The organism is Mesorhizobium sp. CA10, assembly GCF_020165285.1.
Taxonomy (GTDB): Bacteria; Pseudomonadota; Alphaproteobacteria; order Rhizobiales; family Rhizobiaceae; genus Mesorhizobium.
In genome coordinates this window covers 1-57,671 of record NZ_JAIUHV010000019.1, presented here as the reverse complement: position 1 = coordinate 57,671, position 57,671 = coordinate 1, and the positions used below count along the sequence as shown (strand labels likewise).

Sequence of the window (57,671 nt, the reverse complement as noted above, 5' to 3'; positions counted from 1 at the left end):
CCCGCGGCCAGTTGGACGTCGGAGGCGCTGCCCTGACCCGTGCGCAGGCCCCGCGGAAGCGCGACAAGGTTGACGACCCCAGGGTTGATCTGAGGCGCCCAATAGACGGGTTGCTCTACCGCGGACTGATCAGGCCGGGCGGCGAAACTGCAAACCCCAGCGCTTGCGTAATGCGCGCATCGCCTTAGCCGAGCGTGAGGTCGCGAAGTCCTGCTGATATTGCGGATTGCGTCGCAGGAATTCCCAGGCAATCTCATCGGCGGTTGCGCCTTTGACGAATGCATATGCCTGTGGGTCACGCCACTGCGATGTATCCGGCTTCATCCGCATCCTTCCCTTCTCAGGGATTTGATAGGGGGACGCGGCGTTAAGCGAAATCCTTGGATTCCGTCATTGACGAATGGACGAGGAGGGACCTCGGCGACGAGCGATCAGGCAGGGGCCTTACGAGGCTTATTGGCTTGCGCCCTGCAGTATTTTGAATGTGTTCGTCCAGCTGCGATAGGCCTCGTCATCACCTTGGCTCCACGCACCGAAGGCGCGCCAGGCCGCGAAGGATGATGCGGACTGCTCGAACAGCGAGCCGATCGATTGGTCGCCGGCGGGCCAGCCGGCAGGCTGGTCGCTGACCGCCTCGTGCGTTAGACGCCGCAAATCGGCCAAGGCAGAGCGGATCTGCGGAAGCGGAAATTCGAAAAGATCGGTGTTGTCAGTCGCCTCCCGAAGGGTGACCGCGAGTTTGGCGATCACGCCTTTCAATGATTGAGCAGGCGTCGACGCAAGCTCAGCCAGCAAGGCGTCGGCCTTCTCGGCATCATCCTGTTCCCGGGGATCGAGATCGTCGCAGTCGGCGCTAGCCCCCTCCCCGCGCCCAATAACTGCGCCGGTGGGCAAGAGCGCGCCGCGCTCCAGAACTCTCTCCTCCTCCTGCTGCTGCCGGACGCAGGAAGCCAGCATCCCAACATGGGCGTCGATCCAGGCAAGGGACAGGAGAAGTGCGGGATCGGGTGACAACGGGGCGTCGGCTGAAGGGCCGGCACGCTCTTTGGTCAACGGAGATTGCATCTCCCGTCCAAGCGTGACGGAAGGCAAAGTCGTGGTATTGTCGGAATCAGCCATGATCCGAGCTCCCACACAGCTTGGCTTTGGTCAGGTCGGGCAAGGTGTTCATGCACCCTGCTCGACCATTTCACCGCCGCCCAAGCGACCTGGAGATTATCTCTCTTGGGTCGCAGGCGGTGGCAACTAGCGGTGATTTAAGTGAGCGCAGGCAAAAAAATCAAGCCCTATGGCATCAAATGATACTTTTGGTTCAGTTGAAATTACAAGTGGGCAAATGCGAGCCGCACGTGCTTTGCTTCAATGGGATCAGAAAACGCTTGCGGAACGGTCCAGGGTCTCGCTCGCTACAATCAAACGACTAGAGCCTCTAACCGGTCCAATAAGTGCCAACAGAGTGACCATTGACGCGTTGCGACGCGCATTCGAATCCGCAGGAATTCAGTTTATCCCTGAGAATGGTGGTGGCGCGGGCGTCCGGCTCGCCAGCCGTTCTGATCAATCATAGCTAGGTTCCGCAGTCAGCATGAAAGGACGCCTCGCCCGATGCCGGGCGAGGCGTCTGCCGATTCACTCGCCGTTGCGGCGGTTGGGGCGGGACGAGATGAGGCTATGGCCCTCGCCTTCCTCGTCGGCGAAGAGGTTGGCGTAGATCGGAGCGGTGAAGCTCGGGTCGTCAAGCTTGAGCCCGAGATAGTCGCGGCCCTCGTTGGAGCGCTTGGACCAGGCGGCGCCGATCTCGGCCTTGCCGACCACGACGCGGTGGCTTGGAGCGTTCTCGCCGCTGGCCCGGGTGTCGGGGACGATGCGCACGCCCTTGGCCTGGACGCTGAGGGTGACGATCTCGCCGGTGAACTCGTTCGCATTGGTCTTCTTGAAAGTGCCGATGGTAGCCATTTTCAGTCTCCGTTCTCGTTTCCGAGCCCGCACCATGCGGCCTCGATGGCAATCGTGAGGCCGGAGGCGACCGCTGCCGCATCGCTTGCGACCGCAGCAAAGCGCAGGACGGCGCAGGGCGCGCGTTTCTTGGTTGCGCGAGGAATGGGCTTCGCCCAGGGGAAGAAACGCGCGACGCACCATTGCGGCATAGGCGGTCGAGGCTTCAGCGTCCTTCGGCCAGATCAGCCCGTTCGAGAGGTCGTTTGGTGCGCTCTGCGAATGAAGCCGCCGCTGCGATTCCCCAATTGTCGCGTGATCGCACCTTTTGTTGGATTGCCAGCGGTTTCGACTGGACGCTCGTGCTTCTTGATGTCGGAGTTATGCGCGTGGCGTCGGCCGATAATGGCTCTCGCGGGGACTACCCCGAGTGAGTCAGGGGAGTTGGGCGTCGAATTCAACGACGAATCCCGCATCGATCGCCCTTCTCGCTATTTGATCGCCAAGTTCCCAATCTGTGAGTTCGCAAAGCGGAAACATCTTTCTCACGGCGAAGATGACCTCTGATACCGATACGCTCGGATTTTCGACATTGTCGATCAGGTAGAGGACAATCGCTCGACGAATGTCCGATGAAGCAGTCGTCTGCGTGAGCGCCGGCATCTTCGGCTCTATGAATGGAGCCGCGATGTTGCGCTATCGGCTGTTGCTGCGTCGAAGGCTACGGGCACGCTGTGAACGATGCATGCCGTCGCCAGCATTTCCTCCAACTCGCGGTCGGAAGCCCTGCAGTCTGGCATCAGTGTTCGGATTGCGCGGATTGCCTGCGCGATGGACAGGAACCCGGCCTTGCCCCTGGAAAGAACATAGGCCTCGGCGGCTTTTTCAACTGTGACGGTCCGGTATGTGTTGGTCATCAAGAGTTCCTCCCTGAACCCAAACCAACGTGATTAACGGCCTATTTCCGGCGGCCTTCAAGCGTATGTCCGATAGCGGACAGTTCGGAGCCCATGCCGAAGTGCCGTTGCTCCTCCTCGCCATATGCGCCGCGTGTGAGCTTTATCATCCCGATGCGGTCGACAATCGCGATCTCACCGCGCTTGGCGTGGATTAGCCCCCGATATTCAAGCATTTGGAGGGCAGTGGTAACGCCGGGACGCCGGGCGCCAAGCATGGTCGCCAGAAATTCATGCGTCAGGTAGATTTTTCCCTCAGTCCGGTCGTGGACCATCAGCAGCCACCGGGCCAGCCTTTCCTCGATTTTCGAGTGGCCGTTAACCAGCGCCGTTCGGGATGATTGCACCAAGAATGCGTGGGCGTAGCGAAGCAGCGCCTCATGAAGGCTCTCGCTTTCTGCAATAGCAGCGCGAAGGTTTTCAACCGGCAGGCGCCAGCCATTGCCCGCTATCTGCATATAGGTTTCGTTGGGAGATCTGTCTTGCCCGAGAACGACCGCGACTCCCGTCATGCCGTCATGGCCGATGATGCCAACTTCGCTCTGCCGCGCTCCGGTCAAGGTGGCGACCACCGACGCAATGCCCATCTCTGGAAAATATACGTGCTCTATCGGTTGATTGGGGTCCTCCAGTCGGGCTTTGATAGCAAGGCCCATGCGATGCATGGACGGCTGTAAAAGCGCGAAATCCTTCGGAGCAAGAGTTTTCAAAATGTGGTTGCGAAGAACGGACTGAGGCATGGCTCTTCTCCCTGACGGGCAAGAGCACGTACCTCTTACTGTCGACTGCATCCGAAATATCTGGCGGCCGATATCGAAGCATAGGCTTCGACTGATCGATTGGCAAATCGCTGAACAGGGGTTGTGTGCGTCAAGTTCTGCAAAAATGGGGCTGCCATGAGGCTGGTCATGCGGCTTGGCGCAGAGCGAGCTTCTTGTGCTCGCGCAGGTCGTCGATGTTGATGTAGCGGTTGGTCCCATACAGTTTTCCTTGCTTTCGACGGCCAGCGCCCTGACCAAGTGCAGGCGGCTCTGTGAGTTTGGAAATGCGCACGACATAGGTGCGGCGCCTGATCTCTTCGTTGAGGCGTTCCAGCATGTTGGCCGACTTCAGGTGCTTATGGTGCTGACGCGGCAGGCGTGGTGGCTGCCGCAAGCTACGAGGCTCGTGCCTTCGGCGGTCGCTCCGCGATGCCTTTCATCACGGCAATGGCCGGGGCCGGACGATCGCGCTTTGGGTCAAATTTGCCGATTGCCACCAGACCACGCACAGTCGCATCGTTTCGGTGCCAATCGAGTTCTCTGATTCAAATGTTTCGCAGCCGATCTCCTGGGGTCTGTGTTTTCCGGTACAGAAGGCAATCCGGCTCTTGGGTGTCAGGCTTTCGTCGCTAGTCAATGTGTTGCCGCCGGAACAACGGCAACTTCGGTTCGAACTTTAGGACGGCCGCGAGAAGGAATCGGCCGCGCGGATCTGTCGATCAGCCAGAGCGGGAATCGATTTCGCGATTGTCTGGGAAGCATCTCCGGCTTAGCCATCGGCCGGCACGGCCGAGCGAAACAGAGGGGAGGCACATGACCTCCCCTTCCAAAGTTGATGCGTGAAACATTAGGCAGCATCGCGTTCTTCTGCGGTCTCCGGCTGAAGGCCATGCAGGAAAGCGACGGCGCGCTGCGCATGGGCTGCGGCCGAGAAGATCGCGCGCTTGTCGTCGGCGAGGACTTTCAACCACGAACCGAGGTAGCTCGCATGGTCCGGCCGGGGCTCGAGTTCGGGCGCGATACCAAGATCGGCGCAGAGGAAGCAGCTTCCGAGCTCGGCAATCAGTTCCTCGCGCGCTCGCTCGCTGCGATCCTTGGCGTAGCGGCTAAGGTCGCGATTCACGCGATGCGGCGCCGAAGTCCAATGGGTGACCTCGTGACTGAGCGTGGCAACGTATGACGCGGCGTCCCGGAACGTCTGGAAAGGCGGCATCTGGATGTGGTCCGTCACCGGGGCGAAGTAGGCGCGATTCCCACCGTGCTGGATTAGCGCCCCAGTATTGGCGAAGAACTGGTCGGCATGCCCGATTCGGGCGATCGGATCGCGCACCGGCTCCGCCTGCCGTCGATAAAACTGGTCCGGCAGGCCATCGATTTGCGCAATGTTGAAAACGGAATACGCCTTGAGGAACGGGATCTCGCGGTCGATTTCCTCGCCCCTGGTGTCCGTCTCCGTCCTGGTGAAGCGGCTGGCGAAGACCACCATAGAGCCGGTCTCGCCCTTGCGAACCCCGCCGCCAAGGTCGAGCGCCTGCTTGAATGTCATCCACATCGGGCTGGAAAAGCCGCGTGCGACAGCCTCCGACCAAAGCAGCAGCACATTAATGCCGTTATAGGGCAGACCATTGTGTCTGAGCGGCCGGGTGACGCGGCCGGAGGCATTGCTCGGTTGCCACGGCTGCATCCAAGGACGGATACCCTTCTCCAGCTCGGCTACGATGCGGTCGGTGATCCGCGCATAGACGTCCATGCGCTCTGCATTTTCTTTCCTGGTCATTTTCATGAACCTCCAGTTGCAGGCCGCGCCGATCGCGGCCCCGTCACGGGGGTCCGCTTGGGCGGAGCAGGAAGGCGGGCGGCGCACCCTATCGGGTCCCATGGTGCTTGCACGATGGGGTGGGCCGCAGCTAAGCGGAGGACGGCGAAGCCGTTGCGCTGACTGCCCGGCTCCGCCAGGACCTCGGGAAGGACGGGGGCGCGAGCGGTCGTCAGAAAATAGGAAGGCGGCGCTGGGCGCCGCCTGAATATAGTCGAGAGAAGGTCGGTTCAATGAACCGACCGGCCACCGCTATAGGGATCGTACTCGAAAAGGATTTCGACATCGGCGTCGTCGAGCTCTGCGGCGGGCACGACGCCAAATTCGTCGTCGACCTGGAAGAGGATAACCGGGACCATGAGGGTGCGGGCGAGAGACCATGCGGCTTTTTGGGCGAGTATGAGATCGTGGGACATCTGAGGGCTCCATTTTGGAGCGGGCCAATTCCCGCTCGATGGCTCCGTCAGTGTGCGGGGGCGGGCGCGATCACCCGAAGGCGCCAGCCGAGCGGCCGCAGCATGCTAGCGGACCCCTTGCGGGTTGATCGGGCAAGATCCGCAGCCGCACCAGGAAAGCCATCACCAGAGAGCGGGATTGGGCCGTGAAGGGAGCCCAATGTGCCGATCGGGCCGAGGCTGACGAAAGGAACTGGCATCGGCGGCCGCCCCCGGAGCGTCGTGCGCCGGAAGCAACGCTAGAACCCCCGATGCAAAGTCGCGCACATGAAAATCGCTGGAACAAGAACATGCCGTGTCGAGGTGGTCGCCACGGGCGGGAATTGGGAGACGATGCGGCCATATTTGCTCGGGCGCACCGCACGGCAGCAGGTTGTCTCTCTTCGTTCCCAGGAGACGGCGCTCGCAACGAAAGGTTAACTTGGCCACGATCGAAAGCGGCATGTTCGGCCAATGAAAATCGGCTGGGCCCCGTGCAGTCGATGCGAGGGACGGATGAGCCGGACGTGCTCGACATGGAAGGAGGGCGGGACCGGAGCCCCGCCCTCGACGTTCATCCGAGGGCCGCCATCTGCAATTCGGCCGCCTTGCGGTCGACGGATTGGCCGGGGTTTTCGACTGGACGCTCGAAGGGCTTCCAGACCTCGCCTACGACCTGCTCGTAGGCCGCGATAGCCCCCTCGGCGGCCATGCGCAGCGCATGGGCTTGTAGTGCCATATCGGCGGCGAACTCACGCTTGCGCTGGGCAGCGCTGTCGAAGCCGACCGGACCTGCGACGTCTTCGTTCCGATCGTCGCAGGCCGACTTGGCCGTCGCGTCCCGAGCTTCGGATACCGACTGGCTGTAGAACTGGCCGGCCCCGTAGGCGGACCCGACAAAGGCACCGACGACGCGTTGCAGGTGTATCTGCATGGCGCGTTCCCCAAGCCCCTCGTCGAGCGCTGCGGCCGTGTCCACGACGAGCTTTTCGTGCAAGTCGCGAATGCCGTCGCTGTCGAGCACCGGGAGGCCAAAGCTCTCCGAGACGAGCGCGCACTGTGCGGCGTCGGGACACACGAGTCGGACCATTTGGAAGGTAGTGCCCTTGCGCAGCGGAGCGACGCGGGCGGTTGCGCGGGGATTGGCGGCTTTCCTGGTCATTGGCATATCCTTTCTTCTGGTTCTCGAGGCCAGGACCGGCTCCGTGCCGGCCCTCCCTCGGGCGCGGACCAAAAAGAACCGGCGGAATGACGGGCGCTTCAGGGCCCGGGCGGACCGAGACGAGCATGGAAGGTTTGCGGCCAAGCAGGGCTTTCTTCAGCCCTCGCGCGGGACGCGGGCCTGCCATGCCGAGACCGGACCGATCCGGCCGCCCCGCGGCGCGGAACGCGGCCTTGAAGCGGACGGCCGCAGGTTCAGGACCGCATGAAGCCCGAGTGAGGACCGGCACGGGCCTCGACTTCGACATTGGAACCGAAGGACAGGTGATCATGGCCACCTGCCTATTCATCGACCGAAGGTGTCTCGGCACGCACAACAGGATCACCCCATCGTGGCCGTGGGCCTACGCCGGAGTTCCATTGTATCGGCAGCGCTCGCTGCCGCGACCGTGCACCTGCAGCCGCCAAGCGAACCTGGCGGCGGCAGAGCGATCAAAAGGACGCGAGGTCTATTCGGCGGCCTCGCGATAGCCTTCCCCGAGCTCGCCCTTCTCGGAACGTTGGTCCTCTCCACTCAGACCGTCGACCTCAGGCCCAACGTCGTCCTCGGCCTCGGGGACGGTGCTCTTGGACAGCCACTCGGTCAGGCTTGCCGCATCGGCAGCGAACAGCGCAGCCGGGTGGACGAAGTGCCCCTCCTTGAAGTGCTCGACGAGCGCGGCCCGCGTGTTCTTTACGCGCGCCCGCGGCAGAACCGGCGTGTCGTCGCACAAGCCCTCGAGCGCCGGACGCGACAGACAGGACAGGAAGTCCTCGGTGCCCATATTGGCGAGGAAGCTGTCTGCCCCGATCGCGCCCCCTGCGACGAGCGCCACCACGCCCGACTTGCTCATGCCCTCGCGGCAGGAGAGCGCATCGATGAGGACGCCCCGGGCCGCGACACGCAACGTCTCGGCGTCGAAGGCGAACTTGCCCTCGGCATCGAAGAGGGTGGCGGCGTGCCGAGGCATGCGGCGACCGAACCCATGATCGCCGCCAGCACCGGAATCAACGCGCACGTTCTGGCCAGCGAAGGCGAGAACGAGCAACGCCAACAGCGTGTCGTCCTCGATCGGCGCCCGTGACAGCGCCTCATGGAGAGCATCGGTGCGCAGGTCGCCGATCATCTCGATGCCCTTACGGGTCACATCGGGACGCGATTTCGGCATGACGACCGCCTCGGCGGCTTCCATCGCGTTGGCCTTCTTCTTGGCCTCGGGCAGACGGAAGTGAACGGTCTTCACCTTTCCCTCGCGGTCGAGATACATCGCGGCGTGATCCGACTTCTTCGGCGTGCCATAAACGCGTTCCGCCTTTGGCGGCAGCTTCACCTCTCCATACGTGTTCGGTTCGGTGATGATGCCTTTCTTGGGCAGGTTCTGAGTCATCCATTCCTGCTGGGCGCCGAGGAAGGCGTCGATGTCGGTGGTGTACCGGCTGTCCTGGTCGGCCGGTGCGAACAGATCCTCCACCCAGGCTATGCCGTAGGCCTCGCGCAGCTCGTCGCCAAAGCTTGCGTCGCGCGCGTACATGCGGCGCTTGGTGAGACCGTTGGCGATGCTCCACCACGACACCTGCGGATCGCCCTTGTTAGGCTTTTTGGCCTTCCAGACCTCCTTCTGCTCCTCAAGCGAAGCGGCCGCGATAGTGCGGAGCTGCTGCTCGTTCGGCATATCGCCCTTGGCCATGGCGTCGAGCATCGCCGGCAGCACATTGGCGAGCAGGCGCAGCTTCTTGATCTGGCGCACCGACTGCGCGAGGGCGATCGCAATGGCCTCTTCGGTCCAGTTCAGCGCAACGAGACGCTCGATCGCACGCCACAGATCGACCGGGTTAAGCTGCTCGTGCGTGATCGAGGTGGCCAGCGAGCGCATCGCGCCGCCGTCCTCGGCTCGAGGCACGACCAGAACGGCGATCTCTTCGAGACCTGCAGCGATCGCCTGCTTCGCCCGGCGATGACCCTGATCGATGACGAAGCCATTTCCGCCATCGGCCTCAGCGAAGACGATCAGCGGCTCGACAACGCCGATGGCCTTGATCGTTGCCAGCAGCAAGGCGTCGGCCTGAGGGCTGGACTTGGAGCGCCGCGCCTTGTCGGGATTGTCCTTGAGCGAGCGCGGATCGACAAATTTCAGTTCCATTGGAATGCTCCTTGGTGGGTTATGGACAGGCCCCGTCGCCGGTCCTTTTTTCGTCTTCTTTCCGAAGACATCCCCCGGCCCGCGGAGCGGGCGGGACGGGGCAATTGCGTTGGAGCATCCCTGCCCGGCTGGCCAAGCGGGGCTTCTTCAGCCCTGCGCAGGATGACGGGCCGGGATGGCGACGGCGCGATTGAGCGTCAGCGTCGGCGGGCCGCCCGATCTGCGAGCAGTCCTCCTTGCCTTTCGCTTCCCTACTTCGTTCGGGAAGGCCCCTCCACCGGGCCGGCGACGGCTGCTCAGAACGTGGGGGCGGGTTACGCCGCCTGCACCTCAGCGGGGCGTACACCATCGATCTCCTGCGACAGCGATCTTTCGATTTCGGAGAGCTGGCGGCGCTTGTCGGCCAGTTCGTCCGAGAAGGCGAAGGTACTGCCCGCGCGTGAGCGATAGGACGCGAGCCGCCGCTCGGCCTCCGCGAGCCTGTGGCGTGCGCGCTCCTGCTCCTCCTCAAGATTGCCAAGCATATGTTCGAGCTTTGCAATCGCGCGAAGCGGCGTGGTGGTCACAGGTAACTCGACTTCCGTCGCCGCGCCGGCGCGCAGCAACGTGGTGATGTAGCCATAGCTGTCCTGGCCAAAGCGCTCGCCGCAATATTGGAGTTCGAACCCACCGATCGCGGCGATGGTGCGGGTACCGGCATGCTGGAGCTGGATCAAAGTCAGGATCTCGGTCATCAGGGCGCGGCCGGCGAGCTTGCGCTCCACATATGTCCTGTTGCCCACGCTCATGCGGAACGCCTCGCCCGTCGTCGGAACCAGCCGCGCAAGGTCCTGGCCGATCTCGCCAATGCGACGTGTCGAGTGTTCGATGTCGCGCTCGGCATCGCGGATCTGTCGGCGGATGGCGAACTGATCGTCCTGATGCGCCGCCCTCAGGCGTTCGAGCCGGGCGATGTCTGCCTCGAGCCCGGCCTTCTGCATCAGGCGCGGGTCGCCCGAGGCAATCGCCTTGGCCATGGCGAACTGGTTGGCCTGCCCTTCGCCGAGGTCGTCGAGGCGGCGCACCGAGGTGTCGCCCGAGAGTGCAGCGGCGATGAAGCGAGCCTTGCGCTCGTTGTTCTGCCACATCTGGGCGTCCATCGAGCCTTCGGTGGCATAGGCGAAGATGTCGACGATGTGGTGCTGGTTGCCCTGCCGCAAGATGCGTCCCTCGCGCTGCTCGATCTGCGAGGGGAGCCATGGCACGTCGAGATGATGCAGCGCCTTGAGCCGGAGCTGGGCATTGACGCCGGTGCCCATGGTGTCGGACGAGCCGATGAGAAACCGGACTTTGCCCGCGCGGACGTCGCAGAACAGCCGCTGCTTGGCCTCCGACTTCTTGAAGTCCTGCATGAAGGCGATTTCGGCCGCCGGCACGCCCATGCGCACCAGCTCGTCGCGGATCCAACGATAGGCCGAGAAGCCCCGCGTCCGCTCAACATTGAGCGTGCCGAGATCGGAAAAGATCATCTGCGCGGCGCCAGTCAGTTCGAAAGGCGTGCCGTCCGGCCGGACGTAGGCTGCGTCTGCGGTGTCGCGCCAGATGCGGTAAGCATTGGCGATGAGGTCGTTGAGCTTATTGCCCGGCTCATTGTCATTGTCCGGATCGACGAGGCGGAGGTCGATCGCGGCATGGCGGCCATCGGTGATGACCGAGAGCAGGATATCGTCGCCGGGCTCGGGTGGCGCTTCGCGCCCTTCGATCGCCTTGATCCGGGCGTCAAGGAGAGCCTGGTAGCGCTTGAACGCGACAGATATTTTGCAGGTCCTGATCTGCCGCGTGCCGGTCGAGAGCGCCGGCACCTTGACGTAGTCGCGCAGATCCTCGGGCGTGATCACATCCGCAAAGGTGCGGAACATGGCGATCAGCTCAGGGACATTGACGAAGGTGGCGAAGCGGGTGACCGGTTTGTATTTGCCGTTGGGCTGCAGCTCGAGTTCGGTAGTGACGTCGCCGAAGGCCGAAGCCCAGGCATCGAACTGGTGGAGGCCACGCTCGGACAAAGCCGCGTAGCCGAGGTAGCGCTGCACCGAGAACATCTCGCCCAACGTATTGGTGATCGGTGTACCGGAGGCGAGGACGAGCGCCCTGCCCGGGTTCCTGGTCTCGACGAAGCGGGATTTCACATAGAGGTCCCAGGCGCGCTGCGAGCCGTTCGGATCGATCCCCTTCAAGCTCGACATGTTGGTCGCGAAGCTGAGCTTCCTGAACTCCTGCGCCTCGTCCACGATGATCTGGTCGACGCCGATCTCGGAGATGGTGAGCAGGTCGTCCTTGCGGGTTGCGAGGGCCTCCAGACGTTCCTTGAGGCCTTCCTTCAGCCGCTCGAGGCGCTTGCGCGACACGCGATCGCCGCTTTCGACCTTGGTGAGCAGGAACTCATAGAGCGCGAGCTCGTCCTGAATCATCTGCTGTTCGAACGAGGACGCAACGCCGATGAAGCGGAAGGCCGAATGAGTGATGATGATGGCGTCCCAATTCGCCATGGCCGCGCGGCTGAGGAAGCGGCGCCGCTTGTCCTTGCTGAAATTGGTCTCGTCGGCGACGAGGATGCGGGCCATAGGATAGAGCGCCAGGAACTCGCGCGCGGCCTGCGCCAAGCAATGTCCTGGGACGATCATCATGGCCTTGGCGATGAGACCGAGCCGTTTCTGCTCCATGACGGCGGCCGCCATGGTCATGGTCTTGCCGGCGCCTACGGCGTGCGCGAGATATGTCGAACCGGCCGAGATGATGCGCCAAATGCCGCGCTTCTGGTGTCCATAAAGAGAAACCGCGCCTGAGGCGCCCGCAAGTTGCAGATGGTCCCCGTTGAACCTTCGCGGGGCGATGTTGTTGAACCGGTCATTATAGACCCGCGCCAGCCGGTCGGTGCGGTCGGGATCGGACCAGATCCAGTTTTGGAAGGCCGTTTTGATCTTGGTGAGTTTCTCCTTGGCCGCCTCGGTGTCGACGACATTGAGCACGCGCCGCTCGCTGTCGCCATCCTTGATGGTGTCAAAGATCTGCGGCATGCGGCTGTTGAGCGCGTCGGTGACGAGCTCGCCGGCATGCCGGCGCTCGGTGCCCCATTCGGACGTGCCGGACGCCGTGTAACCGAGCTGGCGGGCATCAACCGTCCAAGAACCGAGCTCGGGCATGTGGTGAATGCGGATCTCGGCGCCCATCGTCTCCTTGACGAAGGCGACCACATCGGCGGCCGGAATCCAGGGTGCGCCGAGACGCGCGGTGATGTCGGATGGGCCGAGATCGGCGGGCTGGACAGCTACGAGGGCGCTAACGTTGCGCTCGAAGGCGGGATCGAGAGCCGCGGCGGCTTCAGCGGCCTTGAGCTTGCCGCGGACCTGGCCGGAGAGATAGTCGTCGGCGGTCCGCCAGGCGCCGCTCTCCGGATCGCGGTAGATGGCGTCGCCCAGATCGGCGATGACCAGGTCGGGATCGACATGCGACAGCTCGGCGATCTGATCGATATCGACTAGGCCGCGCTCGTTCAGCACGACCGCGAGAGCGTCTGCTGGCGAATTGATGATCGGGGCCGCGGGCGGTGCGATCACCCGCTCGGTGAAGATCGGACCAGGCCGGGCGGTGTCCGTCTCGAGGTCGTAGTCCTCGATCGAAGCCACGAGCCAGCAATCAGGATCATCGAGGAACGGGGCGAGGTTCGGGCGGCGATGCGTCTCGCGCACCTCGCCGGTCTCCGGGTCCTCGCTGGTCGACACGACGGTGGTGTTGATCGGACCGAAGGCACGGACGAAGTTTGACCAGGCGATGCGCAGCTTGACCTGCGCCGCCTTCCACGGCCGATCCAGCTCCTGCGCCTTGAGGACCTCGCGCACCGCGTCGCGGATCGGGATCAGCTTGCGGATAATGCGGGCGTTCTTGTCAGGCATCCCATCGCTCGACCGGCCCTTGCGAACGGTGAGGGTCACTGGCGCGCCGTCGACCATCTGCATCAGCGCCGTGTTTGAGGCGACGAAGAAGCTGCCCTCGCGGATAGAGGGACCTGCGGCGAGGTCTTCACCGAAGTGCCCGGTGTGCCCCCCGTTGAGATCGATCCTCTCGGGCTCGCCGTCATAGATGGCTTCCGGGAGAAGGGTGATCGCATCCGACAGGGCCTGTGCAAGATCGATGCCCGGACACGGGAGGCAGGTATACGTCTCGCCGAACCGTCCCGACGTCGTAGCATGCGTGCCAAGCACAAAATCCGGTCGCCGGGCGAGCCAGCGGTTGATGCGGATCGCAGCATTGTCGCCATCTGCGGGGCTGACCTCGTCGGTATCGTGCCACGAGGGATCGCCTTGGGCCTCAGCGTGCGGCCGCTTGCGGAAGAAGAGAAGGTCCACCACCACATCGGTGCCGGCGTCGGCCCGGAAGCTGCCCTCGGGAAGGCGGATGGCGGCGACCAGATCGGCGGTCTTGCCGATGTGCTCGCGCACCGAACGATCCGTCTTGTCCATGGTGCCCGATCTGGTGACGAACGCGGCGAGACCGCCGGGCTTCAACAGGTCGATCGAGCGGGCGATGAAGTAATCATGCAGGCGCAGCCCCATCGACCGATAGACGCGATCCGAGCGGACGATACGGTCCGAGAAGGGTGGGTTGCCGATGGCGAGATCGAAGTCAGCCGGCAAGTCGGTGCGGGCGAAGTCGGCGTTTACAATGCGTGCTCGAGGCTGGAGTAGCCTGCCAATGCGCGCGGTCACCGGATCGAGCTCGACGCCGGTGACGTGCACCTCGTCGCGCAGTTTTGCCGGCATCAGTGCCACAAACAATCCCGTGCCGATACCGGGCTCAAGCACCCTGCCCCCACGCCAGCCGAGACGCACCAAGCCTGCCCACATCGCGCGAACGATGAACTCTGGCGTGAAGTGCGCATATTGCGTGCAGCGCGCGAGCGAAGCGTAGTCGGTGCTCGACACCATCTCCTCGAGCTCGGCGCCCATCGCGGCCCAGCCGGCGCGGAAAGCACGGTCGCCGGGACGGCGAAACACCGCATTGGCGAGCTCGGACGCACCGAAACCGGTGAAGCGGATCAGCCGCGCCTGTTCTTCGCGCGTCGCCGGCCGATCGGCGCGCTCGATTTCGGCGGCGAGTCGGATTGCATCGAGATTATCGCGGGCTCGCTGCTTCCAGCCCCGGCCAAGACCGCGATCGGTCTCGAGGATGAAGTCATCGCCACCCGGCCCGGCCTCGGCCGCGCAGCGCGGCGAGTGGACTGGCGGGGACGCCGGCTGTGACTCCGGCACGGCGGGCGTCGTAATCTCTTTAGCTTTGGGCTCGCCAGCGCCGAAGTCGTTGCCGAAGGCGGTAACGCCGAGACCGAGGCCCGACGATTGCGTGGTGGTGTTGAACAGATCGAGCGTGAATGGATCGTCGTTGGACATCTGGAGAATCCTCGTCTTGAAGGCGCGCGCGAGCCCCCGGCCGAGCGGGTCGGCCAGGCGATCGATGTCGCGGCTTGGGAAGTCAGCGGGTGATCAGCGAGAGCGCGATTTCGGTCTCGGTGAGTTCGACATTGAGGTGAGTAGCCCGCAGGTTGCGGTCGCACAGCGGAAGCAGACGCTCGGCCTCGATGAACTCGAGGCCGTCATCGGCGCCGAAGTGGCGGCGCTTGTAGTCCCACCAGTCAACGTCGGCCCCTGGGGTGGCATTGCTCGGAATAGATGACGAGCGCGCCTGTCCCTTCGACGAGCCTGCCGTTGGACATGATGTAGACGCCCTCGTCGCCGACCAGCCACAGACCCGGACTCTCGCCTTCGCCGGGGCGGGTGCCGTAGTAGGGATTGCGGAAACCGTCATTGGCCGCGGCATCCTCGATGCCGCGCTCTATGACCTTGCGGACCGCTACGATCGGAAAGGTAAACATCGCCGCCTCCCTCACGCCGCTGCGCGAACGGGAAGGTGCCTGAGATGCACCGGCAGCTTGGCCGCGATCTCGTCGTCGGTCAGGTCGTCGAGCAACTTCTGCTCGGGCGTCCCCAGGCCATAGACGAGGATGGTGCGTTTGCCGCGATGCTCGGCTCCGAAGCGCTCCCCGGCGTAGCCGCGGTACTCGTCATGGGTCGCGCTCCAGACATGCTCGAGGCGCTCCGCACGCGTCATCGCCTTCACTGGCCAGGATTCGCGTTCGACGATGGCGTCGCGCATCTCGACCGGCGAGCGGGGCCGCGCGAGGTCGCAATAAGCATGGAAGTAGCGCGTCCTGCCGTTGATGCGCAGTGTGTAGAAGACGCTGGTCAGGCTCTCGGTGAGGAACTCGCGCAGGGCGAACATCTCGCCGCGCATCCAGAGCGGCGGCAGCAGGTCGAGCATGTAATCGTGCTCGGCTCGCGCGATCTCGAACCACTCGCCGGCGAACAGGCCGCTGTCGTCATTCTCCCAGCGATCGGGCCGCTGGGCGTGGCGGTCGAAGAGGCGGAACATCTGCCGGCGATCGGCGATGCCGAAGTAGACCTTGCGGATGAAGGATTGGGGCATGGGGGAGGCTCCTGGCCTTGTGCGGAGCCGGAGCGCGGTTCATCCCCTATGGATCACCGTCTTCTTCGGCCCTTCCGGACCCCTCCCCGCGGCCGCCTCCCCGCCCGGGCGGGTCAAGGGCCGGCGCGAGCCGGGCGAAGCTTCACCCTTGAGGCGACCGGCGGGCATGCGGCAGCTCCCTGCTTCCTCCCCTCCTGTGCTTCCGCTTTAATTCTCAGATCGGCGTTCCAGTCGTCCGCTACAGGTCGAAGGCGATCACCGCCGCACTGAGCTTGCTCCCCCAGTCCGAGCAGGCGGTCGGCATAGATGTCGCCCTGTTTGTTGTTGTCGGTAGCCGCGACGATCTCAACACCCAGCCTGGCGGCAAGCGCGCGGAGCGCCGCATCGGTTGCCGGCGACCAGCCGCCCCCGGTGCTGAGATAAAGCGTGTCGGCGCGGAAGCCCTCAAGCGCGGCAAGGCTCATAGCGTCGATCGCGGCTTCGGTCACGCAAAGGCGCAACGCATCGGGACTGCCGAGGCGGAACAGCACCTTGGCGCCGCCGGTGGCAAAGCCGCGCCAGTCCGGTCCGCGTTCTTCCCAGCCCGTAACGGTGCCGTTGGTGTCGATATGGGCAGCCCACATCGAGCCGTGCGGGCCTTCGCGCAGGACGCCGGCGCTGATTGCGGCGCGGACGATGCGGTCGGGAAGATGGCGGGCCTTGGTGAGATAGCGCCAGGTCGCCGATCCGCACCACGGCCTGCGCCGTGCGTGCCAGCGCTCCGGTATCGACAGGTCAGGCTCCCGCTGGCGGGACACCCGCTGCCAGACCGGCTCGGACGGCACGAACCCGACAAGGTTGGCGACGTCGTTCATGGCTTCGACGAACGGCACCTTCTCAAGATGTTCGACCAGGCGAAAGACATCGCCCTTGTCGTCGCCAAGCGGGTCGAACCAGCCCTTGCCGTCATGGATGACGATGATGATCGACGCCTCACGGCGATACTTCATCGCCTTGCGCGTGCTCTGCTTGACGTCGAGGGCGAACCCCGCGCGCTCCAGCACCGCAGCGCAGGGTACCTTGTCCTTCAGCCCTTCAATTTCTGCTTTTTCCATTTTCGCCCGCGCACCTGTGCAGCGCCTCCCTTCTATTCGGTCCTCGCCCAAACAATCAGGCAGGAACAGGAGGCCGCGAAGCGCAAGGCGGGCAAGGGCGCGGCATGCAATGCGATGATAGTGCCGGGTTGCGCCGCGGCGCAGCTTCCCTTGCCGGCCTTGGCGCGCAAGCGGCACGGTGCGCCGCCGTCAGTTTCGGTGATGCTCTTCCTCCGCGACCACTGCACGCACCGCGTCGATGTCCATTTCCGCAAACTGAGCGATCCGGGCGACTTCGCAGCCCATCTTGACCCAATGGTAGTCGGCACGGGCAGCCTGGCGCTGCGCGCGGTCTTGTCTGAAACTTGTAGCATTCTACGGACTGCGAACCTTGCTGACGCTCGCCCGCGACTATGTAAACACGACCGCCATGATTTTCGGCGCGGCACCGAGCTTTGATGATGTTCTGGCCTCGGCCCGGCAGATCGAGAGAGCCCTGAACGCCGGAAGCCAGATGCGGCGGCCCCGATGCCAAATCAATCGCCTCCTTCCTCGACAGGCTGGCGGCGCAGGTTCTGCCTTGCCGGGCCGAAGCGATCTAATGTCTTTAGAGCTATGATTTTTCGCGCCGAGAGATCGCCACGCCATACGCCTCCTGAGCGCGACACCCGTCGATAGGTTAACCACCCTTTGAGTTGGAAATCCGCTTTCGGCGACGGCACCCCGCGATAAGCACTTGGTTTCGCTGTAGGTGCGATCCGTACTGGCATTCTTCGGCAGGAGAGCAAGGCCTTTGCTCCTCGCTTTCTGTTATCAACCCGTCGCTGAAAATCCGGCCCTTCTAGGCCTCTGCGTCGGGAGAGCCCACTGCTCTCCTGACCAATGTGAAAAGGGCGTACAAGGTGAAGGCACCGAAATGTCCGTAAGCGCAAACAAGTCAGTTCGGTGCTGGAGCAGGTTCGTGGCCATGAGACCGGTTCAACAGGGCGGCCGAAGGAGCATCAGCATAGCGCCGCCGTCAAGGCGGGATGCGGGACCGACAGCCCCCGGCGAAGGGCGCCATATGAAACGACCAGTCCGGTTCCAGCAATCCTGGTTTCGATGTCACCGATACCCAAATGAAATCGGGTGAGAAATGCCGCGGAGTCGTGCGTCGCCAAGGCAATTTCTGGATGCTGATGGCATCCAAAGCCAAATACGCCACCGCCATATAGCCGCGTAAAACTCTCCTATGACCGACGCCATGCCGCGCAGCGGAACATCGAGCCGCCATCCACGTCGAGCGCCGCGCCGTAGACGAATCTCGCGGCGTCGGAGCACAGGAACAGGATCGCGGCAGCCATATCCTCGGGCCGGCCCATGCGGCGTATCGGCAGGTCGGCCGCGATGCGGTCCTTGAGGGCCGGGTCGATATGGGAGTGCATCGGTGAGTCGGTCGGCCCCGGATTGAGGGCGTTGATGCGCACCTTCTTTCCAGCCAGTTCGCGCGCAACCGACCAATTGGTAAATCAGCCATTCAGCTCACGACGCCTTGCTGTCATTGGAATCGGACACGATAAACGGCTCGATCGAGCCGTTTGCCGCATGTGGGCAGACCCCACCATTCAGACAGGTTCTGCCGGCGAAGCGGAAGATTCGCGACACCGGCAAAGTGTTCCTCCGTCTGACCCGAAGTGCCGGAGCCCGGCATTCCTGCCGTCATGCGGCAAGAGCCATGGCATCGGCGCCTGCGGCCTGGCGCAACGGACAGTCCGGCTTGGTCACTGCCCGCCAAATGGCCGCAATCACGTCCGCCGGCTCGGTGATCTTCGTGTTCGCCGCCGCCGCGTGAGCGGCAAAGACCTGCTTGGCAATGGGGCCATAGGCTTCGGGAATGCCCCCCGCTTCTGCCATCTTGCCGCGTGCGTTGGCCCCGAAACGGGTCCCTGGAGCTTGGCCGGGCAGGACCAGCCGCGTGCGGATGCCGAAGGGCTCGAGCTCCAGCGCGAGACATTCGGTAAAGGCATTCACCGCAGCCTTGCTGGCCGTGTAAATCGGTAGCAGCGGCAGAGCCTTCAGCGTTGTGCTGGAGGAAACATTGACGATCGTCCCCGCTCCGCGTTGCCGGAACTGCGGCAGCACGGCGCGGACCATCTCGATCGTGCCGAAAGTGTTGGTCTCAAAAATTTCGCGGATTATCTCTTCCGGCGTGCCCTCCAGCGGTCCCATCCAGCCGATGCCCGCATTGTTTACGAGCGCATCGATCGGACCTGCTGCCTCGACCGCGCGGCCGATCGCATCGCGCTCGGTCACGTCGAGTTGCAGGATGCGCAGTCGATCGGAGGCGGGCAAGACATCCTCGCGCGGGCTGCGCATCGTGGCGACGACCGACCAGCCCTTGTCGATGAAGTGGCGCGCGGTCTCCAGCCCGAAGCCAGAGGAGCATCCGGTGATCATCACGGTGTTCATGGGGTGTCTCCGTTGTTGGATGCTTTCGATATCGACCTTGCGGAGCGAACTTTCTATAATCGCATGTCCGTGATTGTTTATCGAAAGTCCGAAATGTCAGATCCGCTTTCCGAAGTGATCGCCCTTTTGCGTCCGCGCGCGCCCTTTTCGAAGCTGGTGGACGCTTCCGGCCCCTGGCGCGTACGGCGGACCGAGATTGGACAGGTCTACTATTGTCTGCTCCTTGCCGGTCAGGCGCGTCTCGAGGTGGACGGCAAGCCGCCGATGAACCTTTGCCAAGGCGATTTCGTGCTGGTGCCGGCGGTGCAGAGCTTTGCCATGTCGAGCACCGATCCCGAACCGCCGCCTGGGCTGGAAAGCCGCCCTTTGATCCGTCCGGACGGAACAGTGCGGATCGGGCCAGAGAATGCCGCTGTCGAGGTGCAGCAGCTCATCGGGTATTGCAGCTTCGGCGCCCCGGATGCGGAGCTGCTGGTGTCGCTGCTTCCCGATATGGCCATGGTGCGGGGGGAGCAGCGTCTTGGCGACCTGGCGCGACTGGTGCGGGACGAGGCGAGAGCGGATCGCCCGGCACGCGACGTGGTTCTGGAACATCTGCTGCAGGTGCTACTGATCGAAGCTCTGCGTTCTGCGACCGAGACGAGTGCCACGCCAGGCCTGCTGCGCGGGCTGGCGGACGACCGGTTGACCGGCCCGCTGCGCGCCATCCACGCGGCGCCAGATCGCGCATGGAGCGTCGCCGAGATGGCACGTGAGGCGGGGCTGTCCCGCTCGGCCTTCTTCACGCGATTCAACCGAGTGGTGGGCATGGCGCCGATGGAATACCTGCAAAGCTGGAGGATGACGCTGGCCAAGCACATGCTTAGAGCGCGGCAGCACAGCATCGCGCAGATTGCGGCGAAGACCGGATACGGCTCGACGAGTGCCTTCAGCTCAGCCTTCTCGCGGTGCGTGGGGGCGCCGCCAGCGCAATACGCCCGCGGTGCTTGAAGCGGCGAAATCAGGTGTTCATAGCTGTGCCAGTGGGGGCCGACTGCTGACTGTCCGGTCCTGGAGCGGACCCTGCAGATAGCTGCCGTTCGGTAACCGACCTTAGTTCCTGCCACCACTAAACAGGCCGCGCAGCCACTTGCCAAATCGGACCCACCATTTGCGATTGTGCGCGCGAGCGGCATAGTAGGCCTCGCCTCGGTGCTGTTCCGCGATGCGGCCCGCGTTGATGTTCTCTTCACTCCACTGGCCTGCCCACAGGACTTTTCCGCCTGTGATGACGGAGTGCGAGCGGCGCGGCAACTGCCAGTTCCCGATTCAGGGAACGACCGTAGGCCCACCGTTCGCATAGGTCACTCGCCATTCAGGAGGGCCGAGCGGCGTCGTAGCCTTCGTACCGCAACCGCACGCGCAAAGATGCACAGCGATGTCGAACTCATCGGCCACGTATAGCTCGCGAGCTACACCCCGAAGTTCGCCTACGGTCGCCAGTATCCTCAGGTCCTGGCGCAGCCGAACTGCGCGATCCCGACGAGCATCGCTGTGCCGTCCTTCCGGTCCGCCCCGCAAAACGTCCGTTTAGGCGCTTATCTGCCGTTCGTGGCAGCCACCGGAACGACCACGAGCCACCCAGATGACGGTGCGACATGATCCCGGTGCGATGAAGGGAAAGTCGATTTTTTCTCATTCGGGGCCGGATGCCGAAAGGGAGCTTCAGGTCTTCGGATGCGCGATAGCGGACGTTTACCGTGGGCGCCTTGAAGTCTCGACCTGATCCAAAGCCGACGTAGGCGCATTAAATCAGGCGGTTGCTTTCAGCAAGGTGACGCGCCCGCCGCATCGTGCCGTCGGTGTCGGCGATCTTTCGTCTTGCGGCTTCGTCGCTTCTGATCGTCAGCCGCTTCGATAGGACTTTTGCGGCCTCGACGATTGGCTCGATCGTTACGACCGGAGCATCCGGGGTTTTCAAGTATCTCATGCTCATCATCCTTTCAGGCAAAAAATGAAAGCGAACGCGGAGCAGCTGCCCGCTCCGGCAAGTTATGCACGGCGACAAGGTTACTTTCGTACGATCCAGGCCAGCAGTGCCGAATCAAAATCGGAGTTGCCGGCATAATCGCGGATCAGAAGCGCGGCGTTTCCGTGCCATTGATCCTCAGGGATGCGATTTTCGATGACCGGTGTTCTGAAGGCGTTGCGCAGGATATTGCAGTCAAAAGTCGAAATCACATCGGCGGAATGATCGTTGTCCATAATCCGGCTCCCATCGAGGGGCGGGAGTATGATGGACGCGCTCAAGCGCCGGTGCCCATGTTCTGGCCGGCGACAATGGCACTGTACGCCCCCGACATTCCGGCGGATTTATTCGTTGGTACATCGGTACAAGTCAGCGGCCGGCCTCTTCCCGCCGCTTGGCGTCTTGATCGCTCAGCCGGCTACCATCTCGTACGCTTGGCCGGCATTGATGCCGACCATGATCTTGTGATCGGACTCGGCGGGCTGGCCGGTGAAGACGTCGAAAACGGTCCAGCTGTCCGGATGGTCCATACGAAGCCCGTGGCGGTTTGCCATATTCCGCGTCCTTTCGTTTTCGCCCGCCGCCGATCGGTTCAGGTTTGCAGAATGAAAAATACCGCCGCCAGGACAAGTACTGTCCACAGCACCACGCCGAGGTTCAAAGCCAGGCCCCTGCGCGACGAGAGACCTTCTCGCATACGGGCCGCCAGGTTCGTCATATTGCTGGATGTGGCCGAAGCCGCCACAATGGCGACCGGCGACTTGACCCCAAGCCTGCCGAACACCGGGGGTAGCGTCGGTTCACGCACGGCCGTCTCCTGGCGCCAAGGTCTCAGTATCCCATTCCGCCCATGCCGCCGCCGCTAGGTGAAGGTGCGGCATCCTTGGCCGGAATGTCGGTGATCATGGCTTCGGCGGTGATCAAAAGCGCTGCGATCGAGCCGGCATCCTGCAGTGCCGTGCGCACCACCTTTGCCGGATCGACGATGCCTGCCTTGATCATGTCGACATATACCTCGTTCTGGGCGTCAAAGCCCTGATTGTGGTCCTTGCTGTCGGCAAGCTTGCCGACGATGATCGACCCTTCGACGCCGGAATTCTCAGCGATCTGGCGCATCGGCGCTTCGAGCGCCCGGAGCACGATCGAGATGCCTGCGGTGACATCGACATTGGCGCTGGTCAGGCCCCTGAGCGCCGACCTGGCGCGCAGCAGCGCCACACCACCGCCGGGCACGATGCCTTCCTCGACAGCCGCGCGCGTGGCGTTCAGCGCATCGTCGATACGGTCCTTCTTTTCCTTGACTTCCGACTCCGTAGCACCGCCGACGCGGATCACCGCAACGCCGCCGGAGAGCTTGGCCAGCCGCTCCTGCAGCTTTTCCTTGTCGTAGTCGGACGTGGTTTCCTCGATCTGACCCCTGATCTGGGCGACGCGTGCCTGGATGGTGGCCTTGGCGCCGGCGCCGTCGATGATCGTGGTGGTGTCCTTGTCGATCAGCACGCGCTTGGCGCGACCGAGCATGTCGATGGTGACGTTTTCGAGCTTGATGCCGAGATCCTCCGAGATCATCTGGCCGGCGGTGAGCACGGCGATGTCTTCCAGCATCGCCTTGCGGCGATCGCCGAAGCCCGGCGCCTTGACGGCCGCGACCTTGAGGCCGCCGCGCAGCTTGTTGACGACCAGCGTGGCCAGCGCCTCGCCTTCGACGTCCTCGGAGATGATCAGCAGCGGCCTACCGCCCTGCACCACTGCTTCGAGGATCGGCAGCATCGCCTGCAGGTTGCCGAGCTTCTTTTCGTGGATAAGCACATAGGGCTCTTCCAGTTCGACGCGCATCTTGTCAGCATTGGTGACGAAATACGGGCTGAGATAGCCGCGGTCGAACTGCATGCCCTCCACGACGTCGAGCTCGGTCTCGGCGGTCTTGGCTTCCTCGACAGTGATGACGCCGTCATTGCCGACCTTGTCCATGGCCTTGGCGATCATCTCACCGACGCTGGCATCGCCATTGGCGGCAATGGTGCCGACCTGCGCGATCTCGGCCGACGACTTGACCTTCTTGGCCCGCGCCTTGATTTCCTCAACCACGGCGGTGACCGCCTGGTCGATGCCGCGCTTGAGGTCCATCGGGTTCATGCCGGCAGCGACCAGCTTGGCGCCTTCGCGCAGGATCGAGGCGGCCAGCACCGTGGCGGTGGTCGTGCCGTCCCCGGCAAGGTCGTTGGTCTTCGATGCCACTTCGCGCACCATCTGGGCGCCCATGTTTTCGAACTTGTCGGTAAGCTCGATTTCCTTGGCCACCGTCACACCGTCCTTGGTGATGCGCGGCGCGCCATAAGCCTTGTCGATGATGACGTTGCGGCCCTTTGGGCCGAGCGTCACCTTGACGGCGTTGTTCAGGAGCTCGACGCCGCGCAGCATGCGGTCGCGCGCGTCGGTGGAGAATTTGATTTCCTTGGCAGACATGATCGTTGATCCCGTTCGAAAATTGGAGTGCGCCGTTTGCCGTGAAGACTGCCCGGTCAGGCGGCGTTCTTGACGGCCATTGTCTTGTCGACAATGCCGGTCTCGCTCTTGTCGATGATGCCCATGATGTCGGCTTCCTTCATGATCAGAAGGTCCTCGCCATCGATCTTGACCTCGGTGCCGGACCATTTGCCGAACAGGATGAAATCGCCGGCTTTCACATCGGGCACGATCAAGGCGCCGCTTTCGTCGCGTGCTCCCGGGCCGACGGCGATCACTTCGCCTTCCTGCGGTTTCTCCCTGGCATTGTCGGGAATGATGATGCCGCCCTTGGATTTGGTATCGCCTTCGGCGCGGCGAACGACGACGCGGTCGTGGAGTGGCCGGAATTTCATGGGGAACTTCTTTCTGTGGCCGGCATTGGGCGGCCGCTGCCTCTGTATAGGCGGGTTGGCACTCGATAGATAGGAGTGCCAGAATTATTTCTCGCCGATGGCCAAGAATTCGAATGAAATAATTCGAGCCGCGCAGAAATTCATCCGCACTTGTGGGAAATTTTCTGCCGGCTTGAATTCTGCGGGCGTGCGTCTGTTATTTCAAGGGACAAATAAAAATCGTCTCGACCTTGTTTAGAACTCAAATGAGGCGCATAGGTAAAACTCGTTGATTTGGTCGAGTTGGCTTTGTGTCAGAGCCCCGCCATTCACCACCGAATTCTCGAAAACGAGTGCAGCGCCGGCCGGCGCACATTTCGTTCCGTTCGAACCCCTGGAATGACATCGACGCTGACCACGGATGTACTGGCAGCGTCGGGCATCATTCCGGTGGTTCGAGTGGGAATGATAGGGAAACGCGCAGGCGCGGGTTTCCGCTGAAAGCCGCAACAAATGACCAGCCGCACCACACCAACTATCGTTCGCTTCAAGTCGGCGTTTTCGCTGCCCGGCTTTGATGCACCGCAACCACCCGGGGATTACCGCGTCGATCACGACGAGGAAGCCCTCGAAGGAGCTTCCCTGATCGCGTGGCGCCGCGTCGCCACCTTCATTCACCTGCCGGCGATCTCCGCAAGCGGTGCTACGCGGCAGATGGTGCCGATCGAACCGGCATCGCTCAAAGCCGCACTGGAGCAGGACCAGAGACAATGATGAGAACCACGATGATGCAACGCAACCCACACCCGGTCCGCCGCGAAGCCGCAACGCATCTATTTGCCCTCGGACAGGCTGTCCGGCTGAAGGGCGGCTTCGGCACGTTTCCAAAGACTTCGGAAATCTACCGGATCACAGCCAGACTCCCGCCGAGGGAAGATTCGGCGCAGTACCGCATCCGCAACGACGGCGAACCTCATGAACGGGTGGCGACGCAAGACAGTCTCGAACCGGTCGCCACATCGCCGGGTGACACCATAACGCTCATCGAAAGGACGTTCGCACATGGCAAAGGGACCGAAACGCTCGAGCCGGGAAATCAGGAAGCCGAATCAGGAAAAGGCCCTGCCCAAGCCTAAAAGCGTGTTCGGCGCCGACACCAGACTTCCTGACATCAGTACCCCTCGCGGCTAAGGCGAGAACTGACACAGCGAGATGGATGATGATAAAGATCATGATCGAATTCTATCGCACCCGAGAAGCGGACGATGCGCATGCCGTGCTCGGCCGCGAGGCCGCGGAAGCCGCCGACCTCGACGATGCGATCGAAATCGCCAGGCTTTTGGCTGGGACCCTGAACATGCCGCAGCGGCCGGACGCCATGACGATCGCCGATGCGAATGGCGCAACGCTCTATTCGGGCGTTCTCGCCGGGGAGGCGAGTAATGAGGATCGGCTAACATCATGAGTGGCCATAACAACGAAAGCTGTCGGACCCGCAACGTCGCCGCGCTTGCGGTCTGGGAAAATGAGGGCGGCGCGTCCGGGCGCGATTTCTATGGACCATCAAATGGCCGTCGAGTGGAAGTTGGTCGCTCCTGGACCGACTTCCACGTTTTCGGCGCGCAACGCCGTCCGCCTCACCGATCATGACGGCTTGCTTCTTGGTCGATGTCGAGGCGCTCGCGAAATCGGATATCGCCTTGGCCGAGACCGGGCCTGCTGAAACAAGATACCTTTCAGCATTCGAGGCCTTGCTGATGTCCATCCATGATGTTGCTTGCAAAGCCTACTCCCGCAACCGTCGCGGTTCCTGCACTCCGACCCCCGCTGATTTCCGGCAGGAAAGATCCACATGCTGATCCGCTACGGCTATGAGATCACGCTGACCTGCCAGCAACCGACCGCATTGGTATGCCTGCTATCGGTCCACGACGACCGCGCGGCCGATATCAGGATCCCCGAAACGGTCTTCACCACGCCCGATGTTCCGACATCGACCTACCATGATCTCTTTGGCAACCGATGCCGCCGGCTTGTCGCGCCCGCGGGCGACCTGACGATGTGGGGCGATGCAACGATCGAGGATGACGGCAAGATAGACAGGCTGCTGCCAGCTGCCCGCGAAGTAGCGGTGTGGGATTTGCCGGACGGCTGCCTTGTCTACCTAATGGGCAGTCGCTACTGCGAAACCGATCGTCTCAGCCAGGCGGCGTGGGACATGTTTGGCGCCACTGCCCCAGGTTGGGGCGGCGTGCAAGCAATCTGCGACTTCGTCCACGGTCATATTCAAGTCGACTACATGCAGGCCAGATCGACGCGAACGGCCTTCGAGGCGTACCAGGAACGCATAGGCGTCTGCCGCGACTTCGCCCATCTCGCGCTGACTTTGTGCCGCTGCCTCAATATTCCTGCACGCTATGTCAACGGACACCTCGGCGACATCGGGGTCCCGGTCGTCGACCCCATGGACTTCAGCGCCTGGATCGAGGTCTTCCTGGACGGTGCTTGGCATACTTTTGATCCCCGAAACAACACGCCCAGGATTGGCAGGATCGTCGTCGCCCGCGGCCGCGATGCGGCCGACATTCCGCTCATCAACTCCTTCGGCCCGCATGTTCTCAAAGGGTTTCGGGTCTGGACCTACGAAGTGCAGAACCTTCATCTCACATGAACGATTTGCAGGCGGGGCGGGGCGCGGCCTCTCGACCTGTTGAATTAGGGGCCGTTGCTGGCGCCAAGCGGATCGTCTGCTAGTGGCGCTATCATGACTTCCAGCACGGTCGCCTGCGACGTCCGCTTTTAGGCAGGGGCACAGCTAACTTTGATGACCGAAGCGAGGCGCAAAGCTGCCGTTCACGTCTCGATAGCTTTCGGCTCAGACTCTCCCGTTCCTTACCGGTCTTTGCGGCACCGAGACAGGCCCATCATGCCCGACACTGTAAGAAGTATCGCATGCTCTCCGAGTGGGGGGAAAGGCGGTAGCGCTCTCCCGCTACCACTTCAAACCCTCTACACATCCTGAATGGGCGCTGGATTAAAAGCTAACCTCTTTCCTTCCGAATAAGTGCTCGATGCGGGAAGGAGCGCGAGGGCGGGGCTTCGGGGCACCCTCGCCGCCCAAAAAGCAAGCCCGGATCGATTTCGGTCCGGGCTTGCCGTGAATGTGCCGAGGTTATTCGGCGGCCATGGCCAAGCTATCTGGCGCTTCGGTTACTGCCGAACGCAGAATACCCGGCAACCATCCCTTGCCTGCCAGTTCCTCTCGGCCCACCGCCTCGCCCTTGGGCGAGCGTTCCACCGCCTTGGCGACGGCTTCACTGCAACCGGCCGCGCGGAGCACGTCGGCGATGCGATAACCTCGTCCATTGGATGCATCGCTACGTGGTGGGTGTTCTCGACCAGCGAGATTCGTGTCGCTCCCCTCCCGCTTCTCCACCACCCGCATTGCGGGAGCGATGGTTTCGTCTTGTGCCTCGACGACGTACCAGTTTCGCCTTGAGCGCCACTCCGCCGTGCTGATCTTGTCGCCGAAGCACCTTTCTGCCAACGGACCTTGGGTCGCCTATCCTCCTCGCCGCGCAAGTGCTTCACACGGCGATGACCACCTCACGCCCTTCGGCGCTGGGCCGGCATGCTCTTGAAACGATTCCATAGGCGCTCCCGGATGGCCCGCTTGAACTGATGAAGGCCGAGCCGACATATTGCCCCCTCGTCCGGCCGGCCGTCAGCGCGAAAGCCGGCTTTCCGGGCTCCCGTTCGACCCAAGCAACTCCTATTCCTCGACCGTGGAGCCCTTCACTTTCACCAATTCCTTGGAAAAGCAGGCCGCCAAAGGCCAACACCAATCTAGGGACGTTCTCAAAAACCGGAGGGAAGCGGCTCATGTCTAACATCTCTGTCGGCCAGGAACGCAACGATCTCGTGGTCGATCGCTTCCATGTTGGCTTCGCGAAAGTTTTCGTGCGCGCCTGGCAAGACAACGGTTTTTATCCTGGTTTCTTCAGACGCCCAGCCCTTGTATTGCTCGACGGTTGCGGCGCCCCATTCTGAACTGGCAAGAACCAGGATGTCACAAGGATAGGATGAGGGCGAGAAGCCGGCAGCGGCGTGGATGAGCATACTTTTGAACGCCTTCTGGCGCGTATGGCGCCCAATCCATGTCTGCCCCATCCCGACTGCCTTCAAACCGTCGCGAAGCGTGCGCCAGTAGACGACCTTGCGCGTGATCTGACGCCGCCTCTGAGCGGTCATGCGATTGTCGGCCATCGGTTTCAGCCAAGCCGAACCGAGCGGCGGTGGATCTATGAGCAGTAGCGCCGGTCGCTCGCCGGTTGCATCATAGGTGAGGCGTCCAACCTCGATGGCCAGCAGACCGCCAAAACATATGCCGCCGACCACATGCGGATGTCGGCCGGTGGCCGAGGTCAGACCGTCGAAATAATTGGCGCTTATCTCGGCCACGCTAGAGTATGGCGTCTCTCCGGGTTCGAGCCCCATGCCACGCACCGCCATCACCGCGTATTTTTCCTTGAGGCGCTTGCCAAAACGGTTGGCAAACAGGGCGGATCCCGAAATGCCGTGTATCATGGCGATCGGCTCATGGCCGGCGCTGCCGGACACGCGCACGATGAGCTGAAGGGCCGGATGAACCTGATTCAAGGAGGCGACCAGGCTACCGAATTCGCGCGGCGTCGGAGCCGCGAGCAAGACCGAGGTCTGGAGCTTGATGCCGAAGCGGCTCTGAACGGCAAGAACGACAGTTTCCGCGGTCAGTGAATCGCCACCCAGATCGAAGAAATTATCGTCGATGTCTGCACTCGGAATTTGCAGTTCCGCAGCAAAGATGCCTGCGATCAGATGCGCCGGCCCAATGCTTGGCGCTGCCTGAGCAGCGCGGATAACTTTCTGCATGCTCATCGGCAAGCCCCTGAACCGATTGATTTTCCGCCGATTGCAAGCAGGGCGGTACATCGAATGCCTTTGCTTTTAACGTACAGCCTGTGCGACTAACAGGGATTCTTACCCAGAGAGACCAAACACCCTGAGCCGGTCTGAATTGTTATTCGCATTCAGCGAACGACAGTCCTGGCAAAAAGCCCTTTCCAGATCTTGATCAGTTTTGCAGACGGCGCGTTCTCTTTCTTGTCGGACGATTGCACGGTCTGGCCATCCCCAACGGGGCCGCCACGTGCCTGAAGAAATTGCTGGAGAAGTGGCTTGTCTATCTTGCCTGTCGGCGTCAAAGGCAATGACTCGACCGCTTGGATTCGGCCTGGAATTTTCCATTGAGGGAGGATCGATCTCAACCCGGCTCTTAAGGCGTCAGTCTCAAACAACGCTCCCTGCCTCATCACGACGAAGGCAGCAAGGGAGTGCGCATCCTGGCGAAGCTCGGTGACGACCGCTGCTTCGTTCACGGTTTGAAGCAGCATGAAAGCCTGCTCGATTTCCCGCGTTTCGACGCGATACCCGCGAATCTTGACCTGGTCGTCGCGCCGCCCGAGGAATTCAAGACTGTCGTCGCTCGATAGCCGCCCGATGTCGCCGGTATGGAACAGACGCTGGCCGGGAAAATTGGAGTCGGTGCCGAAATGCCTTGCCGTTTCGGACGACTGCCGCCAATAACCATCTGCCAGGAAAGCGCTGCGGATGACGAGTTCGCCCACACCTCCCGGTTCGACTGGCTGGCCATCTTCATCGATGACCAGAAGAGATTTGTCGGTGACCGGGCGCGGCGCCGGTACCGTACCTGCCGCAGGTGTCTCGCCTGGGGCCACCGATGCCACCGCGATGTGACCAGCTTCGGTGGAAGAGAAACGGTGGCGCAAGGCACAGGACGTGGTGAAGCGAAGGCGCCATTGCTCAACGTCCGAGGCAATGACCGTTTGGCCCGCAAGCGCCACGAGGCGTACCGACGGATGCAGGCCCGAGCCATCGAGCATCGACAGATACTTGCGAAACAGCATGACGGGCGGATGCAGCAGGGTGATGCGGCGCTCGTCGATCCACGCCTTCAGATCGGCGAGACCACGCGATGCCGCGTCATAGAGTTCCAGCGTGGCGCCGTTCAGAAGCGCTCCGAAGACGTCCGCTTCCGATGAGGCGAAACTGCAATATGTCAGAAGAGACTGACGGTCCGAGAAGGTTACCCCGTCATATCGGGCACAAAGCCAGGCCCGATGCAGTACGGTGCGATGGCTTTTCACCACGCCCTTCGGCCGCCCGGTGCTCCCGGAGGTATAGAAGATTGCGGCCGGGTCGCCTGGGTCGACCGGAACATGCAGCGCATCTGCGGAGTATCGCGCGTCGATGTCCTGGATCAGGCGAACCCGCCTTTGGTCATCGACAAGGTTAAACGCGGTCATTGCGTGAGACGCGCCGGCGAGCAGCAGATCCGGCGCAGCATCGTTGATGATGTCGCGCTGCGCTGCAAGCGGCATTCCAGGATGAACGCAAAGGAAGGCCTTTGCCGCCTTGAGCGTCGCCAGCGCACAGATCACCATGTCCGGCGAATGGTCGACAAGATAGGCGACGCATCCTTGCCCTGGCTGCGTGCGCTCAAGGATTGCGCGGGCCAGTTGATTGGAACGCCGGTCGACCTCGCCGTAAGTCCATTGTTGCCGCTCGCCGCCGATCGCCACGTGTGAGGCATGACTGCGGACAACTCTGTCGAAACGCGCCGGGATGGTCTCCTCCAGCTCGGCCCGGTCGAACGTCATCATGTGATCGTTCTGATTTGGCGCAAGATCGTGCAACTGATCAGCCATGACCCTCTGCAAGCCGGATTTCGGTCACGACATCCAGTTCAGCTTCGAGCTTTGCCTTGCGTCCATAGGCGATGAGCGCACTATAGGTGGATGAGCGCAACCACACACCTTCCTTCAGGCTCTGCCGGCGGGCGCGCAATTCCATTTCACCGGGGATCAGGATTTCGTTGGCGCCTTCGGCGCGTTCCCCGTTCCTGGTCTGCTCGATCAGGCGATCGACGCGCTCGATAAAGTCCCCAACCGGCATGAACCGCTCGGGGTCGAGTGCCATGAAGAAGTGGCCGTAGTCCGGTGCGTGGCGGCTGTCGTGCAGCGTGTCTCGCTGATGATCACGGCCGAAACCCGCGCCGCTGAGCACACCCGCAAGCACTTCCATCACCAGTGCCAGCCCATAGCCCTTGTATCCGCCGATCGGCACGCCAAGTCCTGCGGCGAGATCGCCGAGATCGGTAGAAGGACGCCCCGACCGGTCAAGAATCCACCCAGCTGGCAACGGACTGCCTTCCGCCACGGACAAGCCGATCTTGCCGCGCGGGGCGACGCTCATGGCGATGTCGAGAAGGATGGGGAAATGCCGTCCTGCCGGAATGCCTACACCAAGCGGATTGTTGCCAAATGTTGGCGTGACGCCGCCTGTCGGCGCCAGGATCAGCGGTCCGTTGGTTGTGCAGAGTCCGATGAAGTCGTGCTTCGTTGCTTGCCATACATAATGGCCGGCGGCGCCGAAATGGTTGGAGCGGCGGACGCCGACGATTCCGACGCCGTGCCTGCTCGCCTTTTCAATGGCAAGGTCCATTGCCACCATGCTCACCCACTGGCCCGGTCCGTTGTCGCCGTCAATCCGCGCGATGGTGGCGCTCTCGTGTTCGACCCGGATTTGCGGACGAGCTTTGATCTTGCCCGAAGCAATCCTTGAGGCATAACGCGGAATGCTGACCATGTCATGTGTCGGCTGTCCGCGCAGGCTTGCCTCAAGCTGCACTTCGGTGACAATCGCCGCACCCTCGGAACTCAGTCCGGCCCGTGTCAGCGCATCGCGGCCATAGGCGCGAAGGCTCTCGATCGTCACCAAAACTTTCGTGCCATTTTCGCTCGATACCGGTGCGGCGGCCACGATTGGCCCGATATCGTGCCGTGCCACGGCAACAGCGCGCGCCAGATCGGCAATCGTCTGGTGCCGGTAAAACTGACGCAGATCGACGATCAGGCCGGCCTTGCCGGCTTCGACAACGATATTGATGCTCAGGATGGAATTGCCACCCAGGTCGAAGAAGTTGTCGTGGAGCCCGATCTCATCGAGCCGCAACACCCTTTTCCAGATCTCCACCAAGATCATCTCGACGTCGGTAGGTGCTACCCCGTGCGGATCGACCCGGATCGAGGGATGCGCGACAACATTGGAACGAACCGACGGCTGCAGCTCTCTGGTGAGCAGAGCCCCCCGGTCGATCTTGCCGTTCGGGGTGCGGGGCAGGCGCTGCAGAATCACGATCCTTTGCGGCAGCATGTGTTCCGGAAGCTGCCGCTTCAGAAGCTCGCGCAGCCGTAGCGACAGGGCAAGCGTATCCGCATCACGCGGCTCGTTGGCCGCAACGAAGGCGACCAGGCGTTTTCGATCGCCGAGATCATCGTCCTCGCCAGCATCCTCCACAACACCGACGACACATTCGCGTACTTCAGGGTAAGCAAAGATCGCAGCCTCGATCTCGCCAGGTTCGATGCGGAAGCCACGAATTTTGACCTGTTCGTCGGCGCGGCCGAGAATTTCGAGCGTCCCGTCGGGCCGGTAGCGGGCGAGGTCGCCGGTTCGATGCAGCTCGCCCTTATGCGGGCTGAACGGATTGGGCCCGAAGTTGCAGACGGTCTGCTCCGAACGATCGAGGTAACCGAGTCCGATTCCTGCCCCGCCAATGTACAAGTGGCCTCCAATGCCGATCGGAACCGGATGGCCGGACGTGTCCAGCACGTACGCCTGCGTGTTGGCAATCGGCCGCCCGATTGGGACGATCCCCGCCACGCCGCCCTCCGCCGGAATGGGGTAGACCGTCACGATCCCCGTCGTTTCGGTCAGGCCGAACATGTTGATGAATTCTGTCGCGGGTTTGCAGAGCCGACGCCATTTTTCGACCAAGGCGCTGGGCAAGGGCTCGCTGGCTGAAAGCACGAGCCGCACATGATTGTCGAGCAAGGATATCCGCACGGATTGGTCGAGCGACGTCAGAACCTGCAGGCAGCTGGCCGAGAAGGATGGAACGAGGTCCAGCACCGAGACGCGCTGACGGCGCACCGTCTCGAACAGCAGATACGGATCGCGCAACTCCTCGGCCGATGCCATTGCCACGGCAGCGCCGCAGGAAAGCGGGACGGCAAACTGCCGTATCGAGGAGGAGAACGAGAATGAAGCGGTGTGCAGATAGATGTCGTCCGGACGGATAGCGAGTGCGCGGATCATCGCCTGCGCATAGTGGCCGACATTGGCCTGCGTGATCATAGCGCCCTTGGGTTTGCCGGTGGAGCCCGACGTATAGATCACATATGCAAGTGCATCGGGCGCGCAGAGGCCTATGGGATTGCGCGGATCCTCCTGCGCCACGGAAGCCCTGCAGGCATCCAGGCAGATCGTCCGGCCGGACTCCGCAAGATCGCCCGCAATCTGGAACGCGGCCGGGAACTTTGCCAGCAGCGACGTCTCTGTGACGAGCAGGCTCACGCCGGCATCATGCAGCATGAGGGCGATGCGCTCGGACGGATGTTCGGGGTCGACCGGCAGGAATGCGCCGCCGGCCTTCCACACTCCCAGCAGCACAGCCAGCATCTCGCCTGATCTTGGCAGGCAGATCGCGGTCAATGTCTCGCGGGCAACCCCACGGCTGCGAAAGTACCGCGCGAACCGGTTGGCCCGTTCATTGAGCTCGCGGTAGGTGAACTGCCGGTCCTTGCCCAACACCGCGGCGGCCTCGGGTGTTCGTTCCACCTGCGCCTCGAACAGCTGGACACAATCCTGACCAAGCAATCCTCCGACTTCGGTGCGGTTCCAGTCGACTTCGATCTGGCGGCGGTCGGCGTCGGGCAACAGGGGCAATTCCGACAGTCTTTGCCCGGGATCGGTTGCTATGCCTTCGAGCAAGGTCTGGAAATGCCGGGCCAGCCGGTCGATGGTGGCCGGCTCGTACAGATCGGCGTTAAATTGCCAGGTTGCGGACATCGCTTCCGGGCTTTCCGACAGGTACAAAGCGAGGTCGAACTTCGCCGTCGCCTTGTCGATGCTCAAAGGCTGTGCCGCGAGGCCCGGCGCGAGATCGAAGCAAGGTCCTGTCGCGTGGCCGGTCGCCGATCGTGCAGGCAAGCCTGGCAATTCCGGGACGTTCTGAAACGCGAACATCACCTGAAACAACGGCGTGTGGCCGGGATCGCGCCGAATCTTCAGCTGTTCCACGATGCGTTCGAGCGCAACATCCTGGTGTGCATAGGCATCGAGCGCCGTCGACCGGATGCGGCCGAGCAACGCCAGCAAGGGCGGGTCGCCGGCAAGCGATGTCCGCAGGACCAGCGTGTTGGCGAAAAACCCGATCAGCGGCTCCAGCTCCTTCCTCGGGCGGTTTGCGATCGGCACGCCGACGACGCAATCGTCCTGCCCGTTGTAGCGGAAGAGCAACGTCTTGAAGGCCGCCAGGAAGATCATGAACAGGGTCGCGTCCTGGCTTCGGCCGAGGACCTTCAAGCGATCCGTGGTTTGACGGTCGATCACGGCCTGCAGAGTTCCGCCGCGATAGGATTGAATGGCGGGGCGCGGGCGGTCCGTCGGAAGCGTGAAGGCTTGCGACAGTCCTTCGAGCCGGCGGACCCAGTAACCGGTCTGGCGCTCGAGTTCCCCGGCCTCGACGCCGCGCCACTGCCAGTCCGCGAAATCGCCATACTGGAGCGGCAAGTCTTCGAGCGGCGACGTCGTGTCGTGATGAAAGGCGTCGTAGAGTTGCTTCAGTTCGGCATGGATGACAGCGACCGACCAGCCGTCGGAAACGATATGGTGCATCGTCAGCAGCAGGAAGTGCTCGTCGAATGCCAGCCGGATCAGCCTGGCGCGAAAAAGCGGGCCCTGTGCCAGGTCGAACGGTTCCGCGACATCCTGGCTGGCAAGGCGCATTGCCTCGGCGGCGCGCACCTGCGCATTGTAGCCGGTCAGATCGATCACCATCAGCCTGGTTTCCTGAAATTCGGAAACCACCTGCACCGGTTCGCCCTCGCGCATGTGAAAGGTCGTGCGCAGGATGTCGTGACGCCGACGAATCTCATCGAGGGCCGCCGCCAGTGCGCGCTCGTCTAGCGTGCCTGTCAACCGCAGCGAGGCCGACATGTTGTAAGCGCCGCCGGCGCCCATTCCGTCGAGAAAATAGAGGCGCTGCTGGGCGGACGAGAGTGGTGCGGGCGTCGCCACTTGCCGCCGCGGGATGCGTGTCGTGCCGGGCTCAGATACCGGTCCATGCTCCAGCCGCACCGTGCCCTCGGCCACGAGATTGGCCATATGCTCGCCGATGCGTTCCGAAAGTCGCGCAACGGTGGGGCGTTCAAACATGCTGTCGATCGGCAATCTGACCTGAAATATATCCTGCAGCCTGGCGAGAACCTGCATGGCGATCAGCGAATGACCGCCGAGATCGAAGAAGTCGTCATGAATGCCGGGCGGTTCGGTCCCCAGCACTTCGGCAAACACCGCCGCCACCCGGCGCTCGGTGGCGGTTCGGGCAACCACCTTGCCGGTCCGTGGCGCATCGACTTGCGCGAGCTGTCGTTGCGGATCGAGCGTCAGGGCCAGATGCCTGCGATTGACCTTTCCGCCGGAATCGACAGGGATTGCCTCCACCACAATGATCTTCTGCGGCACCTTCGAGCGCGCCAGCCGTTCGGCTACGAAGCCGCGTATCTGCTGATCCGACACCAATTGCTCGTACCCTGGCTTGAGCACGACCGATGCGGCGACCACTTCGCCGAGCACCGGATGTGGAACGCCGAAGGCAGCCGCCTGCGCGATCGCGGGGTGTTGGAGCAGGACCTGCTCGACCAACAGCGGCGATATCTTTTCGCCGCCGCGATTGATGATGTCATTCAGGCGCCCGGTGACGAACAGATAGCCGTCGGCGTCGATATGGCCCATGTCACCCGTCCGCAGCCAGCCATCGATGAATGCGGCTTGGTTGGCGGCGGGGTCACCGTCGTAGCCCTGCATGACATTGGCGCCGCGAATGACCACCTCGCCATTTGCGCCGGGCGGCAGGAGACGCCCGGTTTCGTCCATGATGGCGATTTCCGGCCCCGCGGCTTTGCCCACGGAGCCTGGCTTGCGTTCGAACGGCGGAAGCCGGTTGCTCGCAATCTGCGGCGCTGCCTCGGTCATTCCGTAGGCCTCGACAAACGGCACGCCGAATATTTTTTCAGTCTCCGCGATCAGCTGAGGCGGCATTGGTGCCGAAGCCGAGCGAATGAAGCGCAGTCCACTTTGGCGAGGGTCATCCGGGCAGAGACGGATCTGATCGAGAATGGTGCGATGAATGGCGGGCGACGCCGAATACCAGGTCGGCCTGAACTCGCTGAGACAGCTGAAGAAGCTGTCGGCGGAAAAACCCTCCATACTGATGTAGGAGCCCCCAGATACCACTGACGATAAAAGGCTGCTTATGCCATGAATATGAAACAGTGGCATCACGCCCAGACACCGGTCGGTATGCCGGAGATCCACCGCCGAGCAGATGTTGTGCGCCGCAACGCAAAGGTTTCGATGTGTCAGCGAGACTAGCTTCGGCCGCGCCGACGTGCCCGACGTGAAAAGTAGCAGCGCGGCATCGTCTGGCGTGGCCCTGGGCTGGTCATCGCGACGTGCCCCGCTGGCGCCGGCTAACAAGAAGGGCCCGAGAGCCGCGTCGCGCGCCACATGCAGTCGCAGAATGCGCATGTTCAACGAAATCGCCACGGCGAGCACCGGCGATTGCCAGCCATCCGACACGATCAGCGCCTTGGGCTGCAGCGCGCTTAGTTGCGATTCAAGCTCGTCGGAGGGCCATGCGGGATTTAGGGGAGCGCAAGCCGCGTTGGCTGCGACCGCCACGATCACAGCAGCAGCTTCCGTGCACTCGGGCAGAAGAAGCGCTACGCGGTCGGCTGGTCCGATGCCTTCCAGCGCCAGCCATTCACCGATGTGGCGAATCTTGAGCGCCAACCCTTGATAGGTAAGAGGCGCGCGTCCCGCAGCCAGAAGGGCCACCGTTCGCGAATTCTGTCCCGCATGCCGATCCACATGGCCACGTATCGTGTCCATCAGATCATGCTCCAAGATCGGACGTTATTCAGCAACAGCACCGTTCAATCCAATGGAGCACCAGGCTCGGATCACTGAGTGCTTGCTGGCCGCGTGGCTGTCAAGGCGCAGAGAGAGCAAAACACGAGAACAATGTCCCATGGCTGCTGCCGAACCGGCCGTCGAAAGTATCGGCCGCCACAAAGCGGCTTGACGAAACGATCACGGCTTTCGCTACGTGTCTCTCCACGTCAAGTTCGACGCGAACATCCCGAAACGCCAAAAAGCGCCGGTTGAGCGGGAAATGCATTTTGTAGAAAGCTTCCTTTATGACGAACAGAAGCTTCGGGAGGTCGTAGCCCAGCCGCGCTTCGATCACCTCTCGCTCGTTCAGTTCCGAAGTGTGCGTCACCAGTTTCGCCAGCTCGCCGGAAAGCGAAGAATTTTCTTCGATGTCGATGCCGATGCCAAGATAATCGGCGGACAATCCGACTGCGACAGCGCATAGGCTTCTGGTGTGAGAGATTGAACCGACGACACCTGTCGGCCAGATCGGCGCTCGATCGGGCCCTATCGGAATCACGGTTTCAGGAATGCCTAGGCCCCGGAGGGCCTGCCTTGCATAAAGGCGTCCAGCCCGAAACTCACGCCGTCGCGCCGGTACAACATTGCCCAGATGTGCTTCCTCTTTGAGCGGCAGGTCCCGATCGGCTGGTTTGAAATCACCACCCTCGACGCCGATATCATCGGCCACCAACTCCCGAAAAGATGCCACGAACTGGGCGGCCGAACAGTCGCTGCGGATGTCCGACCCATCAGGCAATACCATTTCTTTGCCGGCCCAACCGCAGTCCTTTATGCTGTCTAGCCTTATACCAGAACGTCGACGCAAAGTCGCCAACGAGATTCATTTAGCAGAGGTCACCCGGCCGTTCGCTGCGCCATGGTGGGTCGGGACGAGAGCTCGGCTGGCGCAGCGACGTTAAGAATCTGGCGCGGAGCCGAATGGATGGCCAGTCGCAGCGGACGGCAATAGTTGCCGGGTAGTGCGTAATGAACCGGCCTTCAAAGCGGAAGCAGCTTTATATCGACATATCCACCTCCCGTCCGCTTGCGGCTGACTTTGTGCGATCGACTCGGCAGGGACAGCTTCTGGCGCAAACTCGCCTGTTTGCCTTGAGACCAGCAATGTCCGCTGCTGGCGCACGGACTGCACGGACGGGATCCGCAATCAAGCCCAGCCCGGCCTTCGCCGCTTGACGCGATGAGCGATCGGCGTAAGCTTAGTGCGTAACTAAACTATATATTCCATAAAACTGGAACGTGGAGGAGAACGGATGAAGCGCGTACTGCAAGTCGTCGCGTCGTTCGCCGCATTGCTGCCGGCGCTGGCATGGGCTGAACCGCAGAAGGGGGGAGTGATCGACGTTGCCACCGTCGGCGAGCCTCCGACATTGGATCCAATGGCATCGACCGCCGATCTGGTCGGCATCATCACCCAGCACATTTACGAGACGCTTTATACGTTCGACAACAAGTGGGGCATCACGCCGCTCCTGGCCGCCGACATGCCGACGATATCGCCGGACGGCCTGACTTACACGATCCCGCTAAGGACGGGCGTCAAGTTCCACGACGGTTCGGATATGACATCGGCCGATGTCATGGCCTCGCTGAAACGCTGGATGAAGGTGGCGACGCGCGGCAAGCAGGCGGCGGACGTCATAAGCTCACTCGACGCCCTCGATGAGAAGACGGTCAAGATTACACTGAAGAAAGCCTACGCGCCCCTGCTGTCGCTGCTGTCGTTGAACAATGCGGCGGCCATCATCATCCCCTCTGAGAATGCCGACGAAGATCCGCTGACAAAGTTCATCGGAACCGGGCCTTACATGCTCAAGGACCGTAAGCCGGATCAGTTCATCCAACTCGCCCGCTTCGATGGCTACAGGTCCCGCGACGGAGAGCCGGATGGCTATGGTGGGGCGAGGAAACAATATCTGGACGAAATTCGCTTCGTGCCGGTTCCCGATCCCAATACGCGCGTCGAGGGCGCCGTCGCCGGCCAGTTCGCCTATGCCGATTCTCTTCCTGTCGAATCCTACGACAAGATTTCCGGCGGCAAGACAAAGCCGCTTATCCTGAAGCCGTTCGGCTGGCCCGTGTTCGTGATGAACACCAAACAGGGGCTGAATTCCGACATCCGTATCCGCAAGGCCATCCAGGCAGCGCTGGCGCCTGAGGATATGCTGCTCGCCGCCTTCGGGTCCAAGGATTTCTATGCAGTCGATGGTGCCATGTATCCGGAAGGCTTCGCCTGGCATTCGAACACAGGTACCGAGGCCTACAAGCCCGAGGGCGACACCGAGAAAGCCGCCGCACTGCTCAAGGACGCTGGTTATGACGGCAAGCCGCTGCGCATCCTGACCAGCCGCCAGTACGAATTCCACTACAAGATGGCACAAGTGGCTCAGGCCTATCTGGAGCAGGCCGGCTTCAAGGTCGAGCTCGATGTCGTCGAATGGGCGACACTGACCAAGAACCGCACCGATCCGGCGCTGTGGGACATCTACATCACCCACAGTCCGTTTCTCGCCGAACCGTCGCTCAACGGCTTCATGTCCGACAACACGCCGGGCTGGTGGTCGAGCGATGCCAAGCACAAGGTGCTCGATGCCTTCAACTCCGAGACCGACCCGGCCAAGCGCGCCAAGCTCTACGAAGACGTGCAGAAGGTGATCTACGACGAAGCGGCGGTTTACAAGGTCGGCGATTTCAACGCGCTCGCCGCCGAGGCGCCGAACCTCAAGGGCGTCACGCCGGCGCCCTGGCCCTATTTCTGGAACGCTTACCTCGAAGGCAAATAGCCAATCCCCTGCCTTCCCGCTCCGTCGCGGGAAGGCAGCCTGGCATGATCCGGGAGGCGCCGCGGTCCGGCGGCCCTTCCCGCAAAACCGGCCCCGGAGATATCAACGCGGATGCTGCGCTCGGTTCTCAAAAGGCTCCTTGGCATGATCGTGGTGATGGCGCTGGTTGCCACCATCGTCTTCGTCATCGTGCGGGTGACGCCGGGCGACCCTGCCGCTGTCATGCTCGGTCCCGACGCTACGGCCGCCGACATCGCTACCCTCCGCACCAAACTGGGACTTGATGGTTCAATCCCGCAACAGTTCTTGCACTACCTCGCCGGGGTTATGCAGGGAGATTTCGGCCAGTCAATCTTCCTCAACGAGCCGGTCACCACGGCACTCCTCCAGCGCGCCGAACCAACTTTCTTTCTGACCGTGTTCTCGCTCATGATCGCGACTGTGATCGCCCTGCCCGTCGGCATCCTATCCGCCTACAGGCGCGGCTCGCTTTTCGACCAGGCGGCCACCACGATCGCCATGTTCGCGGCCAGCGTGCCGAGCTTCTGGCTCGGCCTGCTGTTCATCCAGTTCTTTGCCGTCAGGCTCGGCTGGTTCGACACGTCGGGATATGGCGGACCCGGCGCCTCGTTCGGCGATCGCATCGCTCATCTCGTGCTGCCGGCGCTGGCGCTCGGCCTTGTCAGCTCGGCCTTGATCACGCGCTTCACGCGCGCCTCGATGCTAGACGTCCTCAACGACGATTACGTCCGCACCGCGCGCTCCAAGGGCATGAGCGAGTGGCGCGTGGTGCTCAAACACGCCCTCAAGAATGCGCTTATCCCTATCCTCACCGTGATCGGCCTGACGGCGGCGCTGCTGATTTCCGGCGCCGTCGTCACCGAGACCGTGTTCGGCCTGCCGGGGGTCGGTAGCCTCGTCGTCTCGGCGGTGCTGCGGCGCGACTATCCGGTCATCCAGGGCGCGCTGCTGGTCATCGCCGGCCTCTACGTGCTGGTCAATTTCGTCATCGACATGCTCTACATCCTCATCGATCCGCGGGTGCGCTACTGATGGCCGCCATCGCAACCCCGCTGCACCAGGAGCCCAACCTTCTGTCACGGTTGCTCGGCCGCCCGACGGCGGCGGTGGGGCTGGCCCTGCTCGTCGTCATCGCATTGGCGGCGATCCTGGCGCCGATCATCGCGCCCTATGCGCCGACCAAGCTTTCGATCGCCAGCCGGCTGCATCCGCCAAGCCTCGAGCATCTGTTCGGCACCGACGATCTCGGCCGCGACGTGTTCACGCGCATGCTCTATGCCGCGCGCACCTCCCTCTCCGTCGGCTTCTCAGTCGTCGTCTTTTCATCAGCGATCGGCATTGTGCTTGGGCTGACGGCCGGCTTCTTCAGGAAGCTCGACACGCCGGTTTCGCGGCTGGTCGACGCCATGATGGCGTTTCCCGATATTCTGCTTGCCATCGCCCTGGTGGCGGCACTCGGCGCCACGGCAGTCAACGTCGTCGTCGCGCTCGGCATCGTCTACGCGCCGAGGCTGGCGCGGGTTGTGCGCGCCTCGACGCTGGTGATCCGCGAATTGCCCTATGTCGAAGCGGCGCGCGCGCTCGGCGTGCCGACGCCCGTCATCCTGGTGCGTCACGTGCTGCGCAACGTCGCCTCCCCCATCCTGGTGCAGGGAACCTTCATCTTCGCCAACGCCATCCTGGCCGAAGCCGGGCTATCGTTTCTCGGTGTCGGCATCTCTCCCGACATCCCGACCTGGGGCACGATGATTGCGGTCGGCCGTCAGTACATGGACCAGGCCGGCTGGATCATGATGTTCCCCGGCGCTGCCATCGTCATCACCGTGCTGGCCCTGCAACTGGTCGGCGACGGCTTGCGCGACCTTCTCGACCCCCGTCTGGCAAAGGACATCTGATGTTCGGCAACCGTTTTCCCGAAATGAAGCAGCCGCTGCTGATCAGGGGCGCCAGGCCCGTGGCGTTCGGCGATCGTTTCGGTCCCGCCATCGACGTGCTCATCGACAAGGACGGACGCATCGCGGAGATCGGCTCGATGATTGGCGCGGGCGACGACGTCAAGGTGGTGGAGGCGAACGGCGCCTTCCTGTCGCCCGGCTGGACCGATCTGCATGTCCATGTCTGGTATGGCGGCACCGATATCTCCATTCGACCCCAGCAATGTGGTGCCGCGCGCGGCGTCACCACCATGGTTGACGCAGGCTCTGCCGGCGAGGCGAATTTCCACGGCTTTCGCGAATTCATCGTTGAGCCGGCACAGGAGAACATCTACGCATTCTTGAACATCGGCTCGATTGGGCTCGTTGCCTGCAACCGAGTGAGCGAGCTGATCGACATGCGCTCCATCGACATCGATCGAACCATCGCCACCATTGAAGCCAACCGCGACGTCATCGTCGGGTTGAAGGTGCGGGCAAGCCACGTCATCACCGGCGGCTGGGATCTGACGCCGGTCAAGCTGGCGAAGAAGCTCGGCCGCATCGTCAAGCTGCCGGTGATGGTGCATGTCGGAGAGCCGCCGCCGCTCTATGACGACATTCTCGGCCTGCTTAGCGAGAGCGACATCGTTACCCATTGCTTCAACGGCAAGGCCGGCGGCTCGATCCTCGAGGACGACGATCTCTACCGTCTGGCCGAGGACGCGGCGTCGCGCGGCATCGTGCTTGATGTCGGCCATGGCGGGGCATCCTTCTCGTTTGATGTCGCCAAGGCCGCTCTGGAACGCGGCCTGCCGCCGAAGACGATCTCGACCGATCTGCACAACCGCTCGCTCGACGGTTCCGTGTGGGACATGGCGACGACCATGTCGAAGCTTCTGTCGCTGGGCATGGCGTTCGAGGACGTGGTGATAGCGTCGACTGTGGCACCACGCCGGGCCATCCGACTGCCAGCCGACAGCTTGCTGGAAAAGGGCAAGCCGGCGGAATTCACATTGTTCGAACTGGTCGATGCCGAACTGACGGTGAAAGACTCCCAGGGTGCGACGAGCGTGCTCAACCAGTTGTTCGAACCGCGCTACGCGATCCTGGGAGCGAATGCCATAGAAGCCCACCGGCACGTGCCATCGGCGCATGCCGGCGACGGCGCTTGTCCTCATTGCGGATGGAAAGCTTGAGCGAGGCGCTGGCCCAGAACACGATCCTGTCGGTCCAGGACCTCAAGGCCTGGTTCGTGACCCGGCGCGTCACCGCCAAGGCGGTCGACGGCGTCACCTTCGAGCTGAAGCGCGGCGAGACGCTGGCCGTGGTCGGCGAATCCGGTTCGGGAAAATCGGTCACCAGCTTGTCGATCATGGGGCTGCTGTCGAAGCCGGGCCGTATTGCCGGCGGCAAAATCCTGTTTCGCAACCGGGCCGGCAAAGTCGACGATCTCGCAAGCTTCGCCGCGAAGGATTTCCGCCGCATCCGCGGCAAGGAGGTCGCGATGATCTTCCAGGAGCCGATGACCAGCCTCAACCCGCTCTATAGCGTCGGCGACCAGATCGGCGAGATGATCGCGCTGCATGAACCGGTCGGCCGGCAGGAAGCGCGCAAGCGGGTGCTGGAGATGCTGCGGCATGTGGAAATTCCCGATGCCGCATCGCGTCTCGATGATTATCCGCATCAGATGTCAGGAGGCATGCGCCAGCGCGTGATGATTGCGATGGCGCTTGCCTGCAATCCTTCGCTGCTGATTGCCGATGAGCCGACGACGGCGCTCGACGTGACGATCCAGGCTCAAATTCTTGATCTCTTGCGACGGCTACAGCAGCAGTTCGGCATGTCGATCCTGTTCATCACTCACAATCTCGGTGTCGTCGCCGAGATCGCGCACAATGTCGTTGTCATGTATGCCGGCCGCGTCGTCGAGCAGGCGCCCGTCAACGATCTGTTCGCGCATCAGCGCCATCCCTATACGCGCGGCCTGCTTGCCTGCACTCCCAATGCGCCGCGCGACGTCGATGCGGCCGGCGAGCGCAAAATACTCTATTCCATTCCCGGCAGCGTGCCGGCGATCACCGCCCTGCCGCCCGGCTGCGCCTTCGAGCCGCGCTGCGATTACGCAATCGCCCCGTGCCGGGCCGCCCCGCCACCGTTGATGCCGGCGGGCTCGGCAGGGTTCTCCCGCTGCATCCGGAGCGCCGAACTATGATTGCCGACGCTGAAACCAACGACACGACACAAGCAGCCCCCCTGCTCAGCGTCCAGGCACTGACAAAGCGGTTTCCCGCGCGCAACGGCCGTGTCGTGCACGCCGTGGAGGACGTCAGTTTCGAGGTCAAGCGCGGCTCGACGGTCGGTCTGGTCGGTGAATCCGGATCCGGCAAGACCACCGCCGGTCGCGCCATTTTGCGTCTGATCGAGCCGACCAGCGGCAAAGCCCTGTTCAATGGCGTCGATCTCTTCTCGCTGTCGGCACGCGAGATGCGCGCCTATCGGCAAAAGCTGCAGATCGTCTTTCAGGACCCTTTCTCCAGCCTCAATCCGCGCCTGCGTGTCAGCGCGATACTCGGCGAAGCTCTCGACGCGCGCGGCTATTTGCGTGGCAAGGCCCGGCAGGACCGCATTGCCGAGCTTCTTGCTCTTGTCGGCCTCTCACCCGATCATGCCTCTCGCTACCCGCATGAATTTTCAGGTGGCCAGCGCCAACGGATCGGCATTGCCCGGGCACTTGCGGTGGAACCAGAATTCATTGTTGCCGACGAGCCGGTTTCGGCGCTCGACGTCTCGGTGCAGGCTCAGGTGCTCAACCTGATTGGCGATCTGCAAAAGCGGCTTGGTCTGACGCTGCTGTTCATCGCGCATGACCTGTCGGTGGTTGAATATTTGTGCGACGAAGTCGTCGTCATGTATCTCGGCCGGGTGATGGAGCGTGGTCCAAGCAGGCTGGTCTATGCGGCGCCACGGCATCCCTACACCAGGGCGTTACTGGCAACCGCACCGGTGCCGGATCCAACGCGCATGCGCGTTCGGGTCCCGCTCCTGGGCGATATTCCCAGCCCGATTGATCCGCCATCGGGCTGTGTCTTTCGCACTCGCTGTCCGGAAGCGATCGAAGCCTGCGCCGCGGCAATCCCGCCGGTTTCGCCCATCGGCGGCGGACATCATGTGGCCTGCATTCGCCACGACCAAAGAAATGACTGACTGGAGTTCGCTTACATGACTTTTTCCGAGCCGATGAAGCGATCGGAAAACTCGCCCAATGACCGCCTGAAGGCGCTGGGCATCACCCTGCCCCAGGCACCGCCTCCAATCGCCAATTTTGTCACCCACGTTCAGGAAGGCAAGCTTCTGTTCCTGTCCGGTCAGGGGCCGACCGAGGCTGACGGCATGCAGCACACCGGCAAGGTCGGCGGCAACGTGACGGTGGAGCAGGCCTATGCACATGCACGGCTGACCGGCATCAACCTGCTTGCCGTGATGCGATCCGCGCTCCACGACTTGAGCCGTGTGCGGCGTGTGGTGAAACTGCTCGGCATGGTCAATGCCGTGCCCGATTTCGCCGACCATCCTGCCGTCATCAACGGCTGCTCGGATCTGTTCATCGACGTCTTCGGTCCGGCCGGAATTCACGCGCGCTCGGCCGTCGGGCACGGTTCGCTGCCTGGCCAAATCACCGTCGAGATCGAAGCCATCATCGCCATCGATTGAGTTCCCACTAAGGAGCACCACCGCCATGCCGATTGAGGACATTCGTCGCCGCCTTGGCTTGAGACCGGTCATCAATGTTTCCGGCACGATGACTGGGCTCGGCGCCTCCATCGTGGTGCCGGATGCCGTCGAAGCAGTGGCGGCGATCCTGACCGAATTCGTCGAAATGAGTGACTTACAACGTCGCGCCAGCGCCGCGATCGCCGACCTGACCGGCGCCGAAGCCGGCTTTGTCACGGCGTCCTGCTCGGCGGCGATCAGCCTGGCGGTGGCAGCCTGCATGACCGGACCTGATCTGGTCGCGATCGAACGCCTGCCCGACACGGCCGGGCTGAAGGATGAGGTGGTCATCCAGTCCGGCCATATGGTGAGCTACGGCGCGCCCATCGAGCAGGCGATCCGCATTGCCGGAGCCAAGGTCGTGCCGGTCGGCCAGGCCACAAGTGCCGCGGCCTATCAACTCGCCGGCGCCCTTACCGAAAACACAGCGGCCGCCGTCTATGTCGTGTCACACCACGTGGTGGGCTACGCGCAAATCCCCTTGAAGATTTTCGCCGAAGTGGCTCATGCGCGCAACGTACCGGTGATCGTCGATGCGGCATCGGAATACGACCTCAAGGGCTTTCTGGCCGATGGAGCCGACATGGTTCTTTATTCCGGTCACAAGTTTCTCGGCGGCCCGACCTCGGGCATCGTTGCCGGATCCAAGGCAAGGGTGCGCGACGTCTATCTGCAAAATCGCGGCATTGGCCGCGGCATGAAGGTGGGCAAGGAAGGCATCGTCGGCGCTGTGGCGGCACTTGAGGCATGGAAAACACGTGACCATGATGGCATCCGCGCCCGCGAACGCAAGGCGCTCGACTGTTGGGTCGAGGCGCTCGATGGCCGACCGGGTATAATCGCCGAGATCGCCCCGGATCCGACCAAAAATCCGCTCGATCGCCTGAAAGTTTCGGTCAACCCTGCTGAAGCCCGCATTGCCGCCTGGGATCTGGCCGACCGCCTGGCTGCCGGCGACCCTCCGGTCGTCGTGCGCGACCATGAGGTCGAGCACGGCTATTTCTTCCTCGACCCCTGCAATCTGCATCCGGGTGAGGAGCTTGTCGTGGCAAAGCGGCTGGCCGTGGAACTGGATCAGGCGCGCACGTCGAACCTAATGGCCGCCACGTCCTTTGAGGAGCGCCTGCGCGCACGGGAAGCGGCAATCCTGAAATGGCCGGATTGATCATATCAGGTATCGCAAACAGCCATCCCGTTCTACACTCGCCTTGAGAAAGATGTCCGAACCAATGACCAGGATAGTGGCCCAAATCGAAGCGGCGCCAATTGCGGCGCCTGAGCCGCGCCGCTCGCGCACCAGCGGCATCGACCGGGCGCTGCAGATCCTCGATTATCTGCAGAAGGTGGAGCGACCGGCGACCGCCTACGAGATCGCCCGCGACATAGGCGCGCCGCTGTCGACTATCTATGTGATCGTTGACGACCTTGTGGAGAAGGAGTTGCTTGACCGGCAGGACAACGGCCTCCTGTGGCTCGGGCCTCGCCTCTACCACTATGGTTTGACCTATGCCCGCACCCTTGATCTTCTCAACGTCGCGATCCAGGAGATGCACGAGCTCGCCCTAAGCTCGGGCGAGACTATCCAGATTTGCGGGCGCGATGGCGATCACATGGTGGTGCTCGCCATGAAGGAGGGCAAGGACCACTTCCAGGTGACCTCACGCGTAGGCACTCGCAGCCCCCTTAACTGGACCGCCTCCGGCCGCATGCTGGTCGGCCACTTGCCGGAAGAGGAACGCCGCGCCATTTTTGCACGCTCCGCAACGGCTTCCCCGACCGGCCGAGCCGAAACGGATGAGAAGGTGCTGGCGAGCACGGCCGCCGCGGCCCTCGAACAACGCCTCTCGATCCAGGCCGGTGAATCCGACTTCTCTGTGGCCTGCATCGCCGCCCCCATATGCGACGGCGAGGGGGCTTGCAGGGCGACGATCTCTATCGTGGTTCCCGATATCAAGCTGAAACAGAAGAACCCGGATCTGATCCATCTGGTCAAAGCTAGCGCCAGGCGTATCGAATCCCGGTTGGGCTGGCGCAGTGTAAGGTGACTAACAACGGCGACCGATCGGCATCCCTCCGTCATTACTGGCAACCGCGCCTCGACCTGGACTAGCTAGACGCCAAGATAGCGCTGCAGCCGGCGGCGCCGAGCACTGGGCCGTCGTCGCTTCGCTGATCGAGACCTGCAAGCCGAACGACGTCGAGCCGCTCGGGCTACCTCGCCGAAGTGCTCGCCCGGATCGTCCACCCAAACAGCCAGATCGACGATCTCCTACCCTGGGCCTACATGGCCAATCAGAAGGTTAAGGCCGCAGCCTGAGAAAACAGCTTACTTTCGAGTGATCAATGGTGCTGGCGGCCGACACTCGCGAGAACTACGAGCGATGGCTCAGAGAAGAACCCGATCCTGCCAATCTCCTGAAGATGTTCGCCAGACTCCCTTGATCTTGCCGCGGATGCGTTGATTCATCTATGAACGTTTTCGGTCCATGGTCTTCGTGGGGCGGATTTTGATTTATACCAGCATGTTCAGGGGCGGCCTTCTCGCTATGGCAATGACTATTGCTGGAGCGTCTGTCGGTTTAGGTGATGATCAAGCGCCAAATTATGGCACTTTCGTCACCAAGATGTCGGTGTTCGCAGGCAAGGTGATGTCAGAACACACTCTCTCACCTGCCGATCTGACGGAGATGGATGAACTGGAGCAGAAGGCTAAATCGACACTTAGTCCATCTGAGTTCGACCAGGTGCACAGGACCGCTGCTTCGATAAAAGCGTTTGCAGCCAGACTTAAGGCTGGAACAGCCTCAGTCGCCCCGCCTACGAGCTCTCAGGCCAGCAAGGAGCTATTGCTGCTTGATGTGATCTACGCGACAGCGGATTACTGCTATCGCCATAATGATCTCTCTTTCAGTGAGACTGATGTCGAGAATATGCGGAAAGCGGTGAAGGCGATTTCTAACAAGTCAGACTTGGATCAGGCTGCCAAGGATCAAAATTGGCAGTATGGTCAGTACGGGCTGAATCTGGCTTTTAGCCAGCGGACATCCGAAGTCTGTGCGGCGGCTAGGACTCAAGCAGCATTGCTGCTTCCTCAGGCGATCAATCCAGACAAGAACCCGTTCTAAGGTTCAGGTCACGCATCGCACCTGATCCAACTGTACGCCGCCCACGCGTGAGCGGCACATCACTTATTATAGACGCGCTCCAGCGGCCATCGGGCTTCGATGTTTCTTGTGGCACAGAGGCGGTTCGGGGGCGGAGGCCGTGAAACTTCAAGAATGGACGTCCAGTTTGGCCCGGATGATCGTCATCTGAACGTTTTCAGGAAGCGGCGCGCAAACTCTCGATATCCCTTACGATTTGACGATCTCCGTCACGCAGTGGACGTAGTCCATGCGGTGACCTTCGGGAGCGTGCGCGACGTCGGCTTCGTACGCGCCGTAAAGATCGTCGACGATTGCGGCACGGTCATTGGCTGGACGCGAGGGATCGAGCGCGTTCGCAAAAACGGTTTCCGACCAGGAGCGGAGCGTCGGCACATAGGCCCTGGCAAAGTCCTGCGCGTTGCCATGGACCCGGAAGGCCTCGGCATAGGGGCACGGCGTCACCATGGTGAAGATGTTTTCCAGCCTCAGCCCGGCCAGCGACACCGGCGAAACAGGATCGCGAAAGGGCGCGGCGAACTCATCCGGCGTCTTGTAGAACTGCTGGAATGTCGCGTTGACATATTCCGTCTCGCTGATCCGTCCCGCCGCAAGCAGATCGCGCCAATGGCGCGCGAAGCTGTCGAACATGTCGACCCCTGTCGTATGCCCGAGATAGCGCCCTTCCTCGTCGACGCAGAAATTGGCCAGCGCCAGCCGGCCGCCGGGCCTCAGCTCACGGGCCCTTGCCAACAGGATCGTCTCCCAGTCGCGCAGCCCCTGGGCGCGAAACTGCGCCCGCTCGGCCTCGGTCGCGCCGACCGCCTGGACATGGTCGGCGATCATGCAGGGCCGCTTGCTGATCCAGTGCATCGCCGTGGCGGAAAAGCCGAACGAGAGAGAATTGTCCGGCAGGATCTGGCGGTAGAAGCTGGTGCCGCTGCCGAAGATGTAAAGGCCGGGCGTCTCGGCCAGCGGAACCTCGGCGGAGGTTCCCAAAAGTCCCTGGCTCAGCCGGAACAGGGTCGAGAAGTCATTATGGGGCAGGTCGGTGTAGGTGATCGATATCGCCCGGTCCGGTTCCCTCTCCCGAACCGCGGAGACCAGCCGCCGCATCATGTCCATCGAGGTGCCACCGTCCGCCGCGCCGAAATCGGCGACGGAGAATGGCTGGCCGTCGGCCAGCCGAGGCATCCTGGCGACCCCCTTGACGACGAGATCGCCGACCTTGTCAATGACGTATTTGGCGCCGACAGTGTTGGCCGAGTAGTAGCCCGCCCCACGCATGGCGATCTTCTGGCCGTCGGCTGCGCTCATTTTTTTCTCCCCTTTTTATTCATCGTCCACCCGGCCGCCGCCCGCGCCGCGCATGCGCGATCGCTCGCTTTCCGGCACATAGGTTCTGACAGCGAAGGAATTGAGCGCCGCAAGTGTCTGCTCGTCGATCGCGCCGCGCCGGCCTGTGGCCGGCTGCTCGATTTCGGCGCGATGCTCGATGACGACATCGGCGCGCTTCGCCAGCCCCGCAGGTCGCGCGACGCGCATGGCCGAGCGGCGCAGCATGGCGTCGAGCCAGACCGGCAGACCGACACCAATGATCGCCAGCGGCAGCGCGCTCCCCGGAAGCGGAGCGTCGAGCAGCAAAGCCGCTGTTCGGATCGGACAAAGCGGCGTTTGGGCTGGCTTGTCGGCCTCGCCTTTTCGCCAGCGCGCTGCGCGAGCAGGATCGGGCGCCGTGAGGGATTGCGCGTTTTCGGCAAGGCTCAGCATGGCCATGCCCCAATTGTCGTCCTCAACGGCGATCCGGCGCGCGGCGCGGCCGATATCCTCCGCCAGTCCCCATGAAAATCCGACGCCCCGCGCCGCCTTGGCGCTCAGCGTTTCCACCTCGTTGAGCGACAGGTCGATCACGAGGCTTCTCCTGCCTGCGTGGCGACATCCTCGATCAGCGGCTCGCCGCTGAACAGCGCGATCCGCAGCCAGCGGTCAGACCGTGGATCGAAGCTGCGCGCGCCGAAAAAAGCGAGCTTGGCACGCAATATGTCGACGGGCCGCAATTCGGCGCCGATCAGATTGTCGTGGATCTCGGCATAGGGGAATTTCGCGACGATCTGGGCGCGCCGCACCGCATGGCGCCATTCAGGCCGGCGCAGCAGGAAGTCCGCGACACTGGCCGAGGCCGGCTCCTGCGCCAACGCGGCCGCCAGGCTGAGGGCATCGCGGGCGGTGGCCAAAGGTTGTTCTAACTCGGCGCCGTCCTCCTCGAACCGCTCGCCGAGCCGGGGCTCGAGCTTCTCCGCCGATACATACCAGAAGCGCGCATTGGCAGCCGGCTGAGCAAAGTCGATTGCTCTCGCCCATGAATAGCAGTCGAGAAGCGCCTGGCGCAGCGAGCCACAGTCCATGCCGCCGTCGATGGCATGGCCGGGCGTCTCGTCGGCTTTCATCGTGTCGCCGAGTTCGTCGACCAGCGCCCCGTGCGGCTCGAGGATCAGGGAGACGCAGGCCTCCTGCCCTTCCAGGGAGAAGTGCTCTTCGGCGAAGCGGTAGAGCGCATCCCAGGGCTGCGGTTTCGCCAGAAGGCGGTCGAGGTTTTCGGACAGCCGATCGAGATCGGCGGCCAAGGATCGGGTCGCGGCGGCCTGTCGGTCATCGTCGCTGTGCCAGCGGGCGACGCGTTGGGCCAGATCGGCGAGCGCCTGTGCAGAGATTTTCCGTTCCGCCTCGCCTGCCTGCGGCTCGGCGCGCACCCGCGCCAGCGCGGTTTCGCGGGCGAAGAACCAGCTATGCGTCAGCAGCGGGTGGCGCACGAGGAAGGGCGCCATGCCGAGTCCCGTCGCGTTACCCACGCCGAGCGCCCGGCGCAACTGCGGCGCCAGCCTCGCCGCGCCGGCCGGGTTGCGGCGACGGGCGATATGGTCGACAAGGTCGAGCATGAAGGATCGGATCAGCCAGACGGTGAGCATCTCGGCCTGGAAGGATCCTGCAAGCTCCGGGCGCGCGGCGATCTCGTCGCGGTCGGCGATGCCGAACTTGCCGTTGCCGTAAACGGCCGTGGTGCGCAGCAGATAGCCGACGCCGAGAAGTTGCTCCTCGTCCGGCTGTTGTCCCCGCGCCAGCGCCGACGCCACGTCCTCGAACAGCCGCACGCTCTTGTTCGCGCGCGCCAGCACCAGCTCGCTTCTGGTGTAGCGGCCCGCCTCCTGCAGCGGCGCATTTGCCTCCAGCCGCGCGATCTCGGCGGCGTCCGGCAATCCGTCGTAAAGCACGTAGCTGGTATCCCAGGCCTGCGCGATCACCCGGTCGGACCGCTTTTCGTCATTGAGCGGGGTCGAGAAGGCGATCAGGCTATAGGTCCGTGCCGGCGTCTCGACCGCATAGACGGCACGCCCGAACCCGTTGTCGTTGAGGTCGAACAGATGCTTGCGGACACGCCATTTCTCCCCGGAGGCGCGGCGGATCAGCTGGCGCAGGAAACTGAGCCGCGTCGGATGCGCCGCGCCCAGCCGCTTAAGGCGCATGACGACCTCCGGCGGGCGCAGCGCGATCGCCGTCATGCGGTGGTCCCGGCCAGCTTCTCGAGCGTAGCGAGCGCTTCGGCGGCCACCGCGATGCCTTCAGTTGCGTTCCGCTCTCGCGCGTCAAAGCGCCTCGTGCCCGGAAGCCTCGCTTCACCGACAAAGGCGCCGGTGACGGCTTCCAGATTCCCCGCGAATGCCCCGGCCGAGGTCGCATCGGGCGAGATTGCCAGGAAGAACTGCCCGGTTCCCGGCGGGCCACCGGCCGTGCCGGAGAAGGGGCTGGCGACAAGCCCGGGATTGGCTCCCGTCAGGCATGCGGCGAAGATCTCCACCAAGAGCGCCGAGCCGACGCCCTTATAGCCGCCCGCCGGCACCATCGTGCCCTTCAACGCTTCGCCGGCATCGGTGGTCGTCTCGCCGCTTGCGTCGAAAGCCCAGCCGGGTGGGATCGGCTCGCCGGCGCGGGCGCGCTTCATGACCTCGCTCTTGGCGACGACGCTGGCGCTCTGGTCGATGACGAAGCGCGCGCCGCCCTGCCCGTCCGGGACGGCCAGCGACCAGGGATTGGTGCCCAGCGCCGCCTTGCGGCCGCCCCAGGGCGCGATCGAGGCCGGCGCATTGGTGAAGCCTAGCCCGACCAAGCCGGCTTGGGCGATCCGCTCGGTGTGATAGCCGAGCGCGCCGCAATTATAGGAGTTGCGGATGGCGAGCGCCGCCACGCCCTGCGTGCGTGCCGCCTCGATGAGCGCCGTCAGGCCGAGGGCGATGGCCGCATGCGCAAAGCCGTTGGCGGCGTCGACCGCGACGACCGCCGGAGCCGGCCGCGTCAGGCGCGGCTCGGCCTGCCCCAGCACCTTGCCGCAGGTCAGATGCTCGCAATAGGTCGACAGATACATCAAGCCGTGCGACTTCAACCCGTCGCGTTCCGCCGCCGCGATGCCCGCGGCCAAGGTCTCGGCCTGCCGCTCGCTTGCGCCGTGCCGCATCAGCGCAGCGCGCGCGAGCGTTTCGATGCGGGCTTGGGTCAGGCGTGTCATCCCCTCACCCACCGATCATGCCGCCGCATAGCCGAACTCCCCTTCGCTCGCCCGCGTCTGCAGGCGGATGCATTCGATGAAGCGCAGCGACGCCGGCTGCAGGTTACGACCCTCCTTGGCGATCCAGCCGACGGTGCGGCTCGAACGCGAATCGGCAAGCGGCACGAAGCGCACGTCGTGGCTCGATTTCCAGCGGCAGAGCCGGGGCAGGATGGTGACTCCGAGCCCGGCCTCCACCATCGCCAGATTGGAGCTCACATTGGTCGCGGTGAGCTTGGAGCCTGCGGCGAGCGCTTCGGTCTCGGCAAGCCCCAGTGCCGCGGCCGCGCCATTGCGGATGAAGCTCTCGCCGTCGAGCTCAGCCCATTTCAACGGGCGCTTCGATCTTGCCAGGGGATGGTCGGCCGGGCAGACGAAATCGAGCGGCTCATGGAACAGCGGCTCGAAGCTAAGCTGCGTCCGCCTGCCGGCGAGCACGCAGAGGCCCACCTCCACCATGCCATTCTCGACCGCCTCGACGATGGCGCTGGAATCGTTGTCGCGGACGTGGATGTCGAACCGGCTGCCTTCGGCGCGAAGCTTGGCGATCGCGCGCGGCAGCAAGGTCACCGCGACCGAAGGCACGCTGGCCACGTCGCAGCGCCCCTGCCGGTCCGCCGCGTAGCTGGTCATCGCCAGGCAGGCGCGATCGTAATGCGCGATCATGGCGCGCGCCTCGTCGAGCACGATACGGCCGACCGGCGAAAGCGCGCCCTTGCGCTCGCTTTCGAACAGCGGCGCGCCGATATCGTCCTCCAGTTGCTTCAGGGTCATCGACACGGCGGACGGCGTGCGGCCGATCTGGTCGGCGGCGGCGCGCACGCCGCCCGTCTCGCAGACCGCGACGAAGCTGCGCATGCCGGTCAGGCTGATGGTTTTGGTCACTGTTAAGCTTGCCTGAACATTTCTGCCAAAAATTGAGCTTGATTGAAGTTCACAGCATTGGTTAGGTCGTTGTCAACCGAATTGATGCAGGTGGAACACGATGCTGAGCGGTCAGAACTTCGTTGCAGGCGAGTGGCGCGACGGTGCCGACTGGGTCGAGGATATCAATCCGTCCGACGTGACCGATGTTGTCGGGCGTTTCGCGCAGGCACGGCCGTCCGACATCCATGACGCCGTCGCGGCGGCGCAAGGCGCGCAACGGGAATGGGCGGCTGCCGGGCTGGAAGCGCGAGCCGCCGTTCTGGACGCCATCGGACGCGAGTTGATGGCGCGCTCGAAGGAGCTTGGCGAATTGCTGTCGCGCGAGGAGGGCAAGACCCTTCCCGAGGGCGTCGGCGAGGTCTATCGCGCCGGCCAGTTCTTCACCTATTTCGCCGCGGAGGCCTTGCGCAATCTGGGTTCCTCGTCCGATTCCGTCAGGGCCGGCGTCGATGTGCTGATCGAGCGCGAGCCGCTTGGCGTCGTCGCGATCATTTCGCCCTGGAATTTCCCCATCGCCACCGGGTCCTGGAAGATCGCGCCGGCGCTAGCCTTCGGCAATGCCGTTATCTGGAAGCCGGCCAGCGTCACCCCGGCCAGCGCCTGGGCGCTCACCGAGATCATCAGCCGGCAGGCGATCCCGAAGGGCCTGTTCAACCTGGTGACGGGTTCAGGATCGACGATCGGCCGCGAGCTTGCCGCCAATGCCGACATACAAGGGCTGAGCTTCACCGGCTCCGGCGCCATCGGCTCCGGCATCGCCGCGCTCGCCGCCGCGCGCTTCGTGAAGCTGCAGCTCGAAATGGGGTCGAAGAACCCGTTCGTCGTCATGGACGATGCAGACCTCGATCGCGCCGTCGACCTTGCCGTGAACGGCGCCTTCGGCGGCACCGGCCAGAAGTGCACGGCCTCGTCCCGCCTGATCGTCCACCGGCAGGTGCATGACGCCTTCGTCGAGCAGCTGCTGGCGAAAACCAACGCCCTGAAGGTCGGCCATGCGCTCGAGGCCGGCGTCCAGATGGGGCCGGTCGTCAGCGCCGAGCAGCTCTCGGCCAATCTCGATTATGTGACGCTCGGCATCAGCGAGGGCGCGGAGCTAGCGACCGGCGGCGAGGCGCTCGATCTGGCGCATCGCGGCCACTACATGGCGCCCGCAGTGTTCCTCAACGGCCGTTCGCGCATGCGCATCAACCAGGAGGAGATGTTCGCGCCGATCACCTGCGTGATGACCGTCGACGATCTCGACGAGGCGATCTTCCTTGCCAACGATACGCCCTATGGGCTGACGGCCGGCATCGCCACGCGCTCGCTGGCGCGCGCCACGAAGTTTCGCCACGCCTCGCGCTCCGGCTGCGTAATGGTCAACCTGGCGACCGCCGGCACCGACTATCACGTGCCGTTTGGCGGCGTCCGCGCCTCGAGCTACGGGCCGCGCGAGCAAGGCCGCGCCGCGGTCGAGTTCTATACCCAGGTCAAGACCTCCTACATCCACGCGGGCGCGCCCGAATGACCAGCGACGCGCCGCAGGTGCTCATCGATGGGCTGCAATACTGCAAGTGGTCGCGCGCAATCTTCGAGGAGATGCGCCGGGGCGGACTGACCGCGGTCCACGCCACGGTCGGCTATCACGAAGGCTTTCGCGAGACGGTGCGCCATCTCGTCGATTGGCGCACTTGGCTTCGCGATAATGAGGACCTGATCCTCCTGGCGCGCGATGCGGGCGACATCGAGCGGGCGCGGGCCTCGAACCGGACGGCGATCTTGCTTGGCCTGCAGAACCCGATGCCGATCGAGGACGACATCGGCCTGATCGAGATGCTTTTCGATCTCGGCATCCGCTTCATGCAGCTCACCTACAACAACCAGTCGCTTCTCGGCTGTGGCTGGATGGAAAAGGAGGACAGCGGCCTGACACGGATGGGGCGCGAGGCGATCGCCGAGATGAACCGTCTCGGCATGATCATCGATCTGTCTCACGCCGGCGAGCGGACCGCGCTGGAGACGATCGCGCTCTCCGAGCAGCCGGTGGTCGTCAGCCACGCCAATCCACGCTGGCTGCGCGACAGCAACCGCAATGTCTCCAAGGCCCTCTTGCAGGCATTGCGTGCAAAGGAGGGGCTGCTCGGCCTTTCGCTCTACCCGCTGCACCTTCCGAACGGCTCGGATACGACGTTGGAGCAGTTCGGGAAAATGGCTGCGGAAGCGGCCGGGATCATGGGACCTGACCATCTCGGCATCGGCTCGGATCTCTGCCAGGACCAGCCCGACAGCGTGGTGCGCTGGATGCGCGAAGGCCGCTGGACCCGCGAGACACAGGCGGCGGCAAGTTTCCCGCAGCAGCCATCCTGGTTCAGGTCGAACCTCGATTTTGCAACGCTTTCGGAGGGCCTTCTCTCGGCGGGCTTTGACAAGACGCAAACGTCGCTCTTGCTCGGCGGCGCCTGGCATCGCTTCCTCGAGGCCAATCTGCCTTCGACCCGGAATTCGCAAGCCACCAGCAGTTAGATTTGCCCCGCATGCGTACACACCAAGCACGGTCTCAGGTTAATACCACGCCAGATCCCGTTGGCACCGCGGCCACTCTGGTCGCCGCCAACGTCTGCTTCCGTCGAGCGGCAAGCCTGTTTCTACGACCGATTTGAGAGCGCACGGCCCGCCAACCTTGGGGCCGCCAGCAGAAAGTCGGCTTTTGGCCTGGTGGACGGCTATCGCGCGAAGGGCTTGACGCATGTGGAAAGCGACGTAGTCCCAAGCGCCGGCCATTATGCGGTGGCCGACAATCCGGACGGTGTGGCCGAGGTGATTGAACGGTACCCCGCGCGATGAAGGTGATGACCGAGGTTACAAGCGAGAATATGGCAGCGCCCAAAATCGTCGATCGGAATACGTTCCAGGCCGAACTGGACCTCTAGCGGGAGCGCGAGAAGGCCCAAATGCACGAGGGCGACGCCATCGTTTATACCGATGTTTGCGTTCTGGATGCCGAGGAACTTTTCCCCTTGGACCAAGTTGGATCGTATTGGTTGGGGAACAAGGTCATAAGGCATCGCAAAGTCGTAAGTCCGTCAAGGCAGCGCTTACCAATCAGATCGATGCGGTTCGGCTCAGTATTCAGGCGTTTGCCTTGGGGCGGGCGCATCAGCCGCCAAGTAGCAGGAGCTTAGTTGAAACTAGCCGACGAGGTCCGTCATAGCTCTGAAGATATCAGCGACCTGGTCCTGTCCGATGTCGTGTCTGCACTTCATCGA

At 63.0% G+C, this 57,671-nt stretch carries 49 protein-coding genes and 4 pseudogenes; 19 read left to right on the top strand and 34 right to left on the bottom strand.

What is annotated here, in order from left to right; all coding sequences use genetic code 11:
• Window positions 1-129: 129 nt before the first annotated feature.
• The 7 genes and pseudogenes from LB535_RS27345 to LB535_RS27310 all read right to left on the bottom strand — a co-directional run.
• The gene (locus tag LB535_RS27345; protein ID WP_224532386.1) at window positions 130-324 is read right to left on the bottom strand and encodes a transcriptional regulator domain-containing protein; all 195 of its coding nucleotides are present in this window, start codon (window positions 322-324) and stop codon (window positions 130-132) included.
• A 129-nt stretch (window positions 325-453) separates the two neighbouring features.
• Window positions 454-1,119 carry a hypothetical protein gene (locus tag LB535_RS27340; RefSeq protein ID WP_224634383.1) on the bottom strand — a complete coding sequence of 222 codons (666 nt, stop codon included), beginning with the start codon at window positions 1,117-1,119 and terminating at the stop codon, window positions 454-456.
• Between the two features lie 510 nt (window positions 1,120-1,629).
• Window positions 1,630-1,956, bottom strand: coding sequence for a DUF736 domain-containing protein (locus LB535_RS27330; protein WP_224634382.1), 327 nt, complete (start codon window positions 1,954-1,956; stop codon window positions 1,630-1,632).
• 414 nt (window positions 1,957-2,370) lie between these two features.
• A complete protein-coding gene (locus tag LB535_RS27325; protein ID WP_224634381.1) occupies window positions 2,371-2,598 on the bottom strand; it encodes a hypothetical protein in 228 nt (75 codons plus the stop codon).
• An 8-nt stretch (window positions 2,599-2,606) separates the two neighbouring features.
• Window positions 2,607-2,852, bottom strand: a complete 246-nt coding sequence (locus tag LB535_RS27320; protein ID WP_224634380.1) for a hypothetical protein — start codon at window positions 2,850-2,852, stop codon at window positions 2,607-2,609.
• Window positions 2,853-2,893: 41 nt separating this feature from the next.
• Window positions 2,894-3,631, bottom strand: a complete 738-nt coding sequence (locus LB535_RS27315) for a Crp/Fnr family transcriptional regulator (RefSeq protein WP_224634379.1) — start codon at window positions 3,629-3,631, stop codon at window positions 2,894-2,896.
• A gap of 166 nt (window positions 3,632-3,797) precedes the next feature.
• A pseudogene (locus LB535_RS27310) lies at window positions 3,798-4,031 on the bottom strand (transposase); the annotation flags it as partial.
• 85 nt (window positions 4,032-4,116) lie between these two features.
• Between LB535_RS27310 and LB535_RS29125 the strand changes: the two are divergent.
• Window positions 4,117-4,332: a hypothetical protein gene (locus tag LB535_RS29125; protein ID WP_411969619.1), complete on the top strand. Its 216-nt coding sequence runs from the start codon at window positions 4,117-4,119 to the stop codon at window positions 4,330-4,332.
• A 167-nt stretch (window positions 4,333-4,499) separates the two neighbouring features.
• Here LB535_RS29125 and LB535_RS27305 read toward each other — a convergent pair whose 3' ends face one another.
• The 10 genes and pseudogenes from LB535_RS27305 to LB535_RS27260 form a co-directional block, all read right to left on the bottom strand.
• Window positions 4,500-5,429: an ArdC family protein gene (locus LB535_RS27305; protein WP_224634391.1), complete on the bottom strand. Its 930-nt coding sequence runs from the start codon at window positions 5,427-5,429 to the stop codon at window positions 4,500-4,502.
• Between the two features lie 269 nt (window positions 5,430-5,698).
• A complete protein-coding gene (locus tag LB535_RS27300) occupies window positions 5,699-5,884 on the bottom strand; it encodes a hypothetical protein (protein WP_140841457.1) in 186 nt (61 codons plus the stop codon).
• A 592-nt stretch (window positions 5,885-6,476) separates the two neighbouring features.
• On the bottom strand, window positions 6,477-7,064 hold the full coding sequence (locus LB535_RS27295; RefSeq protein ID WP_224634378.1) for a hypothetical protein: 588 nt from the start codon (window positions 7,062-7,064) through the stop codon (window positions 6,477-6,479).
• 508 nt (window positions 7,065-7,572) lie between these two features.
• Window positions 7,573-9,243, bottom strand: a complete 1,671-nt coding sequence (locus tag LB535_RS27290) for a ParB N-terminal domain-containing protein (protein WP_224634377.1) — start codon at window positions 9,241-9,243, stop codon at window positions 7,573-7,575.
• A 314-nt stretch (window positions 9,244-9,557) separates the two neighbouring features.
• Window positions 9,558-14,666 carry an N-6 DNA methylase gene (locus LB535_RS27285; RefSeq protein ID WP_224634376.1) on the bottom strand — a complete coding sequence of 1,703 codons (5,109 nt, stop codon included), beginning with the start codon at window positions 14,664-14,666 and terminating at the stop codon, window positions 9,558-9,560.
• Window positions 14,667-14,748: 82 nt separating this feature from the next.
• Window positions 14,749-15,148: pseudogene (locus LB535_RS27280) on the bottom strand (DUF3085 domain-containing protein).
• A gap of 11 nt (window positions 15,149-15,159) precedes the next feature.
• Window positions 15,160-15,759 carry a DUF1419 domain-containing protein gene (locus tag LB535_RS27275; RefSeq protein WP_224634375.1) on the bottom strand — a complete coding sequence of 200 codons (600 nt, stop codon included), beginning with the start codon at window positions 15,757-15,759 and terminating at the stop codon, window positions 15,160-15,162.
• A 113-nt stretch (window positions 15,760-15,872) separates the two neighbouring features.
• Window positions 15,873-16,853, bottom strand: a complete 981-nt coding sequence (locus LB535_RS27270; protein WP_224634374.1) for a DUF3991 and TOPRIM domain-containing protein — start codon at window positions 16,851-16,853, stop codon at window positions 15,873-15,875.
• 1,208 nt (window positions 16,854-18,061) lie between these two features.
• Window positions 18,062-18,328, bottom strand: a pseudogene (locus LB535_RS27265) (SDR family NAD(P)-dependent oxidoreductase); the annotation flags it as partial.
• Between the two features lie 202 nt (window positions 18,329-18,530).
• Window positions 18,531-19,280, bottom strand: coding sequence for an SDR family oxidoreductase (locus LB535_RS27260; protein WP_224606037.1), 750 nt, complete (start codon window positions 19,278-19,280; stop codon window positions 18,531-18,533).
• Between the two features lie 15 nt (window positions 19,281-19,295).
• Between LB535_RS27260 and LB535_RS27255 the strand changes: the two genes are divergently transcribed.
• Window positions 19,296-20,270 carry an AraC family transcriptional regulator gene (locus LB535_RS27255; protein WP_318012356.1) on the top strand — a complete coding sequence of 325 codons (975 nt, stop codon included), beginning with the start codon at window positions 19,296-19,298 and terminating at the stop codon, window positions 20,268-20,270.
• 318 nt (window positions 20,271-20,588) lie between these two features.
• Here LB535_RS27255 and LB535_RS29120 read toward each other — a convergent pair whose 3' ends face one another.
• The 7 genes from LB535_RS29120 to LB535_RS27220 form a co-directional block, all read right to left on the bottom strand.
• Window positions 20,589-20,693, bottom strand: a complete 105-nt coding sequence (locus LB535_RS29120) for a DUF6527 family protein (RefSeq protein ID WP_411969618.1) — start codon at window positions 20,691-20,693, stop codon at window positions 20,589-20,591.
• Window positions 20,694-21,066: 373 nt separating this feature from the next.
• Window positions 21,067-21,249 (bottom strand): hypothetical protein, encoded by a 183-nt coding sequence (locus tag LB535_RS27245; protein WP_224544552.1) that lies wholly within the window; start codon window positions 21,247-21,249, stop codon window positions 21,067-21,069.
• An 80-nt stretch (window positions 21,250-21,329) separates the two neighbouring features.
• Complete coding sequence (locus tag LB535_RS27240; protein ID WP_224634372.1) at window positions 21,330-21,524, bottom strand: hypothetical protein; 195 nt, start codon at window positions 21,522-21,524, stop codon at window positions 21,330-21,332.
• A gap of 174 nt (window positions 21,525-21,698) precedes the next feature.
• Window positions 21,699-21,842, bottom strand: coding sequence for a hypothetical protein (locus LB535_RS27235; RefSeq protein WP_224634371.1), 144 nt, complete (start codon window positions 21,840-21,842; stop codon window positions 21,699-21,701).
• A 38-nt stretch (window positions 21,843-21,880) separates the two neighbouring features.
• Window positions 21,881-22,096, bottom strand: a complete 216-nt coding sequence (locus tag LB535_RS27230) for a hypothetical protein (RefSeq protein WP_224634370.1) — start codon at window positions 22,094-22,096, stop codon at window positions 21,881-21,883.
• Between the two features lie 23 nt (window positions 22,097-22,119).
• Window positions 22,120-23,754 carry a chaperonin GroEL gene (gene groL / locus LB535_RS27225; RefSeq protein WP_224634369.1) on the bottom strand — a complete coding sequence of 545 codons (1,635 nt, stop codon included), beginning with the start codon at window positions 23,752-23,754 and terminating at the stop codon, window positions 22,120-22,122.
• A 56-nt stretch (window positions 23,755-23,810) separates the two neighbouring features.
• The gene (locus tag LB535_RS27220; RefSeq protein WP_224634368.1) at window positions 23,811-24,149 is read right to left on the bottom strand and encodes a co-chaperone GroES; all 339 of its coding nucleotides are present in this window, start codon (window positions 24,147-24,149) and stop codon (window positions 23,811-23,813) included.
• 492 nt (window positions 24,150-24,641) lie between these two features.
• Between LB535_RS27220 and LB535_RS27215 the strand changes: the two genes are divergently transcribed.
• The 4 genes from LB535_RS27215 (at window position 24,642) to LB535_RS27200 (ending at window position 26,799) form a co-directional block, all read left to right on the top strand.
• Window positions 24,642-24,902 carry a hypothetical protein gene (locus LB535_RS27215; protein WP_140721212.1) on the top strand — a complete coding sequence of 87 codons (261 nt, stop codon included), beginning with the start codon at window positions 24,642-24,644 and terminating at the stop codon, window positions 24,900-24,902.
• A gap of 11 nt (window positions 24,903-24,913) precedes the next feature.
• Window positions 24,914-25,264 (top strand): hypothetical protein, encoded by a 351-nt coding sequence (locus LB535_RS27210; RefSeq protein ID WP_411969617.1) that lies wholly within the window; start codon window positions 24,914-24,916, stop codon window positions 25,262-25,264.
• Window positions 25,265-25,350: 86 nt separating this feature from the next.
• The gene (locus tag LB535_RS27205) at window positions 25,351-25,593 is read left to right on the top strand and encodes a hypothetical protein (protein WP_224544590.1); all 243 of its coding nucleotides are present in this window, start codon (window positions 25,351-25,353) and stop codon (window positions 25,591-25,593) included.
• Between the two features lie 387 nt (window positions 25,594-25,980).
• On the top strand, window positions 25,981-26,799 hold the full coding sequence (locus LB535_RS27200) for a transglutaminase-like domain-containing protein (protein WP_224634366.1): 819 nt from the start codon (window positions 25,981-25,983) through the stop codon (window positions 26,797-26,799).
• 501 nt (window positions 26,800-27,300) lie between these two features.
• Here LB535_RS27200 and LB535_RS27195 read toward each other — a convergent pair.
• The 5 genes from LB535_RS27195 to LB535_RS27175 form a co-directional block, all read right to left on the bottom strand.
• Complete coding sequence (locus LB535_RS27195; RefSeq protein ID WP_224634365.1) at window positions 27,301-27,675, bottom strand: hypothetical protein; 375 nt, start codon at window positions 27,673-27,675, stop codon at window positions 27,301-27,303.
• 311 nt (window positions 27,676-27,986) lie between these two features.
• The gene (locus LB535_RS27190) at window positions 27,987-29,045 is read right to left on the bottom strand and encodes an alpha/beta fold hydrolase (RefSeq protein ID WP_224634364.1); all 1,059 of its coding nucleotides are present in this window, start codon (window positions 29,043-29,045) and stop codon (window positions 27,987-27,989) included.
• Window positions 29,046-29,197: 152 nt separating this feature from the next.
• Window positions 29,198-30,895, bottom strand: coding sequence for an AMP-binding protein (locus LB535_RS27185; protein WP_224634363.1), 1,698 nt, complete (start codon window positions 30,893-30,895; stop codon window positions 29,198-29,200).
• On the bottom strand, window positions 30,888-37,205 hold the full coding sequence (locus tag LB535_RS27180; protein ID WP_224634362.1) for a non-ribosomal peptide synthetase: 6,318 nt from the start codon (window positions 37,203-37,205) through the stop codon (window positions 30,888-30,890). The genes LB535_RS27185 and LB535_RS27180 overlap by 8 nt, the downstream gene beginning before the upstream one ends.
• A gap of 100 nt (window positions 37,206-37,305) precedes the next feature.
• Entirely contained in the window at window positions 37,306-38,013 is a 708-nt protein-coding gene (locus LB535_RS27175) for a 4'-phosphopantetheinyl transferase (RefSeq protein WP_224634361.1), read from the bottom strand.
• A gap of 508 nt (window positions 38,014-38,521) precedes the next feature.
• Here LB535_RS27175 and LB535_RS27170 point away from each other — a divergent pair.
• The 11 genes and pseudogenes from LB535_RS27170 (at window position 38,522) to LB535_RS27120 (ending at window position 48,884) form a co-directional block, all read left to right on the top strand.
• Complete coding sequence (locus LB535_RS27170) at window positions 38,522-40,051, top strand: ABC transporter substrate-binding protein (RefSeq protein WP_224634360.1); 1,530 nt, start codon at window positions 38,522-38,524, stop codon at window positions 40,049-40,051.
• A 111-nt stretch (window positions 40,052-40,162) separates the two neighbouring features.
• Window positions 40,163-41,104, top strand: a complete 942-nt coding sequence (locus tag LB535_RS27165) for an ABC transporter permease (RefSeq protein WP_224634359.1) — start codon at window positions 40,163-40,165, stop codon at window positions 41,102-41,104.
• A complete protein-coding gene (locus tag LB535_RS27160) occupies window positions 41,104-41,967 on the top strand; it encodes an ABC transporter permease (protein ID WP_224634358.1) in 864 nt (287 codons plus the stop codon). Before LB535_RS27165 ends, LB535_RS27160 begins: the two co-directional genes overlap by 1 nt.
• The gene (locus tag LB535_RS27155; protein ID WP_224634357.1) at window positions 41,967-43,184 is read left to right on the top strand and encodes an amidohydrolase/deacetylase family metallohydrolase; all 1,218 of its coding nucleotides are present in this window, start codon (window positions 41,967-41,969) and stop codon (window positions 43,182-43,184) included. The genes LB535_RS27160 and LB535_RS27155 overlap by 1 nt, the downstream gene beginning before the upstream one ends.
• Window positions 43,185-43,192: 8 nt before the next feature.
• The gene (locus tag LB535_RS27150) at window positions 43,193-44,200 is read left to right on the top strand and encodes an ABC transporter ATP-binding protein (protein ID WP_224634388.1); all 1,008 of its coding nucleotides are present in this window, start codon (window positions 43,193-43,195) and stop codon (window positions 44,198-44,200) included.
• On the top strand, window positions 44,197-45,192 hold the full coding sequence (locus tag LB535_RS27145; RefSeq protein ID WP_224544536.1) for an ABC transporter ATP-binding protein: 996 nt from the start codon (window positions 44,197-44,199) through the stop codon (window positions 45,190-45,192). Before LB535_RS27150 ends, LB535_RS27145 begins: the two co-directional genes overlap by 4 nt.
• 15 nt (window positions 45,193-45,207) lie before the next feature.
• A complete protein-coding gene (locus LB535_RS27140; RefSeq protein WP_140541188.1) occupies window positions 45,208-45,699 on the top strand; it encodes a RidA family protein in 492 nt (163 codons plus the stop codon).
• Between the two features lie 25 nt (window positions 45,700-45,724).
• Entirely contained in the window at window positions 45,725-46,924 is a 1,200-nt protein-coding gene (locus tag LB535_RS27135; RefSeq protein WP_224634387.1) for an aminotransferase class V-fold PLP-dependent enzyme, read from the top strand.
• Between the two features lie 64 nt (window positions 46,925-46,988).
• Window positions 46,989-47,804 (top strand): IclR family transcriptional regulator, encoded by an 816-nt coding sequence (locus LB535_RS27130; protein ID WP_224544533.1) that lies wholly within the window; start codon window positions 46,989-46,991, stop codon window positions 47,802-47,804.
• Between the two features lie 91 nt (window positions 47,805-47,895).
• Window positions 47,896-48,076: pseudogene (locus LB535_RS27125) on the top strand (transposase domain-containing protein); the annotation flags it as partial.
• A gap of 190 nt (window positions 48,077-48,266) precedes the next feature.
• Window positions 48,267-48,884, top strand: a complete 618-nt coding sequence (locus LB535_RS27120) for a hypothetical protein (RefSeq protein WP_224634356.1) — start codon at window positions 48,267-48,269, stop codon at window positions 48,882-48,884.
• 228 nt (window positions 48,885-49,112) lie between these two features.
• Here the strand turns inward: LB535_RS27120 and LB535_RS27115 are convergent, their stop codons facing one another.
• Genes LB535_RS27115 through LB535_RS27095 form a run of 5 tightly spaced genes read right to left on the bottom strand, consistent with a single transcriptional unit; the run spans window position 49,113 to window position 54,384 of the window.
• Window positions 49,113-50,219 (bottom strand): class I SAM-dependent methyltransferase, encoded by a 1,107-nt coding sequence (locus LB535_RS27115; protein ID WP_224634355.1) that lies wholly within the window; start codon window positions 50,217-50,219, stop codon window positions 49,113-49,115.
• 15 nt (window positions 50,220-50,234) lie between these two features.
• Window positions 50,235-50,813: a DUF3726 domain-containing protein gene (locus tag LB535_RS27110; RefSeq protein WP_224634354.1), complete on the bottom strand. Its 579-nt coding sequence runs from the start codon at window positions 50,811-50,813 to the stop codon at window positions 50,235-50,237.
• The gene (locus LB535_RS27105) at window positions 50,810-52,459 is read right to left on the bottom strand and encodes a hypothetical protein (protein WP_224634353.1); all 1,650 of its coding nucleotides are present in this window, start codon (window positions 52,457-52,459) and stop codon (window positions 50,810-50,812) included. The genes LB535_RS27110 and LB535_RS27105 overlap by 4 nt, the downstream gene beginning before the upstream one ends.
• Window positions 52,456-53,460 carry an Ldh family oxidoreductase gene (locus LB535_RS27100; RefSeq protein WP_224634352.1) on the bottom strand — a complete coding sequence of 335 codons (1,005 nt, stop codon included), beginning with the start codon at window positions 53,458-53,460 and terminating at the stop codon, window positions 52,456-52,458. The genes LB535_RS27105 and LB535_RS27100 overlap by 4 nt, the downstream gene beginning before the upstream one ends.
• Window positions 53,461-53,475: 15 nt before the next feature.
• Entirely contained in the window at window positions 53,476-54,384 is a 909-nt protein-coding gene (locus LB535_RS27095) for a LysR family transcriptional regulator (protein ID WP_224634351.1), read from the bottom strand.
• A 100-nt stretch (window positions 54,385-54,484) separates the two neighbouring features.
• Between LB535_RS27095 and LB535_RS27090 the strand changes: the two genes are divergently transcribed.
• The gene (locus LB535_RS27090) at window positions 54,485-55,933 is read left to right on the top strand and encodes an aldehyde dehydrogenase family protein (protein ID WP_224634350.1); all 1,449 of its coding nucleotides are present in this window, start codon (window positions 54,485-54,487) and stop codon (window positions 55,931-55,933) included.
• Window positions 55,930-56,928, top strand: a complete 999-nt coding sequence (locus LB535_RS27085) for a membrane dipeptidase (protein ID WP_224634349.1) — start codon at window positions 55,930-55,932, stop codon at window positions 56,926-56,928. The genes LB535_RS27090 and LB535_RS27085 overlap by 4 nt, the downstream gene beginning before the upstream one ends.
• The last annotated feature ends 743 nt before the right edge of the window (window positions 56,929-57,671 follow it).

Bases quoted from the DNA above. Each gene is read 5' to 3' on its own strand.
- LB535_RS27345 (WP_224532386.1), bottom strand. From the start codon at position 324: ATGAAGCCGGATACATCGCAGTGGCGTGACCCACAGGCATATGCATTC.
- LB535_RS27340 (WP_224634383.1), bottom strand. From the start codon at position 1,119: ATGGCTGATTCCGACAATACCACGACTTTGCCTTCCGTCACGCTTGGA.
- LB535_RS27330 (WP_224634382.1), bottom strand. From the start codon at position 1,956: ATGGCTACCATCGGCACTTTCAAGAAGACCAATGCGAACGAGTTCACC.
- LB535_RS27325 (WP_224634381.1), bottom strand. From the start codon at position 2,598: ATGCCGGCGCTCACGCAGACGACTGCTTCATCGGACATTCGTCGAGCG.
- LB535_RS27320 (WP_224634380.1), bottom strand. From the start codon at position 2,852: ATGACCAACACATACCGGACCGTCACAGTTGAAAAAGCCGCCGAGGCC.
- LB535_RS27315 (WP_224634379.1), bottom strand. From the start codon at position 3,631: ATGCCTCAGTCCGTTCTTCGCAACCACATTTTGAAAACTCTTGCTCCG.
- LB535_RS27305 (WP_224634391.1), bottom strand. From the start codon at position 5,429: ATGACCAGGAAAGAAAATGCAGAGCGCATGGACGTCTATGCGCGGATC.
- LB535_RS27300 (WP_140841457.1), bottom strand. From the start codon at position 5,884: ATGTCCCACGATCTCATACTCGCCCAAAAAGCCGCATGGTCTCTCGCC.
- LB535_RS27295 (WP_224634378.1), bottom strand. From the start codon at position 7,064: ATGACCAGGAAAGCCGCCAATCCCCGCGCAACCGCCCGCGTCGCTCCG.
- LB535_RS27290 (WP_224634377.1), bottom strand. From the start codon at position 9,243: ATGGAACTGAAATTTGTCGATCCGCGCTCGCTCAAGGACAATCCCGAC.
- LB535_RS27285 (WP_224634376.1), bottom strand. From the start codon at position 14,666: ATGTCCAACGACGATCCATTCACGCTCGATCTGTTCAACACCACCACG.
- LB535_RS27275 (WP_224634375.1), bottom strand. From the start codon at position 15,759: ATGCCCCAATCCTTCATCCGCAAGGTCTACTTCGGCATCGCCGATCGC.
- LB535_RS27270 (WP_224634374.1), bottom strand. From the start codon at position 16,853: ATGGAAAAAGCAGAAATTGAAGGGCTGAAGGACAAGGTACCCTGCGCT.
- LB535_RS27260 (WP_224606037.1), bottom strand. From the start codon at position 19,280: ATGAACACCGTGATGATCACCGGATGCTCCTCTGGCTTCGGGCTGGAG.
- LB535_RS27245 (WP_224544552.1), bottom strand. From the start codon at position 21,249: ATGAGATACTTGAAAACCCCGGATGCTCCGGTCGTAACGATCGAGCCA.
- LB535_RS27240 (WP_224634372.1), bottom strand. From the start codon at position 21,524: ATGGACAACGATCATTCCGCCGATGTGATTTCGACTTTTGACTGCAAT.
- LB535_RS27235 (WP_224634371.1), bottom strand. From the start codon at position 21,842: ATGGCAAACCGCCACGGGCTTCGTATGGACCATCCGGACAGCTGGACC.
- groL (WP_224634369.1), bottom strand. From the start codon at position 23,754: ATGTCTGCCAAGGAAATCAAATTCTCCACCGACGCGCGCGACCGCATG.
- LB535_RS27220 (WP_224634368.1), bottom strand. From the start codon at position 24,149: ATGAAATTCCGGCCACTCCACGACCGCGTCGTCGTTCGCCGCGCCGAA.
- LB535_RS27215 (WP_140721212.1), top strand. From the start codon at position 24,642: ATGACCAGCCGCACCACACCAACTATCGTTCGCTTCAAGTCGGCGTTT.
- LB535_RS27210 (WP_411969617.1), top strand. From the start codon at position 24,914: ATGATGCAACGCAACCCACACCCGGTCCGCCGCGAAGCCGCAACGCAT.
- LB535_RS27200 (WP_224634366.1), top strand. From the start codon at position 25,981: ATGCTGATCCGCTACGGCTATGAGATCACGCTGACCTGCCAGCAACCG.
- LB535_RS27190 (WP_224634364.1), bottom strand. From the start codon at position 29,045: ATGAGCATGCAGAAAGTTATCCGCGCTGCTCAGGCAGCGCCAAGCATT.
- LB535_RS27185 (WP_224634363.1), bottom strand. From the start codon at position 30,895: ATGGCTGATCAGTTGCACGATCTTGCGCCAAATCAGAACGATCACATG.
- LB535_RS27180 (WP_224634362.1), bottom strand. From the start codon at position 37,205: ATGGACACGATACGTGGCCATGTGGATCGGCATGCGGGACAGAATTCG.
- LB535_RS27175 (WP_224634361.1), bottom strand. From the start codon at position 38,013: ATGGTATTGCCTGATGGGTCGGACATCCGCAGCGACTGTTCGGCCGCC.
- LB535_RS27170 (WP_224634360.1), top strand. From the start codon at position 38,522: ATGAAGCGCGTACTGCAAGTCGTCGCGTCGTTCGCCGCATTGCTGCCG.
- LB535_RS27165 (WP_224634359.1), top strand. From the start codon at position 40,163: ATGCTGCGCTCGGTTCTCAAAAGGCTCCTTGGCATGATCGTGGTGATG.
- LB535_RS27160 (WP_224634358.1), top strand. From the start codon at position 41,104: ATGGCCGCCATCGCAACCCCGCTGCACCAGGAGCCCAACCTTCTGTCA.
- LB535_RS27155 (WP_224634357.1), top strand. From the start codon at position 41,967: ATGTTCGGCAACCGTTTTCCCGAAATGAAGCAGCCGCTGCTGATCAGG.
- LB535_RS27145 (WP_224544536.1), top strand. From the start codon at position 44,197: ATGATTGCCGACGCTGAAACCAACGACACGACACAAGCAGCCCCCCTG.
- LB535_RS27140 (WP_140541188.1), top strand. From the start codon at position 45,208: ATGACTTTTTCCGAGCCGATGAAGCGATCGGAAAACTCGCCCAATGAC.
- LB535_RS27135 (WP_224634387.1), top strand. From the start codon at position 45,725: ATGCCGATTGAGGACATTCGTCGCCGCCTTGGCTTGAGACCGGTCATC.
- LB535_RS27130 (WP_224544533.1), top strand. From the start codon at position 46,989: ATGACCAGGATAGTGGCCCAAATCGAAGCGGCGCCAATTGCGGCGCCT.
- LB535_RS27115 (WP_224634355.1), bottom strand. From the start codon at position 50,219: ATGAGCGCAGCCGACGGCCAGAAGATCGCCATGCGTGGGGCGGGCTAC.
- LB535_RS27105 (WP_224634353.1), bottom strand. From the start codon at position 52,459: ATGACGGCGATCGCGCTGCGCCCGCCGGAGGTCGTCATGCGCCTTAAG.
- LB535_RS27100 (WP_224634352.1), bottom strand. From the start codon at position 53,460: ATGACACGCCTGACCCAAGCCCGCATCGAAACGCTCGCGCGCGCTGCG.
- LB535_RS27090 (WP_224634350.1), top strand. From the start codon at position 54,485: ATGCTGAGCGGTCAGAACTTCGTTGCAGGCGAGTGGCGCGACGGTGCC.
- LB535_RS27085 (WP_224634349.1), top strand. From the start codon at position 55,930: ATGACCAGCGACGCGCCGCAGGTGCTCATCGATGGGCTGCAATACTGC.